47 protein-coding genes, 1 pseudogene and 1 riboswitch (2 of these 49 running past the window's edge) are annotated in these 57,671 nt (G+C 58.0%); of the genes and pseudogenes, 22 read left to right on the plus strand and 26 right to left on the minus strand.

Annotation, left to right across the window (positions count from 1 at the left end; translation table 11 throughout):
* The 6 genes from ACR3E4_RS02385 to ACR3E4_RS02410 form a co-directional block, all read right to left on the minus strand.
* A protein-coding gene (locus ACR3E4_RS02385) for an aromatic ring-hydroxylating oxygenase subunit alpha (RefSeq protein ID WP_480535261.1) crosses the window boundary here: on the minus strand, positions 1–488 show its 5' portion. Its footprint begins 712 nt before the window's first position; only the first 488 of its 1,200 coding nucleotides appear in the window; the start codon lies at positions 486–488; the stop codon falls past the left edge of the window.
* A gap of 8 nt (positions 489–496) precedes the next feature.
* Positions 497–2,563, minus strand: a complete 2,067-nt coding sequence (locus ACR3E4_RS02390; RefSeq protein WP_480535260.1) for an oxidoreductase — start codon at positions 2,561–2,563, stop codon at positions 497–499.
* A 94-nt stretch (positions 2,564–2,657) separates the two neighbouring features.
* Positions 2,658–3,713 carry an extracellular solute-binding protein gene (locus ACR3E4_RS02395; RefSeq protein ID WP_170576840.1) on the minus strand — a complete coding sequence of 352 codons (1,056 nt, stop codon included), beginning with the start codon at positions 3,711–3,713 and terminating at the stop codon, positions 2,658–2,660.
* The gene (locus ACR3E4_RS02400) at positions 3,710–4,825 is read right to left on the minus strand and encodes an ABC transporter ATP-binding protein (protein WP_480535259.1); all 1,116 of its coding nucleotides are present in this window, start codon (positions 4,823–4,825) and stop codon (positions 3,710–3,712) included. Before ACR3E4_RS02400 ends, ACR3E4_RS02395 begins: the two co-directional genes overlap by 4 nt.
* A 20-nt stretch (positions 4,826–4,845) precedes the next feature.
* Positions 4,846–5,640: an ABC transporter permease gene (locus ACR3E4_RS02405; protein ID WP_480535258.1), complete on the minus strand. Its 795-nt coding sequence runs from the start codon at positions 5,638–5,640 to the stop codon at positions 4,846–4,848.
* Entirely contained in the window at positions 5,637–6,500 is an 864-nt protein-coding gene (locus tag ACR3E4_RS02410) for an ABC transporter permease (protein WP_480535281.1), read from the minus strand. Before ACR3E4_RS02410 ends, ACR3E4_RS02405 begins: the two co-directional genes overlap by 4 nt.
* 191 nt (positions 6,501–6,691) lie before the next feature.
* On the opposite strand from ACR3E4_RS02410, the gene ACR3E4_RS02415 reads away from it, so the two are divergent.
* On the plus strand, positions 6,692–7,333 hold the full coding sequence (locus ACR3E4_RS02415; protein WP_480535257.1) for a TetR family transcriptional regulator C-terminal domain-containing protein: 642 nt from the start codon (positions 6,692–6,694) through the stop codon (positions 7,331–7,333).
* Positions 7,334–7,534: 201 nt separating this feature from the next.
* Here ACR3E4_RS02415 and ACR3E4_RS02420 read toward each other — a convergent pair whose 3' ends face one another.
* Positions 7,535–7,882: an ABC transporter permease gene (locus ACR3E4_RS02420; protein ID WP_480535256.1), complete on the minus strand. Its 348-nt coding sequence runs from the start codon at positions 7,880–7,882 to the stop codon at positions 7,535–7,537.
* 15 nt (positions 7,883–7,897) lie between these two features.
* Here ACR3E4_RS02420 and ACR3E4_RS02425 point away from each other — a divergent pair, with 15 nt between their 5' ends.
* Positions 7,898–8,371 (plus strand): DUF6714 family protein, encoded by a 474-nt coding sequence (locus tag ACR3E4_RS02425; RefSeq protein ID WP_480535255.1) that lies wholly within the window; start codon positions 7,898–7,900, stop codon positions 8,369–8,371.
* A 20-nt stretch (positions 8,372–8,391) separates the two neighbouring features.
* On the plus strand, positions 8,392–8,697 hold the full coding sequence (locus ACR3E4_RS02430) for a hypothetical protein (protein ID WP_480535254.1): 306 nt from the start codon (positions 8,392–8,394) through the stop codon (positions 8,695–8,697).
* Between the two features lie 789 nt (positions 8,698–9,486).
* Here the strand turns inward: ACR3E4_RS02430 and ACR3E4_RS02435 are convergent.
* A complete protein-coding gene (locus ACR3E4_RS02435) occupies positions 9,487–11,082 on the minus strand; it encodes a GMC family oxidoreductase (RefSeq protein ID WP_480535253.1) in 1,596 nt (531 codons plus the stop codon).
* A gap of 109 nt (positions 11,083–11,191) precedes the next feature.
* Here ACR3E4_RS02435 and ACR3E4_RS02440 point away from each other — a divergent pair, with 109 nt between their 5' ends.
* The 5 genes from ACR3E4_RS02440 to ACR3E4_RS02460 all read left to right on the plus strand — a co-directional run bounded on the left by ACR3E4_RS02440 (position 11,192) and on the right by ACR3E4_RS02460 (position 17,307).
* Positions 11,192–12,430 (plus strand): TRAP transporter substrate-binding protein, encoded by a 1,239-nt coding sequence (locus tag ACR3E4_RS02440; protein ID WP_170674155.1) that lies wholly within the window; start codon positions 11,192–11,194, stop codon positions 12,428–12,430.
* Positions 12,431–12,496: 66 nt separating this feature from the next.
* Positions 12,497–13,162, plus strand: coding sequence for a TRAP transporter small permease subunit (locus ACR3E4_RS02445; protein ID WP_170674157.1), 666 nt, complete (start codon positions 12,497–12,499; stop codon positions 13,160–13,162).
* Positions 13,162–14,520: a TRAP transporter large permease gene (locus ACR3E4_RS02450; protein ID WP_480535252.1), complete on the plus strand. Its 1,359-nt coding sequence runs from the start codon at positions 13,162–13,164 to the stop codon at positions 14,518–14,520. The genes ACR3E4_RS02445 and ACR3E4_RS02450 overlap by 1 nt, the downstream gene beginning before the upstream one ends.
* Positions 14,521–14,531: 11 nt before the next feature.
* Positions 14,532–15,311: an IclR family transcriptional regulator gene (locus ACR3E4_RS02455; protein WP_480535251.1), complete on the plus strand. Its 780-nt coding sequence runs from the start codon at positions 14,532–14,534 to the stop codon at positions 15,309–15,311.
* A gap of 370 nt (positions 15,312–15,681) precedes the next feature.
* Entirely contained in the window at positions 15,682–17,307 is a 1,626-nt protein-coding gene (locus ACR3E4_RS02460; protein WP_480535250.1) for a hypothetical protein, read from the plus strand.
* Between the two features lie 378 nt (positions 17,308–17,685).
* On the opposite strand, the gene ACR3E4_RS02465 is transcribed toward ACR3E4_RS02460, so the two are convergent.
* The 5 genes from ACR3E4_RS02465 to ACR3E4_RS02485 all read right to left on the minus strand — a co-directional run bounded on the left by ACR3E4_RS02465 (position 17,686) and on the right by ACR3E4_RS02485 (position 22,546).
* Complete coding sequence (locus tag ACR3E4_RS02465) at positions 17,686–18,747, minus strand: FecCD family ABC transporter permease (RefSeq protein WP_480535249.1); 1,062 nt, start codon at positions 18,745–18,747, stop codon at positions 17,686–17,688.
* 3 nt (positions 18,748–18,750) lie between these two features.
* Complete coding sequence (locus tag ACR3E4_RS02470) at positions 18,751–19,686, minus strand: ABC transporter substrate-binding protein (RefSeq protein WP_480535248.1); 936 nt, start codon at positions 19,684–19,686, stop codon at positions 18,751–18,753.
* A gap of 12 nt (positions 19,687–19,698) precedes the next feature.
* Entirely contained in the window at positions 19,699–20,478 is a 780-nt protein-coding gene (locus tag ACR3E4_RS02475) for an ABC transporter ATP-binding protein (RefSeq protein WP_480535247.1), read from the minus strand.
* Complete coding sequence (locus ACR3E4_RS02480) at positions 20,475–20,882, minus strand: DUF1636 family protein (protein ID WP_480535246.1); 408 nt, start codon at positions 20,880–20,882, stop codon at positions 20,475–20,477. The genes ACR3E4_RS02475 and ACR3E4_RS02480 overlap by 4 nt, the downstream gene beginning before the upstream one ends.
* Positions 20,883–20,983: 101 nt before the next feature.
* Positions 20,984–21,181: riboswitch (cobalamin riboswitch) on the minus strand.
* Between the two features lie 330 nt (positions 21,182–21,511).
* Entirely contained in the window at positions 21,512–22,546 is a 1,035-nt protein-coding gene (locus ACR3E4_RS02485; RefSeq protein WP_480535245.1) for an AraC family transcriptional regulator, read from the minus strand.
* Positions 22,547–22,697: 151 nt separating this feature from the next.
* Here ACR3E4_RS02485 and ACR3E4_RS02490 point away from each other — a divergent pair, with 151 nt between their 5' ends.
* The 3 genes from ACR3E4_RS02490 to ACR3E4_RS02500 all read left to right on the plus strand — a co-directional run bounded on the left by ACR3E4_RS02490 (position 22,698) and on the right by ACR3E4_RS02500 (position 28,122).
* Positions 22,698–24,302, plus strand: a complete 1,605-nt coding sequence (locus ACR3E4_RS02490; protein ID WP_480535244.1) for an arylsulfatase — start codon at positions 22,698–22,700, stop codon at positions 24,300–24,302.
* A 161-nt stretch (positions 24,303–24,463) separates the two neighbouring features.
* Positions 24,464–26,068: an alkaline phosphatase family protein gene (locus tag ACR3E4_RS02495; RefSeq protein ID WP_480535243.1), complete on the plus strand. Its 1,605-nt coding sequence runs from the start codon at positions 24,464–24,466 to the stop codon at positions 26,066–26,068.
* Between the two features lie 74 nt (positions 26,069–26,142).
* Positions 26,143–28,122, plus strand: coding sequence for a multiheme c-type cytochrome (locus ACR3E4_RS02500; RefSeq protein ID WP_480535242.1), 1,980 nt, complete (start codon positions 26,143–26,145; stop codon positions 28,120–28,122).
* A gap of 676 nt (positions 28,123–28,798) precedes the next feature.
* Here the strand turns inward: ACR3E4_RS02500 and ACR3E4_RS02505 are convergent.
* The gene (locus ACR3E4_RS02505) at positions 28,799–30,115 is read right to left on the minus strand and encodes a tetratricopeptide repeat protein (RefSeq protein ID WP_480535241.1); all 1,317 of its coding nucleotides are present in this window, start codon (positions 30,113–30,115) and stop codon (positions 28,799–28,801) included.
* Positions 30,116–30,238: 123 nt separating this feature from the next.
* On the opposite strand from ACR3E4_RS02505, the gene ACR3E4_RS02510 reads away from it, so the two are divergent.
* From ACR3E4_RS02510 to ACR3E4_RS02540, 7 genes are all read left to right on the plus strand, one after another.
* Entirely contained in the window at positions 30,239–30,517 is a 279-nt protein-coding gene (locus ACR3E4_RS02510; RefSeq protein WP_480567047.1) for a hypothetical protein, read from the plus strand.
* Position 30,518: 1 nt separating this feature from the next.
* On the plus strand, positions 30,519–32,156 hold the full coding sequence (locus tag ACR3E4_RS02515; protein ID WP_480535239.1) for a sulfatase-like hydrolase/transferase: 1,638 nt from the start codon (positions 30,519–30,521) through the stop codon (positions 32,154–32,156).
* 101 nt (positions 32,157–32,257) lie between these two features.
* Positions 32,258–33,925 (plus strand): sulfatase-like hydrolase/transferase, encoded by a 1,668-nt coding sequence (locus ACR3E4_RS02520; RefSeq protein WP_480535238.1) that lies wholly within the window; start codon positions 32,258–32,260, stop codon positions 33,923–33,925.
* A 59-nt stretch (positions 33,926–33,984) separates the two neighbouring features.
* Positions 33,985–35,229 (plus strand): DUF3179 domain-containing (seleno)protein, encoded by a 1,245-nt coding sequence (locus ACR3E4_RS02525; protein ID WP_480535237.1) that lies wholly within the window; start codon positions 33,985–33,987, stop codon positions 35,227–35,229.
* 70 nt (positions 35,230–35,299) lie between these two features.
* Complete coding sequence (locus tag ACR3E4_RS02530; RefSeq protein ID WP_480535236.1) at positions 35,300–36,052, plus strand: outer membrane protein; 753 nt, start codon at positions 35,300–35,302, stop codon at positions 36,050–36,052.
* A 63-nt stretch (positions 36,053–36,115) separates the two neighbouring features.
* The gene (locus ACR3E4_RS02535) at positions 36,116–36,304 is read left to right on the plus strand and encodes a hypothetical protein (protein ID WP_480567048.1); all 189 of its coding nucleotides are present in this window, start codon (positions 36,116–36,118) and stop codon (positions 36,302–36,304) included.
* Positions 36,305–36,419: 115 nt separating this feature from the next.
* Entirely contained in the window at positions 36,420–36,821 is a 402-nt protein-coding gene (locus tag ACR3E4_RS02540; protein ID WP_480567049.1) for a transposase, read from the plus strand.
* Here the strand turns inward: ACR3E4_RS02540 and ACR3E4_RS02545 are convergent.
* From ACR3E4_RS02545 to ACR3E4_RS02555, 3 genes and pseudogenes are all read right to left on the minus strand, one after another.
* Positions 36,722–37,603, minus strand: a pseudogene (locus ACR3E4_RS02545) (IS110 family RNA-guided transposase); the annotation flags it as partial. The gene ACR3E4_RS02540 and the pseudogene ACR3E4_RS02545 sit on opposite strands and share 100 nt — an antisense overlap.
* Before the next feature lie 426 nt (positions 37,604–38,029).
* The gene (locus ACR3E4_RS02550) at positions 38,030–39,106 is read right to left on the minus strand and encodes a DUF2235 domain-containing protein (protein WP_480535234.1); all 1,077 of its coding nucleotides are present in this window, start codon (positions 39,104–39,106) and stop codon (positions 38,030–38,032) included.
* Positions 39,084–41,375, minus strand: coding sequence for a xanthine dehydrogenase family protein molybdopterin-binding subunit (locus ACR3E4_RS02555; protein ID WP_480535233.1), 2,292 nt, complete (start codon positions 41,373–41,375; stop codon positions 39,084–39,086). Before ACR3E4_RS02555 ends, ACR3E4_RS02550 begins: the two co-directional genes overlap by 23 nt.
* 140 nt (positions 41,376–41,515) lie before the next feature.
* Between ACR3E4_RS02555 and ACR3E4_RS02560 the strand changes: the two genes are divergently transcribed.
* The 3 genes from ACR3E4_RS02560 to ACR3E4_RS02570 all read left to right on the plus strand — a co-directional run bounded on the left by ACR3E4_RS02560 (position 41,516) and on the right by ACR3E4_RS02570 (position 46,314).
* Positions 41,516–44,635 carry a valine--tRNA ligase gene (locus tag ACR3E4_RS02560; protein ID WP_480535232.1) on the plus strand — a complete coding sequence of 1,040 codons (3,120 nt, stop codon included), beginning with the start codon at positions 41,516–41,518 and terminating at the stop codon, positions 44,633–44,635.
* Positions 44,636–44,778: 143 nt separating this feature from the next.
* Positions 44,779–45,942, plus strand: coding sequence for a benzoate/H(+) symporter BenE family transporter (locus ACR3E4_RS02565; RefSeq protein ID WP_480535231.1), 1,164 nt, complete (start codon positions 44,779–44,781; stop codon positions 45,940–45,942).
* A gap of 39 nt (positions 45,943–45,981) precedes the next feature.
* The gene (locus tag ACR3E4_RS02570) at positions 45,982–46,314 is read left to right on the plus strand and encodes a DnaJ family domain-containing protein (RefSeq protein ID WP_480535230.1); all 333 of its coding nucleotides are present in this window, start codon (positions 45,982–45,984) and stop codon (positions 46,312–46,314) included.
* Here the strand turns inward: ACR3E4_RS02570 and ACR3E4_RS02575 are convergent, their stop codons facing one another.
* The 3 genes from ACR3E4_RS02575 to ACR3E4_RS02585 all read right to left on the minus strand — a co-directional run bounded on the left by ACR3E4_RS02575 (position 46,315) and on the right by ACR3E4_RS02585 (position 48,235).
* Positions 46,315–47,097 (minus strand): crotonase/enoyl-CoA hydratase family protein, encoded by a 783-nt coding sequence (locus tag ACR3E4_RS02575; RefSeq protein WP_480535229.1) that lies wholly within the window; start codon positions 47,095–47,097, stop codon positions 46,315–46,317. It abuts the gene before it with no gap.
* Positions 47,098–47,164: 67 nt separating this feature from the next.
* Positions 47,165–47,443, minus strand: coding sequence for a hypothetical protein (locus ACR3E4_RS02580; RefSeq protein ID WP_480535228.1), 279 nt, complete (start codon positions 47,441–47,443; stop codon positions 47,165–47,167).
* 39 nt (positions 47,444–47,482) lie between these two features.
* Positions 47,483–48,235: an SMP-30/gluconolactonase/LRE family protein gene (locus ACR3E4_RS02585; RefSeq protein WP_480535227.1), complete on the minus strand. Its 753-nt coding sequence runs from the start codon at positions 48,233–48,235 to the stop codon at positions 47,483–47,485.
* Positions 48,236–48,328: 93 nt separating this feature from the next.
* Between ACR3E4_RS02585 and ACR3E4_RS02590 the strand changes: the two genes are divergently transcribed.
* Positions 48,329–49,441, plus strand: a complete 1,113-nt coding sequence (locus ACR3E4_RS02590; protein ID WP_480535226.1) for a pyridoxal phosphate-dependent aminotransferase — start codon at positions 48,329–48,331, stop codon at positions 49,439–49,441.
* Positions 49,442–49,531: 90 nt separating this feature from the next.
* Here the strand turns inward: ACR3E4_RS02590 and ACR3E4_RS02595 are convergent, their stop codons facing one another.
* The 6 genes from ACR3E4_RS02595 to ACR3E4_RS02620 form a co-directional block, all read right to left on the minus strand.
* Complete coding sequence (locus tag ACR3E4_RS02595; protein ID WP_480535225.1) at positions 49,532–50,722, minus strand: pyridoxal-phosphate-dependent aminotransferase family protein; 1,191 nt, start codon at positions 50,720–50,722, stop codon at positions 49,532–49,534.
* A gap of 51 nt (positions 50,723–50,773) precedes the next feature.
* Positions 50,774–51,406 (minus strand): bifunctional 4-hydroxy-2-oxoglutarate aldolase/2-dehydro-3-deoxy-phosphogluconate aldolase, encoded by a 633-nt coding sequence (locus tag ACR3E4_RS02600; RefSeq protein WP_480535224.1) that lies wholly within the window; start codon positions 51,404–51,406, stop codon positions 50,774–50,776.
* Positions 51,407–51,410: 4 nt separating this feature from the next.
* Entirely contained in the window at positions 51,411–53,216 is a 1,806-nt protein-coding gene (gene edd, locus ACR3E4_RS02605) for a phosphogluconate dehydratase (protein WP_480535223.1), read from the minus strand.
* Positions 53,217–53,218: 2 nt separating this feature from the next.
* Positions 53,219–54,664, minus strand: a complete 1,446-nt coding sequence (gene zwf / locus ACR3E4_RS02610; RefSeq protein ID WP_480535222.1) for a glucose-6-phosphate dehydrogenase — start codon at positions 54,662–54,664, stop codon at positions 53,219–53,221.
* 227 nt (positions 54,665–54,891) lie between these two features.
* Positions 54,892–57,135, minus strand: coding sequence for a phosphoenolpyruvate--protein phosphotransferase (ptsP, locus tag ACR3E4_RS02615; RefSeq protein ID WP_480535221.1), 2,244 nt, complete (start codon positions 57,133–57,135; stop codon positions 54,892–54,894).
* A gap of 46 nt (positions 57,136–57,181) precedes the next feature.
* A protein-coding gene (locus ACR3E4_RS02620; protein WP_480535220.1) for an aspartate kinase crosses the window boundary here: on the minus strand, positions 57,182–57,671 show its end. The gene runs 749 nt beyond the window's last position; 490 of the gene's 1,239 nt are visible here — the last part of the coding sequence; the start codon falls outside the window, past its right edge; its stop codon occupies positions 57,182–57,184.

Below are 57,671 nucleotides of genomic sequence, written 5' to 3' on the forward strand. Positions count from 1 at the left end.
GCAGCATCTAGCGGCGGGGCGTCTTCAGCTGCGCAGACAAAAATCAGACCTTGGAATATCTTCACCTGAACCGGGAACAATCCGTATTGGCCCGGGTCGAAATTCGACCCCATTGAACGCCCGTTTCGTAGCTTGCCGTTCAGATCAAAAGTCCACGCATGATAGGGGCAGATGAAATTGCGTGCCTTGCCTTTCCGTTCAATGCAAACCCGCGATCCCCGGTGGCGGCAAACGTTCAGATGCGCGCGCACCTCACCTTCGCGATCCCGAACGATGATGATGGACTCGGGCCCATAGTCGAACAGGAAATAGTCCCCCGGTTCTGCGACCTGACTAACATGGCCGACCCAGATCCAGTTACGGTTCCAGAACGCGCCGATATCGTTCTCGTATACTGCTTGAGACGTATAGAAGTGACGAGGCAGGGCGAACCCTTCCTGTTGCGCGTCCATCAAATCGCGCATTACTTGCAGGTCATCTTGTGGCATTGCGCACCTCATGCAGATTCAAGGGAAATGACTTCCCGGCGGAAGAATTCACGGTCGATGTCGTCCTCGTTACGTTCGAAATTTCGGGCAGCCATGTGACCCGAATATACGGCATCCGCGATCAAGCCGGGGTTTGCGGCATCTCCGATTAATTCCAACGTTTTCAGCGGACTTGCTGTCAAACCGCAAAGCTCGTCGTAAAGAGTAGTTTCTCGCATTCGCTGCGTCACCAGTACCACGGAGCTGCATTCAATGGAGTTCTCTCGCCCCGTGTAGACGCACTGCAATGTCGCCTGGCCGGGCGCGACACCGGCCAAGGTCTGGGACAGGTTCAGACGAACGCCTTTTTCCAACAGACTGCGTTGCACTTTAGTCTGCTCCAACGTCAATTCGGTAAACGGCGAAACTATTGAGGCCGGCGTTACAAAGACAACCTCTCGCCCAACCTGAGCCAAATGATCAGCCAAGACTCCACCGAGATAGGCTTGATCATCATCGTAGACCACAATCGGGCCGTCCTGCGGCATGACTCCGGCCACAATGTCATCCGGAGTGAAAATCTGAGAACCTAAACCGATTGGTGCACCGTGAAATGCAGATTTCCCGCGCCCGTCTCGCCGCCATTTTGTGCCGGTTGCAACAAAGACGTTCGGTATACCCAACTCGATGACCTCACTGGCTGACAAACGGCTGTCGGTGAACAGTTGAACGTTCCCGCGTTGTTGCAGGTCGTAGATTCTGTGATCTGTCACGCGCTTCCAAGCGGATAGCCCGGTCAGGGCAGCTTCCTGCATCACACGGCCGCCGAACTCTTGCTTTGCTTCCGCCAGAGTTACCTCGTAGCCCCGCCGCGCCAATTGCATGGCGCATTCAAGTCCGGCTGGTCCGCTGCCGACAACAAGCGTGGCTTCCTCGTTTACCCGACGCTCAATGATCTCAGGATGCCATTTCCTCCGCCACTCTTCACCCATAGTCGGGTTTTGGGTGCAGCGTATTGGGACGCCGAGAGAGTCAGATGAAACACAGATATTGCAACCGATACATTCACGTATTTCTTCGATGCGATCTTCCCTAATTTTGTTGGGCAGAAACGGATCGGCGATGGATGGTCGCGCCGCGCCGATAAAATCAAGGATGTCCTTCCTGACCAGTGACGCCATCAAGTCCGGCGACGTAAGACGCCCGACGCCCACAACAGGCTTAGAAGTCACCTGTTTCACGAACTCGATATATGAGGTCTGAAAGCCGTCGCGGGGCTCGAACCGGGTCGTCGCAGAGTCGTTGCTCCAATCCGCCACATTAACATCCCAAAGGTCTGGAAGCTGGGCCAGCAATTCGACTACTGCACGGCCTTCTTCCTGCGCTTGCATCCCCTCTGACCCGAGCATTTCATCAACCGCAAACCGAAGGGCAATGGCGCAATCATCTCCGACCTCTTCCTTGGTTTCTTCCAGAAGCTCGCGGGTCAGTCGCACCCGGTTCTCCAACGAACCTCCATATTCATCCGTCCGATCATTGAACTGTGGCAGCAGAAAATGATGAGGCAATGTCATGTGATGCCCCGCATAGACATACACAATGTCGAACCCGGCTTCGCGCGAGCGACGAGCCGCCGCGCGATGCCACTTGCGAAATTCTCGAATGTCAGCCTTGTCCATTGCCCTTGCCTGTTTCGGGTATGGAGTCTGCAGGACAAGTTCTGATGGAGCCAGCAGAGGCGCGCGGGTCAGGTGGTTTTGGGCATGGTGCCCGTTATGCGCCAATTGGATTGCCGCGAGCGAGCCCTTCTCATGAATTGAGTTGGTTATCAGACGCAGTGCAGGAATATCCTGATCGTCCCAAATTCGGTTTTCAGAATAAGGAGACAAATCTGAAGTCGGATGAATCTCGGCCTCCTGAGTGGACACCACCGCCCAACCGCCCTCGGCTTTCATCGCCCGCATGGCAGCTTCGGCCTGAGGTCGTAAATGACCCAAACCATTGCAGTGGGGCACCTGGTAGAACCGGTTTCGAGCCGTTACTGGCCCGATCTTGACCGGTTCGAAGAGAACAGAATATTCGTCAGCGCCTGACATTGCCGCGCTTCCTCCAAGGAAATTGGAAATTGGTTCGTGGGAATGGAAGGATTTCTACGTCCCCACCATTCCCGGCTGTGTTGTAAGAGTGCCCTTAGAAGCCAGCTTTGATGCGCTCGAATTCCTTCAACATCTTGGCCTCCAGCTCGGGGTTAACAGCGTCAAAGAACAGGCTGCCTTCAAAGAAGCTGTCCACATCCGAAAACCCGTAGGTTTCGATCAGCTCCGGGTCTGCCTGTGCAAAAGCGTCTTCATTGGCGTGGGCATAACCCCAGCTTTCAATGATGTATTTACCGCTTGCCGCAGAGCTGAGTGCGTTCAGCATGTCATAGACTTGCTCATCCGACTGCTTGGCAGATTTCAGATGCACATAACCGCAGACCCAAGTTGCGATACCTTTGTCCACATCACGCATCATGACCGCTGGCGTTTCGTTCCAGATCAGGTTCAGTTCCGATTGGTTCCATCCCCAACCCAGCGTGACCTCACCGCTGGCAATTGCCTGATCCAGTTGGCCGGCGTCAGACCAATAAAAGCGCACGTTCGGATGAATCGCGCGCAGGTAGTCCGCCGCTTTTTGGAATTCCTCGTCACTCATATCGGTATAGCTGGAGGCGCCGGTTGCCAATGCCGCCATTGCAAAGGCACTGGAAGCGGCGTCCGGAATGGCGACTTTGCCCTGATATGCAGGATCAGCAAGCAATTGCAGCGAAACATCATCTGCCGAAATCATATCGGTTCGATAGATAAGACCAGTATTGCCCCATTCGAACGGAACCATGTAGGTCTGCCCATCAATGGTGATGCCATCGACCTCTTTGATCTTGGGCATCAGCTTGTCCCAGTTTTCCAGCTTGCTGGTGTCAATCGGCTTGATCATGTCTGCCGCTACCCACTTTCTCAGGGCATCCGTGCAGGGATGGGCCAAATCAGCTTCAAAACCGGACTGAAGCTTTGTGAACGCTTCTTCCACGCTGCCAAAATAGGTGTAGCTAGGCGCGCCGCCGTACTTTTCGACATAATCGCCGTAGAAACCCTGATCCTCATATCCGGACCAGTCAAAAACGGTCAGATCAGCGGCGTTCGCCAGAGCTTGGCTGGCGGCAAAGGTGGCAACTACTGCTGCCATAAGTGGTGCTGTTTTACTCATTTGTCTCCTCCCAAAGATTCACGTTTACCCAAGTCAATTACCGAGGCGCTTTGAACGCCAAGCCAGACGGTATCGCCGCGCGTGTGATCGACCGTGTGAAAGTAGTTTGGTACTGCGACGGCGATACTGTCTTTCAGACCATCGACGCGCACATAATAGTGGACACTCTCTCCATAAAAGGCGACGTCCGAAACCTCGCCCGGAACAAGAGCATCGTACCCATCCGGCTTTTCCGCACTGATTTCCAATTGCTCAGGACGAACGCCGACAAGAAGTTCCTTGTCATGCACCTGGACGTTGGGGTTCACCCCGATTTCCATCTTCCCAAAGCCCTTAACGTTGACTTCAAGCGTTTCAGCATTCTCTGCAGTCACTTCGGCATCCAGAAAGTTCATTCCACCGATGAAAGAAGCCACTTCCCGGTTACACGGTTGGGAATACAGGACCTCTGGCTTATCCACCTGTTTGAGCTGCCCCGCAAACATGACGCCTATACGGTCGGACATGGTCATCGCCTCGTATTGGTCATGCGTGACCATTACAAAAGTTATTCCAAGCTTCTGCTGAAGACGGCGCATTTCCAATTGCATCGCTTCGCGCAGATTTTTGTCCAACGCAGATAAAGGCTCATCCAGCAGTAAAACCTTGGGTCGCATGACGAGTGCGCGGGCGAGCGCCACTCGTTGCCGCTGACCTCCCGACAACTCGTTGGCCTTACGGTCCTGCAGGCCGCCCAGTTCAACCATCTCAAGCGCCTCGGCAACGCGTTCTTTAATTTCCTTCCGCGAAAGCTTGGTCTTGCGTAATCCGAAGCCAACATTGTCGCCGACATTCAGGTGCGGAAAGATCGCATAACTTTGGAACACCATATTGGTAGGACGCTTGTTGGCGGGCACCTCTCCCATCGTTCGACCATCGATCCGGATCTCGCCTTCTTCGTGATCTTGAAAACCCGCGATGATGCGCAAAGCCGTTGTCTTACCGCAGCCCGAAGGGCCAAGCAGCGAAAAGAACTCACCCTCTTTCAAGGTCAGGTTCAGATTGGACACAGCAACAAAACCTCCAAAGCGCTTCTCAACGCCCTTGATTTCGATGATGTTCTGTTCGCTCATCTTGCTTGTTTCCTTTGGCTTCAATCTGACGATTGGATGGAACGGCGGCGGAAATATTCGGCGATCAACAACAGCAGGACCGAGGACAGCAAAAGCAGCGATCCTAGGGCCAACGTGTTGGGCAATTTTGCCGGGAAGCGGATCTGGCTCCAGATATAGACCGGCAATGTCGGGCTGTTCCCGGATAAGAAAAAGGCCAGGACGAACTCGTCAAACGACACCGTAAACGTTACCAAAAGGCTGGCGACAATACCCGGCGCTACGATTGGGAGGGTAACACGCCGAAACGTTCCTACGACGCTTTCACCAAGATCGAACGCGGCCTCCTCCAAGGACTGGTCGAAATCGTCAAATGCAGATTTCATAATCGACACGGAAAATGGCAACGCCACGAACACATGCCCAAGGATCACGGTGGTCAGCGATGGTTTCAGGCCGATGCTGATGAACAGAACAAGCATCGAACTGGCCACGATGATGCCGGGAATGACCAGTGGAAGCATGACCAGTCCCTCAGACAACTCACGCCCCGTGAAACGATACCGAACGTAGGCGCGAGCTGCGAAGAGACCCAGAGATGTTGCCATCAGCGCAGTCACACTGCCGACGATCAACGAGTTCGCCATAGCCTGTAGCAGCGTGTCCTGCTGCCCCAACTGTGCGTACCACTTCAACGTGAACCCCTTTAGTGGGAAGGCTACGATAGTTCCGTCGTTGAACGAAAACAGTGGCAATAACAAAACCGGCAAGTAGAGAAACACCAAATAGGCAATCGCGTAAACCAGCAACCATGAGAAACGAAATGCCTTGGTCATCTGATCCTCCGGCCCAATGCGGTGACGACCACCACGAACAGGATTGCAACGCAGCCGACCGAAAGCATGGCAAGAAGAGACAGGGTTGCACCCAACGGCCAGTTATTGGCGGCACCAAACTGCACTTGGATCAAGTTCGCCACCATTTTGCCCTGCGATCCACCGACTAAGGCCGGAGTGACGTAATCGCCCACCGTTGGGATGAAAATGATCAGGCAGGCCGCAATGACCCCCGGCACCGTCAGAGGCAGTGTCACGCGAACGAACCTTTCAAGCTTGTTGCAGCCAAGGTCGGTTGCAGCCTCCAATAGGCTTCGGTCGATCTTTTGCAGCGATACGTAGATCGGCAGGATAGCAAACGGTGCCCAGGCGTGGGCGAGCGTAAGGACAACAGCGAATTCGTTGTAGAGCAAGAATGTCAGCGGCTCTTGTATCAAACCAAGTGAAATCAGCGCAGAGTTCAACACCCCATTGAAGCCAAGAATTAGTTTCCAGCTGAACACGCGCAGAAGGTAGCTGCTCCAAAAGGGAATAGTGATCAGCAACAGCCAGAGGGTCTTCTTCTTTGTCCGAAACGCGATGAAGTATGCAATCGGATAGGCAAGACAAACCGTTGCCAATGTCACCGCGCCTGCAATTGCGACCGAACGGATCATTAGGTGTCGAACCAATGGGTCGGTAAACGCCTCTTGGTAGTTTGCCCAAGTCAAGGTCCGGTCGATCTCAACATAGGTCTGGGTCCAAAAACTGTAAGCGACGAGAATGCAAAGCGGCACGGCGACAAGCAGACCGACGTAGAGCGTCGCAGGTGCGCTCAGTGCGAGGCCCTTGCCCGTTTCACTTCGTAGTACTCCGGCCATTCTTCCCTGCTGAACTTTGGTTTTTGGTGGCGCGACCATGTCGATCACAAAATGGACAATCGTCCATTTAAATCTGGAATTTTTGGACTAGTTGTGTCAACTGATAATTTCGCAACCGGGGATGACCAATTTCACACTGGCCGCTAGAAGGCACCGCAAGAGACTGAAAACAAACAGAGCCGCCTGAACCAATGACTGGAAGACGACAAGAAATACGCGAGCGAAACCGCCTTTCCCTGATCGAGGCAGTACTCGACTCGGTCGCAGAGAAAGGGATTTCCGAGACCTCAGTCAGCGAAATCATTCATCGGGCCGAGCTGTCCCGTGGCATGATTCACCTTCATTTCGGCGGCAAGGACAACTTGGTTGACGAAGCCGCCCGCTACTCATCCGAACAATACTACAATGGAATTTATGACTTGTTGGAAACGACCGGGCAAACCGGACAGGAACATATTGAGATGATTGTTCGGGGCGACTTGAGTGAAACTATTCTCAATAAGAAAAACGTTTCCATTTGGTACGCGTTTCGAGGCGAGGCCCGAAATAGAGCAGCAATCGCTGCGTTTTCAGATACCCGCGACGCTAAGCTTCGGAACCTGGTTTTCAACGCTTTCGCTCGAATTGCGAAAGAAGCTGGAGCCGAACACCCTAATCAAGTTGCCAGAGACGCTACGCACGGCACACTTGCGATGCTGGAAGGCATGTGGACCGACTACCTACTACACCCTGATTCATTTGATCGCGACGAAGCAATGAGAATTGTTTTTCGTTTTCTGCGCGCAATGTTCCCGAAGCATTTTGACCTGAGCGGCGCTTTGTTGGTTGAGTAGAGTTTGCGACTATGGCCCTTCAAAACCTTGATTGCATCGCAATCCAGCCGTCGGCCCGCATAATGCGAATATGGCTAGAGATATTGAAACTAACGCTCATACAATCGCTGATGCCCCGACCTCTGCCCAGCAGATATCCAAACTGTCTTCAGAGGCAGAGCAGCTAGCGCTCCAATCTGTCATAGCCAGCAGATTAGAGCGCTAGCTGATCTGAGCAAGAGAACGTCGAAAAAGCCGTAGGCTCACTAGTAACAAAGCAATTCCCAACAACGTCATCCAAACGAATTCCGGCCAGACAGTCTCAATACCAGCGCCTTTGAAAACAATAGCCTGACTTGCTGACATGTAGTGGCGTGACGGCAAAACCAAAGTACCTGCCTGCAACCACGCTGGCTGACCTTCAATTGGGGTCTCTCCACCTGACAGCATTAGCATTGGCAGCACAATCAACATGACCAGAAGCGCGAACTGCGCCATAGAGCGTGCAATGGTTGCCAGAAACACCCCAAGCGCCGTCGCAGTAAAAAGAAACAACGCCGTGCCAACCAAGTTTAATATGTCACCATGCCAAAGGTAACGACAACAACGGAAGCTCTTGCAACTCAGATCATTGCTGCATTTGACGGCCTTGATCCACCTGCTGATGATGAACTTCTTCACCCCGAATGTATGGATGACGTGGATATTCTTGAATTCTACGGCGGGGTCAAATGGCATGAGATGACTGGTAAAATGATCGTATACAGTTACGCTGCCCCCACGGCTTTCAGCCCCAAAGCCTTTCAGTACTACTTGCCCGCGTATCTGATATGGACTCTGCGAAATTCAGACAGCCCGGAATATGCCAGTGAAAGCATTCTTCGGGCACTCGACCCCGGCACATCGAATGAATTGCTGCACGAGTTCCGGAAGTCCAAGTTCAACCAATTGACGCCTGCACAGAAGGAGGTCGTGTTGAGGTTTCTGTACCATTTCAGCGACAACCCTAATCTTGGTGAATTTGCACAAGCCGCATTGATTAACTACTGGATAGAATAAGGCATGTGGTTACCGGTTTGATGATATCTACGTATTTGATGTGGCTCTTCGCAGCGCTTTTTGTCGTAACCGGTTTGCCGTTGGCATTGACTGAGGATGAGCAATGGCAACGGCTATGGGGGGGATCCAGTGCGCTGTCTCTTGGCCTTTTTGCTTTATCGATGGCAGCAGATGGTTTGCTTAGAGGCCAGATTAGAATTCACTTTTCGATTATCCGCCGCTCCAGCCAGCCGCGTTTGTTCTTCAGCGCTATAGCATTGGTGTTCGCAGCCGGCGCCGGAGTCATCATTGCTGTTGTTTGGGCGATTTTCTTTAAGGATTGGTAAGATTTGCCCAGCACGGTTTGACTTAAGAACCAATGGGCCAAATTAGACTGAACGAATACGACCGTTGCGATTTTGTTGGTTTGTCAATTTTCCCTGTTTTCGAACCAGTCGAACACCATAGTACCCCACTCCATTGAGAAGGAAGTATTGTAGCCTACAGCATTGCACATTCAGCGGGTGCAGACGGAAAAGCCCTAAACCGATCACCCGAGTGGAGCACATGGATGACGGAAGGGTCGGCATAACCTCCGGATGTTTACAACAATCAAAACGGGCAAATTGGGCTCAGTGTTGCCGTTCTCCGCAGCAAGCATGATTGGCTGGTCCCAGCCCGAAGCGGACCTTCATCACCAAGCTTTGCAATGTCTGAGATGCGGACTTAGCAGCCAATAGCGTTTACCGACGCTGCGTCCACACCCAGACTATTAAGGAACATTCAAGTTCGCGACCCAGGGCTGTGTATGTCTCTCTCAGCAAGTGCAGTACTTGTACGCCTAAAATAGGAAAGCGGACGTTACGAGTTGAACTTTAGGAAAGTGTCCGCGACCGCTTATGCATGCTTCGCGAGGTTGGTATGGTGTTAAATCCCTGCGCTAGATGCTCCACAGATCATAGACCAATGGTCGCTCCCAGATCACTGTCAGTCATGAGTCAAGAATTGGGCAAAGCGCAAGTTGCGACCAGACTCCACCGAGCAAACAGTTTGAGCTTGCGCGATTGGCGCACTGATCCATCGGTTGCGAGTGTTTTGGGCATTTTGCATGGCATGCAGGCAAGACGGAGGGACTGTCAGGCATCTGCATTTATCAAGTCGCTTGCCTTTTCGCCTATCATAATTGCTGGCGCATTAGTGTTGCCACTGACGATTTCCGGCATAATGGAGCAATCAGCTACCCTTAGGTTCTTTATTCCATGTACATTTAGTTTTGCGTCGACAACAGACATGTCATTGCTTCCCATCGCGCAAGTTCCGGTTGGGTGATAGATTGATGTAGTGTTGGATCTGACCCAATCAAGTGTGCCTTCATAGTCGTCGAGACTCAGGTCTGCCGTCGGTCGAAACTCTTCCGATATCTTCGAGGCCAGAGGATTCTGCTTGGCAATCCTGCGCGCGATATTCACACCGTCGACGATGGTTCGGCAATCCGTATCCGTGGAAAGGTAGTTTGGGAGGATTTTGACATGCGAGGACGGATCCGGGCCATTCAAGCGAAGCTCACCTCGGCTTTCCGGACGTAGCTGGCAGACTGACATCGTGAAGGCCGAAAACGGATGGACGCCCTCGCCTGGGCTGTCGGCGGACCAGGGTTGGACATGGAACTGTATATCGGGCGTTTCGACTTCGGGGCGGGTTTTTAGGAACCCCGTGGCCAGGCTGGCGGCCATGGTCATCGGGCCTGCGCGAAACAGCGCGTATTTCAACGCGATGCGGGCCTGATTAAACAGGCTACGGACTTCGTCGTTCAGAGTGGGTTCATTGCATTTGAACACCAACCTCGCTTGCAAATGATCCTGAAGACCCTTGCCGACGCCCGGAAGGGCGTGCAGCGGTTCGATTCCGTTTTCCTTGAGGTGATCCGGATCTCCGATCCCTGACAGCATAAGAATCTGGGGTGAATTGATCGCACCGCCTGACAGGATGATCTCGCGCCGTACCTTTAGGGCCTGCTCGACCCCCGATTTGTCGCGGTACACCAGCCCTGTTGCTTTCTTCCCATCCACAACCACGCGCGTTACCAGAGCTTTGGTGATGATGTTCAGGTTCTGGCGATCGCGAATGGGCTTGAGATAAGCCACCGCCGCGCTGCATCGACGACCGTTGCGGGTGGTCAGTTGGAAATAGCCGACACCTTCTTGTTCGGCCCCGTTGTAATCGGGATTGAAGGGATAGCCTTCGGCTTGTGCGGCTGCGACCCAGGCATCGCAGATCGGGCGCTGAATGCGCATGTTGGACACGGACAATGGCCCGCCAACACCGTGATATTCATCCGCGCCCCGTTCCTGATCCTCGCTGCGTTTGAACAGTGGCAGCACATCGTCCCAACCCCAGCCCTCGTTTCCCATTTGTCGCCAGCGGTCGTAATCTTCCTTCTGTCCACGGACGTAGAGCAGCCCGTTCAGTGAGGATGAGCCGCCCAGTACCTTACCGCGTGGCCAGTCGATGGAACGACCATTCAGGCCCGGATCGGGTTCGGTCCGATAACACCAATCGACCGAGGGGTTATGCATCGTTTTGAAATAACCGACGGGGATGTGAATCCACGGGTTCGTGTCACGACCGCCTGCCTCAAGAAGGGCGACCGTTGTATTGGTGTCGGCGCTGAGCCGATTGGCAATGACACAGCCCGAAGATCCCGCGCCAACAACCGCATAATCCACCTCCATGATCGTCTCCTTCCAGTGCCGCTGAAAAAAACTCTATGCAAGATGCAAGAACTATACTAGCCTTTTTTGATACAAAAAGTCTCAATAATTGCAATCAGGGAGGTAAGCAATGGAGATCGGTAAGAAACTAAGCGGCATTTCCCGGCGAGATTTTTTTCGTGTGGCCGGGCGTTATGGCATGAGTTCGACACTGTTGGCTGCAGGTGGGTTTGGTGGTGCGATGAGCCTGGCGAATCTGGCGCAAGCGGCCGAATCGACCTATGAAAAGCGCTTCTCGAAAGAGCCGAAGCACACGCTCAAATTTGGTGCCTCGGGCTTTAATACTCGCAATCTGCTGATCGAACGCGCCGGCGCGATCGAGTTTGCGCGGGATCTGGAAGAGCGCACTGATGGTGAGATTCGGATTGAATTCATCGGCGACAACCAGATTTGCGGCCAGCTAAGCTGTGTTGAAAAAACCCAACAGGGGATTGTGGATATCTATGCGGCCTCGACCCAGAACTCGGCCGGTGGCGCGCCATATCTGAACGTGCTGGACTATGCCTATATGTTCCCCAGCCGCGCGGCGCAGTATCATTTCTTCTATAGCCCGGCGAGCCAGCGCATCCTGCGCGACCCGCTGGAAAAACGACACGGGCTGAAGTTCCTGTTCACCCATTGCGAGCTGCGCGGCCTGCAAATGGGGTCGACCTTTGCTGACAAGCCAACCGTAACCAAGCTGGAGGAACTGTTCGGAACTAAGAACCGCGTGACGGGGACGCAGCTAGGCCGGATTGCCATGCAGCTCTTGAACCTGAATCCGGTGCCGGTGGCGTGGGAAGAAACGCTGGATGCGCTGAAAACCGGTCTGATCGATGGGGCCGAGACATGGGCCTCGGCCGTGGCTTATGCCAATATGGCGCCGGTGGTCTCGCAATCAGTGAACCTGAAATTCTTCTGCGGCACCGAACATACCTCGATGTCGGCCAAGGTCTTCGACAGTCTGGGCGGAGAAATGCAGGATGCAGTGATGGAATCCTCGTACTTCACGCAGGCGCTGATTCAGGGTGCGAATGAAGCCGCGTTGCTGAACACGGTTGGATTCTCGGAACCGCAATTGCCTGACACGATCTTCGCTGAAAATGGCGTACGGCCGGCTTTCCTTGCTGATGATCAGATCAAACTGGCCGAAGAGATGTGTGCCCCGAACTACAACCCAGAGCCTTGGGCCCAGTGGCGCGAACGTCTGAACAAATGGGCAGGCGGCATTGATACCTATCAGGAAATCTACGACATCGCGCGCGAGATTCCGGCCGACACCCTGCCGGAAAATGTCGAGCCGCGCCGTTGGTGGAAAGGCGAAGCCTGATAGACTGTTACGAACCGGCCCTGAGCGGGCCGGTTCAACTTTATACCGACTGGGAGGACGGGGTTCATGTCGTTTTGGGCAGACATCGGCGCGATTTTCAGCGCCTTTCTCAGCCAGGATTCGTTCGAGATTCAATCCGCACTGGAATCCGACGCCGCCTGGGTGTTGGGCGCGATTGTATCGGCGATTGGCGGAATCGTGATCATGTTGATCTATCGGGCGGTGCCCTTTGTTGAACGTCATCTGGAACGGTCGGTGATGGTGTATTCCTACCTTGCGATCGCATTAATCATCTTCTGGGGCGTGATCGACCGGTTTGTGTTCAACGATCAGGAGCCCTGGTCGACCACCATTCCCCCGCTGCTGTTCATGGTCATGGCGTGGTTTGGGGCGTCGTACAATGTCCGCCTGCGCACACATTTGAGCTTCAGCGAATTCCGCACTGCAATGCCGAGGGCTGGGCAATTGGCTTGCCTGATACTCGACGCGATATTGTGGTTCATCTTTGCGGTGATCGTCATCGTGACCACAACACGGCTGGTGGCTCTGTCGGCCTCGAACTTTCAGATCGTGCTGGGTACCGACAATATCATGCAGTGGTGGTTCCTGTTGGCCGCCCCGCTATCCTTCTTTCTGATGGTCGGGCGGGTGTTTCAGAACCTTGCCGACGACCTGCGCAACTGGAAAACAGGCGAGCCGCTGATCAAGCAGGCCGTGATCGGAGCAGACTGATGACAGACGGAACCATGGTCACGCTGATCTCGCTTGGGGTCACTTTTCTGTTCATGCTGGGCGTCCCGGTTCTGCTGGTGATCGGCTATTGGGTCATCGGCTGTTCCTTTGTCCTTGGCCTGACGCTGGACAATATGGGTGCCGAGTTGTTGAACGTGTTCAACAAGGGGTTCGCCCTTTTGGCGATGCCGCTGTTCATCCTGACCGGGGACCTGATCAACAAATCGGGCATAGCGAGACGGCTCAGCGATTTCGCCTATGCCTGTTTGGGTTGGATACGCGGCGGCTTGGCGATGGCCTCACTTGGCGCTTGTGGGTTGTTTGCAGCGATCTCGGGGTCCAACTCGGCCACAACCGCCACGATTGGTTCGATGCTACACCCTGAGATGGTCAAGGGTGGCTACGACGAACGCTTCAGCGCAGCGACCGCGGCGGCGGGCGGTACTGTGGGGATCATCATTCCTCCGTCGATTATCTTCATCGTCTACGGCTTCCTGATGAACCTGCCGATTTCCGAGCTGTTCGTGGCGGGTATCCTTCCGGGCGCGCTCATGGTCTTTGGTATGCAATTTGCGTGCTGGATCATCTGCCGTATGAACGGCTGGGGTTATCTGATCCCGCTGCAACTGAACCGGGTGTTGAAGACCGCATTTGGTGCCTGGCTTGGGTTCTTCGCCATCGGGCTGGTGCTGTGGGGCATCTATACAGGCAAGTTCTCTCCGACCGAGGCTGCGGGCGTGACAGTTGGCTTCTGCGTCATCGCAGGGTTGGTCAGCTATCCGATCAACCGCATCATGGGCGCACGGAACGACATACCGCCAACCGAAAAGAGCTTTGCCGAGATGTTCGTTGTCGAAGGTTTTAAGATCCCCGAAATCCCCTCGATCGTGATCCGTTCTGCCCAGATCACAGGTATCCTTGCACCACTGATCGCGATTTCGGTGGTGATGCAGCAAATCCTGTCTCTGCTTGGGGCGCAGCAGACCATTGGGGGTTTCGTAACCTCAATGGGGGGCTACCATGCGGTTCTGTTTACCTCGATGGTGATCGTGTTTTTCTCGGGCATGGTGCTGGAAAGCCTGCCCGTGACGATTATCCTGGCCCCGATCCTTGCACCGATTGCGGCCTCGGTTGGAATTGATCCGATCCATTTCTCGGTGATTTTCCTTGTGGGGGCGTCCATCGGCTTCATCACGCCACCCTACGGGTTGAATCTCTATGTGGCTTCGGGCGTGACCGGTGTGCCCTACTTCCGTCTGCTTCGGTACACGGTGCCTTATCTGGCGGCGCTGATATCAGTGTGGATTTTGATCTCGCTTGTACCCGATCTGGCCTTGATCCTGCTGCCAAATAACTAGACTGTTGCGGGATGGCCGAGACGGAAACACAAGACAAAGAAACTCAGATCCCGACCAACTTGCGCCTTCTCATCATCCTTGAGGAGGTGGCGCGGCGAGGGGTCGCAGTCAAACCTTCAGACCTGATCGCGACATTGGGCCTGGCCAAGCCAACCATCCACCGCCTGTTGCAAACCGCAGAAGCCGAGGGCTTCCTGCAGCGCGATCTGGATGGGCGTTCATACGGCCCTGGACACCGGCTGCGATTGCTTTCGGTCAATACGATGTCTTCCGAGCACCTGCGTACGGCGCGTCTGGCGATCTTGCGCAGCGTCGCCGAGCAGGTTGGTGAAACCTGCAATCTCGCCATTCCAGACCGAGAGGGGATGATCTATCTGGACCGGGTGGAAACGAAATGGCCACTGCGGATTCAGCTTCCGGTTGGTACTCAGGTACCCTTCCATTGTACGGCCAGCGGCAAGATGTACCTGTCCACACTTCGGCAAAAAACGCTGAACGGCTTTCTTTCAGCGGGAAATCTACATCCACAGACGGAGCGCTCGCTGACTGATCCCAAGTCGCTGCGAGCGGAGATCCAAGTTATCTCTGAGAATAGTTATTCCACCGATGACGAGGAATTCATGACCGGAATGACTGCCCTAGCTGTGCCCGTTCAGGATGGGCATGGTCGATTGGTAGGCACGCTTTCGGTTCACGCGCCGACGCAACGTCATGACGTCAACAGTCTGATGTCGTTTCTGGGAATACTGCAAAAAGGGGCGGATGAGCTTTCGGCTCTTTTGACCGAGTGACTATTACCGGAGATGACAGTCAAAACGTAAACTTTTTTACCAACTGCGAATTCGGTAATCGACCGGTTTGGAGAATTCTGCACCTCAGTGAGTGAGAGTGTGATCAAAGTCCAGTGTGCGCCGTTCATTCAACGTTGTAGAGTCAACATTTGCGCACTGCTGCCATTCCTGACTGGTGCAGCATCTGTCGCTCTGGGCTCTCCTGGCACCTTCGCCGCGATCTGCGCCAAGGGCCAGTTTGGTACAATGCCGCCATTCACTGCATTGCTTTGTTGATGCCCCGAGGTCGCATCGCCCGCTTTCAAAAGATGACAATGCCTTAACGTTGTCTTAACGTCGTTTTATGAGAGCTCGCCTTGCCGTGATCTTGATGGCTGACCTGGTCGGCTATACGTCCGCAATGGAGGCGGATCAGTCGCTCGCAATCGAGTTGGTCCGCGAACTTCGTGATAAACTTCTAGAACCTGAGGCCGTCCGAAGAGGCGGCGAGATACTGAAGCGTATGGGCGATGGATGGATAATTGCCTTTCCGTCGATATCAGCGGCAATCGAAACCGCTCAATTTGTGCAAATTGCGTTGGTCGACCATGAAAAAATCAGACTGAGGATGGCAGCGCATCTCGGGGAGATCATTCAAGACGAGACCGACATTTATGGTACCGGCATCAACATCACTGCGCGCCTGCAGACTGAGGCGCCACCCGGTGGTGTGATGATCTCCGAAGACCTCAAGCGGCAGTTGGACGAAAAGCTTTCAGCGGGTTTCAGCGATGCGGGTAGGTACGACTTAAAGAATCTTGCTAATCCGGTGAATGGGTTTCAATGGCGGCCCGCAACGCAGCGTGAGAAAGAACACACCGAATTGCCTTCTATTGCAGTGGAGCCGGTCACAAGTGCCCCCGAAACTAGAGAAACGCTCGAGGCTTGCGCTGATCTGCAGGAGCAACTGGTTTACAGTCTTTCGCGCCGCACTGGTGTGCGTGTAATCGCAACAGATTCAATGTCAGAGACTAATGCAACGTATAGCCTGAGATGCCGGTTGCGTTGCCGAGAAACCGAAGCAAGGATCTCGGCCAGCCTTACCCGGTTGGGAGATGGACAGGTAACCTGGTCGCGCTTCTTAAACGGAGATTCAGAGGATTTGTTTGAATTAAGCGACCGGGCTGCAGAACAGCTGTCAGACGATTTACGTCTGCAGATCAATGCGTTTGACGGTGACCGACTTAATGATATTCCAGACGATCAATTGAGCCCAAGTGAGTTGAGATCCCGAGCGGCAATGCTGTTTTACCGTGCCACCGTCGAGGACTATAATCATGCCGGTAAGTTGCTGGAGCGAGCGCTTCGACTTGATCCCGAGAATGGGTCCGGGCTTGCGATGTGGTGCGAAGCCAAACTGTACCCCTTGGAGGCATGCTATCGCGAGGCTGATCCTGATTTACGCACGCGGATCATCGAGTCTGCGAATAAAGCCGTTCAGACTGCGCCTCGTTCCGATTATTGCTGGTACACGCGGGCCCAGGTGCGCGCGCGCCTCGCGGGTGATCTGAATGGTGCAAGGAAGGACATCGATAGAATTTTCCGGCTGAATCCCAGCTATGTTTTGGGCATGGAGGCGAGCGGTTATACCGAAATTATTGCCGGCAACTGGGAAGCTGCTCGGAAGAGTTTGGTAGAGGCTGTGAATCGTTCCACCGAAGATCCGTTTCTGCCATACCGGCTTTATCCCCTTTCGATTGCACACATGATGGCAGGTGATCAGCAACTCGCGCTTGAAGCAATTTCGGACGCGACTGAAATGCGTCCCTACTGTCGACACTTCTGGTTGGTGAAGGCGTGGATACTCAGAAAGTCGCGAATGCACTCCAAAGCGGAAACTGCTGCAGAACGCGCGGAAACGCTGTCAGAAGAAGCGGATATCCTGGCACAAAACCTTCATCTGCCTGACCCCATCAGAGAGGATATAGGGTTGCCAGGTGATCCGATCCAAGCATAGAGGCCTAGATGGGTTAAGAGAGCGTGGGCTGATAGCCGAACGGCAGACATCTGCGTCGTTCTCTCCTTTCGATATTCTACCCCGATCCAACCTAAAGCGTGTTACCTACATTCACCGCGGGAGATGAGTTGCGTCATTTCTCAGGGCCGCTTTGGGCTCGTTCCTGACCTCGGATGCGAAACGGTATTTGCCAAATTTGGAAGGCTTGGACTGGTATCGGCCCAATCCGAACCTTCGCTGAGTATTCAAGATGCCGCGGCCGCGGCCCGCAAAGCCTTCATTCGCTGCAGGCGCATGATCGAGTCGCTGTCAAAGGTCTAGATCGCGGGACCAAGCGGGCTTTCATTCCATTTCAGCCTATGTCCGCTTTTGAGTAGCTCACGAAACGTTCGCCTGTCGCTTGTGCAGAAGCCACACAAAGAAACACCCGCCGACCAATCCGGTCACAATCCCGATGGGCATGTCTTCGGGGGCCATGATGGTGCGGGCCACGACATCCGCCCACAGCACGAACAGGCCACCCACGGCCGCAGAGGTGGGCACCAGGCGGCGGTAATCTCCGCCGACAATCAGTCTGGCGATATGCGGCACCATCAGTCCCACGAATCCGATCATCCCGGAAAAGGCCACCATCACGCCGGTGATCAGGGCCCCGATAACAAAGACGCTCAGGCGAAACCGCACGACGTCCAGCCCCAGCGAGGATGCCGTTTCATCACCGATCGTCATGGCGTTCAGATCGGCAGAGCGTAGATACATCCAGCCCAGACAAGGCAGCAGGATTGCCAGCGGATAGATCAGATGTGACCATTGCGCCAGGCCCAGCCCGCCCAGCATCCAGAACACAACGGTATGGGTGGCGCGTGGATCACCCAGAAAGATCAGGATGTTCGCGCCCGCCATGATGATGAAAGAAATCGCCACACCCGTCAGAACCAGCCGGTCCGCACTGGTGGCTGACGCAAAGCTCGAAACACCCAAGACGAGCGCTGTAGCGCATAATGCCCCAACAAAAGCCAGCAACGGTACAGTCAGGAGACCCAGAAACAGCCCGGTATGTAGCAATGCGAGGATCGCGCCAAAGGCCCCGCCAGACGAAATGCCCAGCAGATGCGGGTCCGCCAAGGGATTGCGCGTCACCGCCTGAAGTGATGCTCCGACCGCAGCCAACCCTGCCCCGACCATTGCCGCCAGCAGGGCACGGGGAAAGCGGATATCCCAGACAATCGCCGATTTGCCTTTTGACCAAGTAACGTCGATCTGGCCGGGGGCAAGTTTATCAAGAACCACCCCCCAAACCGTGCCGGCGGGGATGGGCACCGCGCCGACACTCACAGCAAAGGTCACCGAAACAGCAAACAGAAGGATCACCAGCGAAACAGAGGCAGGCAAGTGCCAACGTCTTCTGGGTCGGGATGTGCTGACTGCTTCGGTGTACATAGATCAGTTGCTCCAGAAGGCCGAGGCGAGGGTCTTGATCGCCTCGATGTTGCGGGGCCCGGGGGTTGCCTCGACATATTCCAGCGTCACGAACCGATCATTCTTGACCGCGTCAATATCAGCAAATGCCGGGTTCGACATCATGAACTCGCGCTTTTGCTCTGCAGTCACATTGCCGTAGTTCACGATCACGATCATTTCCGGGTTGCGCTCGACGACTTCTTCCCAGGTCACCGTGGCCCAGCTCTTCTCGAAGTCGTCCAGAACATTGCGCCCGCCTGCGGCTTCGATCAGGGCGGTGGGCATGGCATAGCGTCCCGCGGTAAAGGGAGTGTCCTCGCCGCTGTCATAGACAAATACACGCAGCGGTTCGTCACCGGCATCCAGATCGGCGTTGAAATCTGCAAGCTCTGCCTTGTAGCCGTCCACCAGCTCTTGCGCCTGATCCTCGACAGCAAAGATGCGGCCCAGATTCAGCAGATCGGTATACATGTCATCCATGCTGGCCTTGTCTTTTTCACCGATATGGATGCAGCTTTCGGTCAACTCATAGACGTCGATGTCAAACGCGGCCAGGGTTTCGGGCGTGACTTCGCCACCAACCTTCATGCCATAGTTCCAACCGGCAAAGAAGAAATCGGCATCCGCCCCGATCAATACTTCCTTGCTGGGGTATTTCGAAGACAACTCGGGTAGTTGCTCGACTCCTTCGCGCATCTTCTCATCCAGTGTTTTCCAACCAGAGATACCGGTATAGCCCACCATGTGGTCCGCCAGTCCCAGCACCAACATCATTTCGGTCAGGTTGACGTCGTTGGAAATCGCTGCTGTCGGGACTTCGTCAAAGGTAACGGTACGGTTGCAGCTTCGTACCGTGGTTTCTGCCAGTGCCAGGCTTGCTGTACAGGACAGCCCCAATGCCAGGTGGAGTAGTTTCATTCAGGTGATCCTTTAGTTCAGTTGGAAAGAGAAGTGATTGTTCTGACTGCGGCTCAGCTGTTCCAGCCGGGCCGAGACACGAAATGCACCCGACACGAGGTCTTCGGTCAGGACATCCTGCGGGGGGCCGAACACCAGCGACTGGCCATTCTGCATTACCAGAATGTCGTCACAGAACGTGGCCGCCATGTTGAGGTCATGTAGCGACACGACAACGGTGATGTGGAGGTCGCGCACAAGTTCAAGCAGCTCTAGCTGATAATGGATATCGAGGTGGTTGATTGGCTCATCCAGAACCAGCAGCCGCGGCGCTTGCGCCAGGGCACGGGCCATCATCACCCGTTGGCGTTCACCGCCCGACAGGGTGCCGATCTGCCGGTCGCGCAGATGTATCAGCTTGGTTTGGCGCAGCACGTTCTCGATGACCTCGGCACAGTGCTGGCCGGGTGTTGAAAAGCTCTGGCGATGTGGCAAGCGGCCCAATGCCACCACGTCGCGCACCGTCAGGGCAAAGTCATTGGGTTGCTCTTGCAAAACCGCTGCAACCGTTTGGGCAGCGGTCTTCGGCGGCATGGTCCAGATATCTTCACCATCAATCCTGACCGTACCGCTGGACGGCCGATGATACCGATAGAGCGTGCGCAATAACGAGGACTTCCCCGCCCCGTTCGGTCCGACGATCCCCAAAATGCGCCCGGCCTTCAGATGAAAGTTGATTGGATGCAAAATCAGCGGCACCCTGGCCGAGGGCCTCCAACTTACGTTCTCGACATACAGCTCCGCGGCGTTCATTGAACAGGCTCCGCGCTGCGCTCAAGGGCGATGATGCTGGCCGGAACCCGTGCCAGTGTGGATTTGCGCAGCTTGCCTGGTCTGTCGACAGAGCTGCTCCACCCGTCATGTAGATGGGCATAGCGCCGGGCGAATTCGATCAGATCATCGACATCGGTGTCCGGGTCAATATCGCCAAACAAATATGTCGCCTTGTGCGAGCCGTGATAAGCCACCGTGCAGGGTCGATCACATCCCGCCATACAGGCCACGCCCGAGATTTCGAAATCTTCGGGAATTGCGTCCTTGGCGTTTTCAAAAGCCTTTCGCAGCCGGGCGATCAGCTCATAACCAGGCTGGCAGGTTTTGCCCTTGTGTCGGCAAGAGATGCAAACGGTAATTCTGTGTGTGGCAGCCCGGCCCATGTCGCCCTCCGCAAAGTTGCGGGGTTGATTGCGAGCCAGCCATGTTTACGGCTACAGCCGAGTGTTCCATCGTGGTCTCCTTCCGAGGCACCCCGCCCGGGTTGAGTTGCGTTACGATGGCAGGTCTCCTGACTTGCGGGTCGTCGCTTCTCCGATCCTTCCCAGCCTCTCCGGGCCAGTGGCATCATCGGGTCGCTCGCCGCTTACAGTTGCGGGGGCAGTCACGGAATTGGCCAAAGCCGCACCGTATTCCCTGTGTTGGAATCACTTACTCCAACTCCATCAAAGTGAGCGATATCAGCAGATTCGTGGATGCGTCAATCGTGGAATGAGAAACACGTTGCAACACCGAATGTTGTCTTCCATTTCCTTCTGAACGAATACTTTCAGCCGATCGCTCATTCTAAAGACAAGAACCAACAAGTTGCAGCGGTTCATCTGGGTATAAAACGGTCATTCGGGGCACTATGCAGCAATTGTCACCTTGGCTCACAACCGACCAGCGCCCATGCGGCAATGCCTTTGCGGCTGTGGTCAGAAATCGGCACTCGGAATGGCACGCCGATAAAGAAGGCTTTCATTGCCGCCCGGGCAATTCAGATCGGAGGATATTTGATCAAGTTGTGCGGTTAACCTCTTGGTTTGGACATCCGCTCGGATGACGGAGAGCGCCCGAAACGCCGACCAAAGGCTCGCGTGAAATGGGCATGGTCACTGTAGCCTGCGAGCATGGCGATCTCTGACAGGGGGGCCTCGGTCTCCAGGATCAGTGCGCGCGCCCGGTCCAGTCTCACACGATCGAGCAAAATACGGTAGGACAGGCCTTCAGCGTCGAGCCAGCGTTGCAGCGTGCGCCGGGCGACACCGACCATTCGCGCGGCACCGTCGATGTCCGTGTGACCGTCAATCAGGCGTAGCGTGATGACAGCGGCAAGGCGGTCGATGTCGCATTCCTGTCGCCGCAATTTGATTTCCGCGAGAATGTCGCGCGAACTGAGCCGAAGCGCTTGCCTCCCCCTGGACCCCAGCGCGGGACGGGACCAAAGCGCAGCCGATGGGAACGCGATCCCGTCGACAGCTGAATTGAAGTGCCAGGGAATACCTGTAGCGTCTTCGCGCAACGCCGCCTCCAAGCCGGTCCCTGCGGTGCGTGTTTCCATATGCGAAGGCTTCCAATCCGGGCCACAATAGGCCCGCGCTACCTTTGCCATTACGGGCAGAATATGGTCGGCGTGCTGTGTCGCGCCCGCACCTGTAACGGCCGTCTGCCGATAGCTCCACACCACGAGATCGCCTCGTCGGTGCTCAAGTGAAAGTTCCCCGCCGATCTGATGCAGGACGATGCAGCGGGACAACCGCGAGATGGCTCCCGCGAAGGTTGGCGCCTGTAGCGAATAATTCACCCAAAGACCGTACTCGCCGGGCTGCATAGCATTTCCCACACGCAAACCCAGAATTGGATCGCCCGTCAGCCGCGCTGCGCCGTCGAACAGCCTGATAACTGCTCCCAGAGGCACCTGATGCGCCCGGTCATCGACAAGCACGAGCGGCAAGCCTGCGCCCCGAAAGGCGCGTTCGACCGCCTTTGATCCGCTTTGCGCCTCAAGCAGATCCGGCAGCGGACCGATCCCGGTCGCATATGTCATCGCGAGTTTACCCACCACGCAGAGTTTCCACGCGATGTCACAAAATGGCAAGTCAACTCGCAGGTTTGGTGTTACTCTTGGCATCGGTCGGATGTCGACATCCCGCCGATAGGATCCGAAAGCCTTTTCAGTGCAACAAGATACAGTTGCCAACTAGGAGGAAACCAAAATGTTATTCCGTACAGCGCTGGCCGCCGTCGGCGCCGTCTTGATTGGGCTGCCACTCGCCGCTCAGGAACAGGGCAAGCCTAATATTCTTGTCATCTGGGGGGACGACATCGGCCAGTCCAATATCTCGGCCTATACGTTCGGCGTCATGGGGTACCAGACACCCAACATCGACCGGATTGCGCGAGAAGGCATGATGTTCACGGACTATTACGGCGAGCAATCCTGCACCGCCGGACGCTCCTCCTTCATCATGGGACAATCCGTGTTTCGCACCGGCTTGTCCAAGGTCGGTTTGCCTGGCGCTGAAGAAGGTATGCAGGTGGAAGACCCGACCATCGCGGGCCTCTTGAAAGCCGAAGGATACGCCACCGGCCAGTTCGGCAAGAACCACCTCGGTGACCGCGACGAACACCTGCCGACCAACCACGGTTTCGATGAGTTCTTCGGCAACCTCTACCACCTCAACGCCGAGGAGGAGCCGGAGAACCCGGATTATCCACGTGATGCCGTACTGCCGGATGGGCAGACCTTCCTCGACCGTTTCGGGCCACGCGGCGTTATTCGCTCCAGCGCGACATATGGCGAGACGGAGATCACCCAGGAGATCGAGGATACCGGTGCGCTCGATATCGAACGCCAGAAGGTCGTGGATGACCAGACCACAGAAGCAGCCATTGCCTTCATCGAAGAACAGACCGCGGCGGGCACGCCCTGGTTCGTCTGGTGGAGCGGCACCCGGATGCATTTTCGCACCCATGTCCGCGATGAAGTAATTGACGCGGCCCAGGACAAGACCAAGGGCATAGCGGACGAGTATACCGCCGGTATGATCGAGCACGATGGTCACATCGGACAATTTCTGGACAAGCTCGACGAGTTGGGTATCGCGGAGAATACGATTGTCTTCTATTCGACCGACAACGGCCCGCATATGAATACATGGCCTGATGCGGCGATGACGCCCTTCTGGGGCGAGAAGAACACCCAGTGGGAAGGCGGCTGGCGTGTTCCGGCGATGGTGCGCTGGCCCGGGCAGATTCCGGAAGGCGAAATCAGCAATGAGATCGTGCATCATATGGACTGGTTGCCGACATTCCTCGCGGCGGCGGGCAATGAAACGATCAAGGAAGATCTGCTGGAAGGCGTCACCGTGGATGCGATGGCGGGTCGCGAGTATCGCGTGCATCTCGATGGCTACAACATCCTGCCGATGCTAACCGGCGAAACGGATGAAAGCCCCAGAAACGAAATCTTCTATTTCACCGATGACGGCGATTTGGCTGCGTTGCGCTTCCAGAACTGGAAGATCACCTTCCTCGAGCAGAAAGCATGGGGAACTCTGCGCGCATGGATGGAGCCGCTGACACCGCTCCGAGTGCCTTTGGTCTTCAATCTGCGGCGTGACCCCTATGAACGCGCTTACCGGACATCCAACACCTATTATGACTGGATGATCGACCGTGCTTTCATGCTGGTGCCGGCGCAGGCTTATGTAGCGCAGTTCCTCTCCACCTTCGCCGAGTATCCACCGCGGCAAGAGGCGGCGAGCTTCAGTCTGGACAAGGTGATGGAGAAGCTGTCGCAACCCGGCGGCGCGCAATAAACGCGCAAATGATTTCTTGCCGCCCCGACAGCCTTCGGGGCGGCGGTTTTCGATTGGGATACAACCCGCAGAGGAGGCCACCAATGCTATTCCGTTGGATAGGGGTATGCGCATTTTCGCTCCCCGGATGTGTAGCTGCCGCGGAGGACGTTCCCCGGCTTGTGCTGCAGATCACGGTAGACCAGTTGCGTGGCGATCTGATTGACCGATACGGCGCCGGGTTGGGCGAAGGCGGGTTCAACCGCCTCATCACTAACGGTACTTGGTACACCAATGCCCACCATCGCCACGCCAACACCGAAACCATCGTCGGCCATACCACGCTGTCGACAGGCACTGACCCGGGCATTCATGGCATGGTCGCCAACTTGTGGTTCGACCGCAACAGCGGCAGCACCTTCTACAACGTACAGGACCCGGATTACCCGCTCGTGGGCGCGAAAGGCGTCGATGCCGACACGGAAATCGACCCGACGCAGCGCGCCGCGACGACAGACGGCAGATCGCCGCGCAACATTCTCACCTCGACGATCGGCGACGAGATCCGCCTGCATTACGGACCCGCGTCCAAGGTTTTTGGGGTGTCGGTCAAGGACCGTGGTGCGATCTCCTTTGCCGGGCATGCCGGTCAGGCCTACTGGTTTTCCAAGGCCGAGGGGCGTTTTGTCACCAGCACCTTCTACCGCGACAGCTACCCCGATTGGATTGCCGCTTGGGAAGAGACGGGGTTAGTGGGCACTTATGCCGGGACGAGTTGGACCCTGACGTTGCCGAAGGAGGCCTATATCTTCGCAGACAAGGATGACCAATCATGGGAGACGGATTTTCCGAGCTATGGTCGCACCTTTCCGCATCACTATGGCTCAGCCGACAGCAAATTTTACACGACGCTCTTGACGCTCAGTCCGGCGGGTGACGAGATTACCGTCGATTTCGCCAAGGCGCTGATGAACGCCGAAGAGGTAGGGCAGGACGACGTGCCCGACTTCATGAGCGTCAGCCTGTCCTCCACGGATTACGTCGGGCATCTTTTTGGGCCCTCCAGCCTTGAATCGGAGGACAACGTCAAACGTCTGGATCGGACACTTGCCGATCTTCTTTCCTTTGTGGACGAGACCGTCGGTCTTGAGAGAACGCTTGTAGTGCTCTCGGCAGATCATGGCGCGCCAGAAGCGGCGGGTTATCTTGCCACTCTCGGCATCGAGGCACGGAATTTCAGTTTTGAAGATGTGGACACGAAACCTGGCCTGGCGCGCTTGCGCGAGGAATTAGGCACCGGGCAATTCCTGATCGAGAGCTTCACCAACCCTTACGTCTATCTCGATCACGAGGTGATCGTGACTTTGGCTCTTGATCCTGCTGTGGTCGAGACGGCGGTGGCGGAGGAGTTGCAAAAGCTGCCGGGCATCGCCCTTGCCGTCTCCAGCAGGGCGCTGGCGCGCGGCGAGGTCGCCGACACGCGCGTGAGTGCCTCGGTGCTGGCCAATTTTCATCCGGATCGCTCGGGCGACATCTACGTCGTCTTCGAGCCGCACTGGTTCGTCGCGGATTTCGACGGTCTTCACGTGGCATCGGCGCATGGCTCACCCTGGACCTATGACACCCATGTCCCCATCATCTTCATGGGGCCAGGCATAGACGGCGGCCAGCGCGTCGAGCGGTACGTGGAAACGGTCGATGTCGCCGTCACACTTGCGGCCCTGATGCGCACGAAACAGCCAAGCGGTGCCGTGGGCCAGCCGCTCTTGGAAGTTTTTGGCGACTAGAGGCGTGCGACAGTCCACAGTTCTTTAAATTGAGAGACATTTTGAAAAAGAAACCAGCCGTCCGGTCATTCCTAATGCGTACCATTCAAAGTTGCCTCTCTGTATGGCTTGTGGCGGGAGCGTTCAGCACGCCGGCCCCTGCTCAGGATTACGTGGGTTCGGCAGCGTGCCGGGACTGCCATGTCGATGCCTACGAGGCTTGGCGCACGTCCCATCATGCGCGAGCGTGGACAATGCCCTCGCCGGATACGGTAGTCGCGGATTTCGATGGAACCGTTTTTAACCACGATGGCATGACCGCCCGCTTTCGCATCGAGGGCGGCGACTATCACGTCGAGGTGACGGAAAAGGACGGCGTGACGACCGATTACCGCGTGCATTCCGTTGCCGGGATCGAGCCGCTGCAACAATACCTGCTGGAAACCGAACCTGGACGGCTTCAGAGTTTCGATGTCGTCTGGGACAGCGATTCAGGCGGCTGGTTTCATCTCTACCCGAACGAAGATCTGCCGCCGGATAACGGACTGCATTGGACAGGTCCGTACAAGAACTGGAACGCCCGCTGCGCGGAATGCCACGCAACCGGATACGAGAAGAATTACGACCCCGCCACGCGCACATATGCTTCGAAGCAGGTCGAGATCGGGGTGGGCTGCGAAGGCTGTCACGGCCCCGGCGCGGCGCATCTGAGGTGGGCGGAAGGGCTGGACATCGAATTGCCGGGCATCGCAGTCGATGCCTATGGTTTCAAGCAAAGCTTCGCGACAACCGAGGCCACGATCCAGCAATGCGCGACGTGCCACTCGCGCAGGGAGGCATTTGACGACGCCTCGCCGCTGCCGGGCACGGCATATCACGACGCCTATTCGCTCGCCTTGTTGCGACCGGGGCTCTACCACGCCGATGGGCAGATCCTCGACGAGGTCTATGTCTACGGCTCGTTTTTGCAGTCGAAAATGTACGCTGCCGGCGTGGGTTGCCTTGATTGCCATGACGCCCACAGTGCCGAGCGGGTGGCGCAGGGGAATGGAGTTTGCACCCAGTGCCACTCTCCCGCCGGAAATCCGCGCTTCGAGACCCTGAGTCCAGCGAACTACGACAGTTCCGGGCATTACTTCCACGAACCGGGCACACCAGGAGCGCAATGCAAGTCGTGCCATGCGCCCGAACGCGTCTACATGGGCAACGACTGGCGGGCCGATCACTCCTTCCGCGTTCCACGGCCTGATCTTGCCGAGAAGACCAGCGCACCCGACGCCTGCACCTCCTGTCACACCGATCGCGATCCTGCCTGGGCGGCAGCCGAAATCGCGGCGCGCTTTCCCGACAGTGCGAACCGCGGCCCGCATTTCGGTGCCACACTGGCGCACGGGCGAGAGAACGCGGTTGCTGCGACAGACGCCTTGTCGGACCTCGCTGCGGACGAGGATCAGCCAGGTATTGTCCGCGCCACGGCGCTTTGGCTTCTGGAGGCAGCGGGCGACCCGGTTGCAGCCCAGCGTCTTGCGCCGCTTCTGTCCCACGCCGATCCGATCGTGCGCGTCGCGGCGATTGGCGCTCAGCGCATGGCTGCGCCGCAGGACCGTGTGTTGCGCCTTCTGCCTGTACTTTCCGACCCCGTGCGTGCCGTGCGCATGGCCGCAGCGAGGGAATTGATCGATGCGCCAATTGCCCGGCTTCCGGGCACGTCGCAGGCTGATCTTGATGGCGCTATGGCAGAGTGGCGTGCGGCACTCGGCAGCCGCCTCGACTTTCCTGAGACGCATCTGCAGATCGCCGGTGTTTCCTTGACGATGCGCAATATGCTCGCGGCGGAGAGCGCCTTCGCTGAGGTCGTCCGCCTCGACCCGCAAAGACAGGCGGCCTGGGTCATGCGCGCCCGGATCGCGGCGGCAATCGAAGGGCGGGAACGTGCGTTGTCCATTGTGAACGAGGCACTCGAAGTCTTGCCGGACGACTTGACGCTTCTGGGGTTTCGTGCGGAACTGGGCGGGCCGGCCGTGCCGCCCGAAGCTCTCTTGCCGCCCGCTGCCCTTGGCTCGGATCGACCTTGACACATTGGCGTCCCGCGTATCCCTGCGATCATCGGACAGACAAGAGCGCCGTCTATATTGACCGGTCAATTGACTTTGTCTTGGCAAGTGATGCTCTTTACCAGAGCGCTGGACACCGACAGATAAAATACATTCTAGCAGCACATACTGAACACACATTGGGCGGCTTCAACTACACATTGTGAGTGCAAGCTGGGCAAGATTTCGACGGTGCAACGGATGTCCGATCCTGCTGGCCCCAATGCGGCGACTGGTCACCGCGTTTTATGTCCGGATTTGCCGCGTCGCGCCAGTTCGAGCGAGATGATCGAGTGACAGCTTGGTCCCGCACTTTTCCCATTCGCCGACGTCGAAATTTCTCTATCGCAGCGAACGGCTGCTAAGCAGGCCCCGATTGCAGAAACTGGGGTCGTCGCTGGAGGGCAGCTAAGGGCCGAAGGTACCTAGAGCGGACCTTTGTCTGACCATCACACGCCCAATCAGTATCGATCGACTCTACATTTGATTTTATCTGGAAGGTCGTCCACTTCGACACAAAAGCGCATCCTTGTTGGAAGAACGCCCTTATGAACAATACTCGCAAATCCATATGACATATGACGTCTCGGAAAAAGCCACCTAAAAGAAGCTATCCCAATCTGAGCTAAATATTTATGACACATCCTATTGCACAGCGTCAGGGCCTGGCGGGTCCTGACCAACCTGCAGCTTTTATTGCACTGATCAGTTCTTGAACTGGTTGCGGGTCTACAAACACCCGAGTCTTCAGTGCTTCGAGGGGGAAGCTTGGCCATGTGTTCGAATACACTTTTGCTAGCCGTTGTGCCTCGGCTTTTTCCCCGTTCCGCCAGTGAGCTGCCATGAGGTAAGCTGCGGAAATTGGTCCGAACGGCCCGCCGCGAGATATTGTTTCATCAAACGTTCGGATTGCGGCAGCATAATCCCCGGTGTGGAACTGAGCCGCACCCAATGCATTGTCAAAGACAAGTCCCCCTCCGTTCTGGGCCAGTGCTCGATATCTCGCTGATTGCGACAGAACCCGTTCAAAATCGGATGTATAAAGAGAGATCAAGGCGTCGAATTCAGCAATATGTGAATCATCGGGTGCCAAGTCTGTGGCCCGTTGGGATAATTGAACTGCGCCATCGTAATTGCCCACCCCAAATTCAAACCATGCTCGCGCTGAAAGCGACCAAGGTGCATTCGGAACCATTTCCAAAGCATAAGCACTATTCTTGTCCGCTGCGTGCAAAAACTCGTCTGAACCGGGCTTGCCCGATTGCATAATGGCGAGCATTGTTTCGACCTGAGAAGCACCAGCATAACCCCCGTAATATAACGGGTCTCGTTCAATCGCTGTTTTGAAAATCAACAACGCGGGCCGAAGCCGGGCCAGATCCGTAACAGGGAAAATCAGATCCCGGCCTGCGTCGCTTAGGTTCATTGCCTCGACACGGGCAGGTGACACGTCGTAGATTGCAGTTTTGCCGGTTTTGGGTGCTACAGATTGCGAAATGCGGCCAATCAGGACACCAAAAAGAATGCCTACTATTAACAGTGAAAGCGAGATAACGACTGCGGTAGCCCGTCGCCTTCCGCGTAAGCTTCGTCTGCTTCGACTGGAGCCCGGCAAAAATTCGGGTGCGTAACCCCCAACGGGCAGCGAGATAACCAATTTGTCAGCAATCCCGTTACCGTCATAATAAGATTGCAGCTTTCGCCGAACACGCCCGGCATCCACACGCACGACGCCCTCGCGTTTCAATAACTCATCCGCGTCGTATCCATAAACATCCATCGCAATGGTCTTGGCACGTATATCGTCGGAACGACCCTCCAGCGTTTCCGTCACCACGTAAGATAGGAATGATCGCATGCGGGCGGATCCTTTGAATTCATCCGACCCCAGAACCTTATCCAACGCGGCACGCACCTGCTCGCCCGAGAACGATTGAGTTCCAGTCTGGCCCTGATTGCCCACGCTGACGTTCAAAAACTATCCTTTCACAATAAGGGTTTGACGTCACGTTGCTACCGTATCATGCGGCTTGAAACGTGCAATATATATTCTTTTGGATGCATGCTTAGAGGGAGTATGCCTAAAAAAGCGCTGCCAATGACGGATGATGAATTCTTTGAATCTCAATTTCCCAAAGCGGGTCGTCTGCTACGGAACCTGCGGGAAAAAGACCAAGAGTTCGATCAAATTTGCCGCGACTACAAAGAGGTTTTTGCAGAACTGGCGGCGCCATCAAAGTCTCAGTCAGTTCTGCAGATACGCTACCTTGCCGATCTGGCAGAAAGCCTTTCGGACCTGCGAAGCAGTATTGACGGACTCCTGCGGGCTCAGGGCGCGCATGCGGAATCGGTACGGAACAAAGATTTGGAGGTTTGACATGAAACTTAGATATATCTTGCCTACGTTGTTGATTGGTGCTGGCTCCGTGCTTGCTCAGGAAACCCCCATTGTTCATGACGGCGAGTTTGAATTCCTCCGCGCGCAGTTTGGTGAGGCATGGGATGCACAAGACGTTGAAGTCGACGCCAAGTTGGCCGAAATACGTGACGCCAATGGCGGCAAGCCTCCTAATTTTCTCTACATCCTAATCGACGACGTTAGCTTTGGTCAGATGGGTGACCGCAAGATGAATTACGTCATGGGGATCGAGACACCCAGCATCAATCAATTGGCCGCCGAAGGTTTATCGCTGATGCGCATGTATACCGAACCCTCCTGCACCCCGACCCGCACCGCCATGTTGACAGGGCGCCACCCAATTCGCGCAGGTGTGGAAGAGGTCAAGGTGGCTTTGGTCGGCGAGGGCCTTCCGGCCAGTGAAGTGACATTGCCCGAGATTCTGAAGCAGGTCGGCTACAATACGGCGCATGTCGGCAAATGGCACCAAGGCGACATCGAACAATCGTACCCCCACAATCAGGGGTTCGATTGGGCCGCATTTCCACTTCACCAGCAAGTACAGCTGAGCCTGATGACTCCCGAGGCAATGCGGTCAAACACCATGCTCGGTTATGTGCCCGAGGGGCAGAACAATCAGTTCCTGCTGGATGAACGGTTCAAGCCATATGGCCTTGTCACCGGTGTCGAGGCCGAAGCCGGTGGACCCGCCCAGGAAGTAGAAATGTCAGCCGGTGAGGTGTGGACGCAGGCCAAATATGAAGAGATGAACGAGCGATATCAACGGCAGGCGCTGGAGCAACTTGAACGCGTCGCTTCCGAGGATGCGCCATTCTTCTTACAATACTGGCCGCTTTACCCGTTGAACTTCGTCTACCCTGATCAGGCAATTTCACGAAATGGCGGGTTTCATGCCGACAAGCTGCAACTGCTTGATGGTTGGATCGGAGATCTTTTGGCCAAGCTTGAAGAAACCGGCAAAGCGGACAACACAATTGTTGTTCTGATGGCGGATAATGGCCTTATGTATCACTACGAAGGCTCATCCGGTCTGAACCAGCTGATCTATCGCGGTGGCAAGACCCAGCATCTTGAAGGCGGCGTAAGAACTGATGCGTTCATTCGCTGGCCTGGTGTGATCGAAGCCAACAGTGCAGTCGGTGACATCTTTCATGTCTCAGATATATTCACCACGATGGCGCGGATTGCCGGAGCCACAGACTTTATACCAAGGGACCGCGTGATAGACGGCATCGACCAGACGGCCTTGCTGTTGAACGGCGAGGGAAACGGGCGGCGCGACTATGTCTATATCTATGAAGGGCCTGTCTTGCGCTCGGTCGTCAAGCAGGAGTTCAAGATGCATCTTCCTGCACCCGGCCAACCCGGCGCGGCTGCTCCGACTTATAATATCTATCGGGACCCCCGCGAGGAACATCCTTTGGTGGGCTACTCGCTTTGGGCCGGGGCATCTTTTCAAGATATGATCAAGCGTCACCAGAAGATGATCGCCAAGTATCCCCATTCAGAGATTGGCAAAGGTACCCCTTATGAAGGCATAGAAAACCTGCGCCCGGAATCCGAACTGACCCGCGACGTATTCATGAGTTGGCAGTGAGATCACAAAATTGGTAATTATTTGAATATAACGATGTTATAGATTGTCACCGCATCGAAGATCAAAAACCGAAGCTTTGCTTCGAGCTTGGGAGAGATGGAATGAAACAACAATGGCTTCTGGTTTTGTGTGCAGGCATTGCCACCTCACCTTTGCAGGCTCAGGACGCACCTATTCAACACGATGCTGAGTTTTACATTCTGCAAACCCAACACGCGGAACAATGGGTGCAGGATGATGCTGCCGTCGATCAGACTCTGGCCGCTTTTCGTGACGGCAACAATGGGCAACCCCCAAACATCGTCAGCGTTCTGATTGACGATATGGGCTTTGGCGATATGGGCATACCCGAGCTCAACGCTGTTCGTGGGTACGACACCCCGAACATCAACGACTTTTCGGATGAAGCGATGCGTATGGTTCGGATGTATACTGAACCGTCATGCACCCCGACTCGTGTGGCACAAATGACCGGTCGCTTGCCGGTACGTATGGGAATGGGCGACACGACGGTTGATATCGCTGGCTTTGGGTTGCCCGATAATGAAGTGACACTGGCCGAGGTTTTGAAACAAGCAGGATATGCAACCAGCCATGTCGGCAAGTGGCATATGGGTGACATTTCCGAAAGCTGGGCCATGAATCAGGGCTTTGATTACGCTCAACACGCCATTCACCAGCAGGGCCAACTGACCATCTTCAACGATGATGCGATCAAGGAACAGGTCTCGGTGGCAATCCGAGATTATGACGACAAATACACGCTGGATGGCTGGTTCCGACCGGATGCCTCGGCGATGATGACCGTCATCGAGGGTGAAACCGGCGGCCCCATTCGCGAAATCCGCATGAAAGCCGGAGAACGCTGGAACGCCGAGAAATACGACGAGATGAACCAGGCGTTTCAGGACAAAACCCTATCCGAACTTGACCGCTTGGCCTCAGGGGACGCACCGTTCTTCCTGCAATATTGGCCGATGATCCCGCTGGACAATACCCGCGCCGGCCGTGACGGGCCGGAAAGTGCCAATGGTGGCTTGTATGTCGACAAGATGCAGCTTCTGGATCAATGGCTGGGCGATCTGTTCACCCGAATGGATGATCTAGGGCTCAGCGACAACACCATCGTTGTGGTCATGGGCGACAATGGGCATTTCACCAAATACGCGCCGCAATCCGGGTTTACCCCGCTGATTTACGCGGGTGGTAAAGGCGACACGACCGAAGGTGGCGTGCGCGTCGATGCCTTCATCCGCTGGCCGGGCATGATTGAAGCCGACGGGTTGCTAAACAGCATCATTCACGTCTCAGACCTCTACACCACGCTCTCGCGATTTGCAGGGGCGGATGAATTCATTCCCAGGGACCGTCTGGTCGATGGTGTCGATCAGTCGGCGGCGCTACTGTTTGCAGATGAATCGAAAGCGCGACGCGATCACGTGATCATCTACTCGGTCGCGAAACCCGAGGCGATCGTTAAGGATCAGCTCAAGCTCAAACTGCCGGGACCAGGTGAGAGCGCAATTTTAGCAAAATTCTTCGATCTTTACCGCGACACCCGCGAAGAATACTCGGTCTCAACCGAAGTCGGATCTTGGGGCGGACAGGAATTCGTACGTATACTGGGCCGCCACAAGGCGCGGAAAGAGAAATACCCCGATACTCCGCCCGCCTACGGCATACCTTATGAAGGGATTGAGAACATTCGTCCTGAGACACAGCAAGCCGTTGAAGCTTTCATGATCAAGCGCGCGTCGACCCAGAAGTAGGCCTGTTCTTTCGTAATGAACCGCGAAGGACTGTAATCACCAAAATCGAGGATCTCAGCATGGTTGGCAGCTTAATTTTCGCACTGGGATTGATCGTGTCACTCGGAATCGGGTTTGTCTATTTCCGCGACCTTGGCGATGTCTCGCAAATGCTGCTGAAGGTAAAGCGTGAGAATATGGTGCGCTTTATCCGGCATGAATACCGCCTGATTGGCATCGGCCTGGGCGGATTTGTAGTGGCAACGCTTGCACATTTCCTTTTGGGGGGCAGCCCTTTCTGGCTTTGGCTTGTAACGGCCGCGCTGACATTGCTTCTTTATGGGTTTCCTTATGTGTGGGTGCATTTGGGTCTGAGAAACCAACTTAACGACGCCCAGTATTTTCCTATCGAGGAAGCCCGGAAATATGTCGGTCCAACAGCGCCGGTCATAGTCATTGAACACAACGGTCACGCGCGCGCGCACCCGGATGCGCAGATCATGCGCCCTCATCTGGCTGGTGATTCAGAGGGGCTGGGAGGCGATGATGTGGTCATGACCTATTGCGCGATGGCCAATCTGGGTCAGGGGTACACACCGCGAATAGATGGTCGGCGGCTGAACCTTGAGGTTCTGGCTCAGCATGGCAACAATCTGATCCTGCGTGACAACGACACAAGCGAGCCGATCCAGCATATCTACGGCTTTCGCGAGGTGGACCGCGATCCCAATCCTGATGGTCTTGCTTGCCCTCTCAGGCCCGAAGCGCAAATGAAGCTTTGGCCCACCTTTCGAATGACGTTCCGCGGGTTTCAGAAAGCCTACCCCGAGGGTGAGGTGTTTCTGAACAAACCATCCCCGAACCCCTTGCTGCGCCTGCTGGACATGATGACCGAGATTACGTTTGGCTGGGGCATCGGGCGCCAACATCAAGAAGACGCACCCGTTATGGACAACATGGATCGTTCAGATGATCGGTTGCCGAACAAGACTTATGTTTGGGGGGTTACGATTGGCAAAGATGCGGCTTGCTGGACCGATGATTTCATCGTCGAAAACGATTGGATCGTGAATGCCAATGTGGGAGGAAGGGATATCGTGATCAGCTTGGATCCGAAATATGAAAGCCTTGGCGTTTGGTATAATGATTTCGGTAAACCGGTAACGCGCTGCAATTTCTGGGGCCATTCAGATAAGGGTCAGCTAAAACGTGTCGAAACCCTGCGCGCAGGCGTGTTCTGGCACGTCTGGTCCGAGTTCTTCCCGAACACAGATATTAACCGTGTCGGTAGCAGTTCGATGGCAACTGGGGATGCCGCAGAATGAAGCTCATGGCCAAACAACCATAAACTTATCACCAATTGTTCAAACTTGTATATTCGACGGGAGGTACAGAATGATTTCGTCAATATGGGTGAAGAGCTTCGCGTGCGGAGCAGCCTTATCTGCATCTGTGGCCACAGCCGCTTCTGCACAGCAATCTGATTGGTCTTATGAGGCCACAATCTACTTGTTTATGCCTGAAACGGAAACTTCCTTGAGCACAGCATTGGGCACTTTGGACGGTACACTTAGCTTTTCCGATGCCCTCGAAAACCTAGATCTGGCCTTTATGGGGGCGTTCTCGGCTACGAATGGTCGTTGGCTGATACTGGCAGACTACAACTACACGGATTTGTCTTTCAGCAATAGCACGCCTGGACCTGCCAGTTCGGGCCTTGAGACATCATTTACCACGCAATACTTAAGTGGTTATCTCGGATACCGAGTCTATGAAGCACCAACTATCTCCGTGGACATTGCAGGAGGCTTCCGGTGGTTCAGCACCGAAACGGAGTTCACCCTTCTACCCGGCGCAGCACCGGGGAGGACGACAACGACCGACGATAGCTGGACCGACCCCGTCATAGGCGCCAGAGCAAGCGTTCAGTTCTCGGACAAATGGTCGGGCACCGGTTTTATCGACTACGGAGGCTTCCGCGGCAGCAGCGAAACTTGGCAGGTTCTGCTGACGGCTGATTATAAAATCAACGACAGATGGTTGATACGCGGTGGTTATCGCTATATCTCATTCGAACATGAAATCGACAGCAACGATTTTACATTCGATCAGTCGGGTCCAGTGCTGGGTGCAACCTATCGGTTCTAGGGTCTAGATGCATTGATTTCCGCCGCGTCGCGTTATTCAGGGCTCCGAAAACAGAGCGGTGACATGAGCGATGTATTTTGGCGGACCGACACGCAGATGGTGCGTCTTAAACCCTTCTTTCGGAAATCGCATGGCATACCTTGGGTTGACGAGAGCGTGTTGCACAAATCGTTTCCGATGCGTATCTGGTCCTTCGATTTGACTGCGGGATGCTGGGATGCCTTTCAAATTCAACGCGTCGCGGCGGGATAAGTTTGCGAAGGCAAAGTACCGTGTGACGAACTAGGCCGAATACAACGAGGCGCTCCGGCAGCATGGTGACGTAACGGTCTGGTTCAGCGAAGACGCGGTGTCTCGTTGGTGCGCAGTGCGCTCCGGCAAGCGCGGTGGTCAACAACGATATTCTGATCTGGCGATCGAGACCTGCTTGACCCTGCGCGCCGTGTTCGGCTTACCGCTTTGCCAAACGCAGGGCTTTGTCCGCAGTCTGCTGCGGCTCATGCAGACGGAACTCCCCGCGCCGGATTTTTCGACGCTTTGCCGACGTGCGCCATCGCTTCAGATCGCGCCCGACACCCGGACAGCCATTGGTCCGATCTCGCTGGTTGTAGACAGCACAGGGCTGCGTGTCCACGGTGGCCGCGAGTGGATGCGGGAGATCCTCCGAAAGAAGGCCCTTAGTGGTCCGGGCGTTCGGGAGACCGACCAGGCTGCTTCCACCAGCATCGCTCGCGCATGGGACCGGCCCTGCTTAGTGATCCGGCCATGATAGGCGGCTTTGTCTCCAGATTGGCGTACTCGGGGATTGAGACCGAAATAGCTGACGAGTTTCTCCGGAGACGAGAAGCGCCCGATATCGCCAATTGCCGCCAGAACGCTCAGAGCGACGATCATGTTGACGCCGGTGATTGTCATCAACTGTTTCACGCGCGGCTCCTGAAGCGCTGTCTGTGCAAGGTCTTCGTCGATCTGTTTCAACTCGAGACCGAGACGGTCCAGCTCGCCGGCATGACGGAGGATGACGCGGCGTTGATCGTGCGCGACGGGTTGGTCCGCCAGCCATTTCCTCCCACGCTTTGTAAAAAGAGACGCATTGTACGGCGGGATCAGATTGGCATGCAGTACCGAATGGATCCTGTTCTTGAGGCGGGTCATTTGGGAAACCAGCTGCACCCGCTCAGCCACGACCCGACGCAGCCTTTCCGTTTCTTCATCCGGCATCCAGACTTCTGGCAAAAAACCACTGGCATGAAGCTTCGCCAGAACACTTGCATCGATCTTGTCGGTCTTGACTTTGGCCCAGGCGATGGCGCGAACGAGCAGAGGATTTGAGATGACAACACGGCTCACAAAAGGGGACAGCAGCCGCACGATGGCCTTTGTGTTGACCGTCGCTTCTAGGACGACCTCGTCCTCCACATTCAGCCGCTCTGCAAACTTCAGGATGTGTTCTCGCTCAAGCTCGAGGCGACCGGCATCCCGGATCTTGCCATTCTCCAGGATCGCCACCTGAGCAAAGCTGCGATGCACATCAAGCGCAATGATTTTCATGACGGGCTCCTTTCCATGGTCAGCAACCAAGGGAGCCAGCGGGCCACACGACAACTACGGATCCGCGCTCACAGCGCAACCGGGCAAGTCGAAGGGGCGTCCAGATAATAACGCGAGCTCACAGCTCATGAGGTACTTCGGCCTGCCCGCCATTCGTGCTCCCAACGCCCCAATCCCGGTGGATCAATAATAAACCACATTACAGGTTCATCAAAAGGCGAACTAGCCAGTTAGCCCCGATACGATAGTTGAATCAGCTCACCATGCTCAAAAGTTTGCAACAGAACCTTTAGTGATGGGTTAGATTGCTTAATGGCACATTTTGTTTCGCACTGAATGGTTGTCGAGCATGTTGCATTCCGCTTTGGGCTCGAACCTGACATTGAAGTGCCGGTGATCTTGAAGTCACTGGCACATGGTAGCCCTTCACTGCGCCGGATGTGACGGCAAATCCGGCATCGGCACCCAGCCGGGCAGCTCGTCCGGTGAGACCGAGACATGCAGGCGCTCGGACCGGTCCTTCCCAACCTTCCGGTGCTTACGCAGCAGGAAAATCTTGCCCCAGCCGCGCCATGTGCCAACCGATGGCGCGTGGGTGTCGGTGGGGAAGCGGTCGCGCCAGCCCTCGGGCAATGGCAGGCCGTGCAACTCGGCCTTGTCTAGCATCCAGATCAGAGAGATGTTGCTGAGGGGACGGGCCTCTTCGAACCCATTGAGTTGTCCACCGACATCGCCGTGAGTGCCGCGGAACCAGACCTGTTCCACATGACCTTTGAAATCGGGGGTACATTTCCACAAGACCGGCTCGAACACTTCGCGGGTCTCGTCCAGCGCCATGGCGTGATAGCCGTGGCGTGTCGCCGGGCCAAGCTGGTGGCTGTGGAAGGCGTGGCGTTCCTCGGCCCAGCGCCAGAGCAGCGGCAGGCGCAGGCCCAGCGCCTTGACCGTATCCCAGACGCCCACCATCTCGATCGCCACATCCTCATGACAGAAGGCCTGCCGGAATTCAGCCGCTGCCTTGCCGTTGGCGGCGCATTCGTAATGGCGATAGGCCTGCTTGATGTTTCGGACGGTGGCGTGTTCGGCCTTGAGCAGCCCGATGGCGTCGATCACCCCGGCCAGGCTGCGCACCCCGTAGGCACCGCGTGAATAGCCGATGAAAAAGATCTTGTCGCCGGGCTTGTAGCGCGAGGCGAGATAGCCATAGGCGCGACGGATCTGGCGGTTGATGCCGCGCCCCATCATCACGTCCAGCGAGGATTTCCAGCTTTCCCACTGCACGCCGGATTCGTAGAAGACCGAGACCTTGCTGCCCATCTCGCAGCACAGGCGCAGGGTCTGGCCCGCATGGGTTTCCCGCCCCGGCTCCAGCGTCGACATGGTGCCGTCCAGAATGATGACATGGCTGACGGGCTCGCGGTGAGGCGTCTCGGCCGAATGCTCGGACCGTAAGGGCCGTCCGAGCCATCCCAGTACCTTTCTACTCAGCCGCGACAGAACCATCGTTCAGCAATTCCCATACTCTGTGAGGTGTGAAAGGCATATCCGCCTGCCGCACCCCGTGATCCCAGAGCGCGTCCTGAACCGCGTTTGCCACTGCGGCCAGCGCGCCCACTGTGCCGGCCTCGCCACATCCTTTCATCCCCACCGGGTTGGACGTTGACGGAACCGGAACCGAGGTAAACTTAATCATGGGTATCTCAGCCGCGCGCGGCAAGGCGTAATCCATCAACGATGCCGTGAGCAGTTGCCCATGTGCATCGTGCACGACATGCTCGGTCAGCGCCTGACCGATGCCCTGACCCACCCCGCCATGCACCTGCCCTTCGGCAAGCATCGGGTTGATAAGGTTGCCAAAATCATCGACGACCGTATAGCGATCAACCCATGTCTCGCCAGTGTAAGAATCGATAACGATCTCGGCAACATGCGCGCCGTTGGGATAGCTGCGGGCATCCAGATTGGCGCGGGCCTCGTGCTGCAGCAGGTCCATGCGCCCGTCTGCGCGCGCCATCTCCGCCGCCTCGGTCAGGGTGGGTGTCAGGTTCGAACCGGGGGCCCGGAAAGTCTCATGATCAAAATGCACGTCGGTATCCTCGAGCCCCATCTTATCGGCGAGATAAGGCGTGAATGCGGCGATCATGGTGTCGATGGTGGCCAGCGTCGCCGTGCTTTGCACCGTGACCGAGCGCGATCCGCCTGTGCCGCCACCATGGGCGAGCCTATCCGTGTCGCCCTGAACGACAGTGATCCGGTCCATCGGAATCCCGGTCTGGTCCGACAGGAAATGAGCATAGACCGTCTCGTGCCCCTGCCCGTTCGATTGGGTGCCGACGTAAAGGTTCACCGTGCCATCCTCGCAAAACTCGACCTTCGAGTTCTCGGAAGGATCACCCAAAATACTTTCGATATAGTAACAGAGCCCCTGCCCCCGGATCAGGCCCCGTTCGGCGTCCGCTGCCTTGCGGGCCGCAAAGCCGCTGGTCTGGCTGGCCGCGCGGCTGAGAACCCTGTCAAAATCGCCGACGTCATAGGTCTCACCCGTGGCGGAGGTATAGGGAAACTGTGCAGGCCGGATGAAGTTCCTGCGCCGCAACTCCCACGGATCGACGCCCAACTCCCGCGCCGCCCGGTCCATGACGCGTTCCAGCACATAGATCGCCTCGGGCCGTCCTGCGCCGCGATAGGCATCGACCTGCGTCGTGTTGGTATAGAACCCTTCGACCCGCAGATAGGTGGTCTGCACGTCATAGACCCCCATCAGGACCTTGCTGAAAAGGCTGGTCTGGATGGCCTGCCCGAAATGGCTGTTATAGGCGCCCAGATTGACCTTGCTGTGGACGCGATAGGCAGTGACCCGGTGATCGGCATCAAAGGCCAGTTCACCCAGCGAGGTCAGATCGCGGCCATGATGATCCGACAGCATCGCCTCGGACCGGTCCGACATCCAGTGGACCGGCTGGCCCAGTTTCTTGGCGGCGACGGCGGTGCAGAAATATTCGGGGTAAGGCATCACCTTCATGCCGAAACCGCCGCCCACATCCGGGGTGGTGACACGGATGTCTTCCACCTCAAGCTTCAGCTTCTGCGCCAGTTGCGCCCGCATCGCCCAGACACCCTGCCCGCCGTAGGAAAAATGCAGGCGCCCATCGGCCCAGTCGGCCTGACAGCCGCGCGGCTCGAGCGAGGTGATGATGACCCGGTTATCCTGCACATCCAGCGAGACGGTATGCGCGGCGTTGGCAAAAGCGGCCTCGGTCGCGGCCTCATCGCCCAGCCCCCAGTCAAAGGCGCGGTTGTCGGGGGCCTCGGGGTGCAGGGTTTCGCCGCCCGCGCGCACGTCCATCTTTACGGGCAGGTCTTCGGTCTCCATCCAGATCAACTCAGCCGCGTCGCGTGCCTGCATCAGCGTCTCGGCCACCACGATTGCCACCGGCTCACCCACAAAGCGGACGCGTCTGTTGGCCAGCATGTGCCGTTCCGGGGCCGCCGCCTGCGTCCCGTCGCGGTTGGGCACCGTGGCCCCGTTCATCACCGTGTCGATGCCCGTCGCCTGCAAATCCTCCAGCGCCATCACCAGCCGCACGCCTTCAGCAGCGCGCGCCTCATCGAGGTCCAACGCCGTGATCCGGCCATGCGCCACCGGGCTGCGAAAAAACGCAACGTGCAGCGCGTTCTCGGGCACGCGGTCATCCATGTATTGCCCATGCCCGGTCAGAAACCGCAGGTCCTCGGTCCGTTTGACGGGCTGGCTTTTGCCGAACTTTTCCATGGGGGTGATCCTTTGGGCTGCGTCAGGGGCGAGATTAGGCTGAACGGGTTCGTTGTCCAGAGCGCGCAGACCCTTCCCCTTCCTGCACGCATTCGTTATTGCAGGCGCTGACCCAAGATTGATGACGCAGGACGCACCCCATGGCGATGGAAAAGACATTCAACGCGGCCGAGGCCGAGGCCCGCATCTACGAGGCCTGGGAACAGGCCGGAGCCTTCAAGGCAGGCGCGAACCGTTCGCGCGACGAGAGCTTTACCATCATGATCCCGCCGCCCAACGTGACGGGCGCTTTGCACGTGGGCCACGCGTTCAACAACACACTGCAAGATATTCTGACCCGCTGGCACCGGATGCGCGGCTTCGACACGTTGTGGCAGCCCGGTCAGGACCACGCCGGCATCGCCACGCAGATGCAGGTGGAAAAGATGCTGGCCGCTACCCAGCAGCCGGGACGTCGTGAACTGGGGCGCGAGGCATTTCTGGACAAGGTCTGGGAGTGGAAAGGCGAATACGGCGGCACGATCATCGAGCAGCTGAAGCGTCTGGGCTCCTCCTGCGACTGGTCGCGCAACGCGTTCACCATGGCGGGCGCGCCGCGTGATCCGCGTACCGGACATGAGAACTCGGCCAATTTCCACGACGCGGTGATCAAGGTCTTCGTCGACATGTACGAAAAGGGCCTGATCTATCGCGGAAAGCGGCTGGTCAACTGGGACCCGCATTTCGAGACCGCGATCTCGGACCTTGAGGTAGAGAATATCGAAGTCGCGGGCCACATGTGGCACTTCAAATACCCGTTGGCGGGCGGCGAGACCTATACTTACGTCGAGAAGGACGAGGATGGGAATATCGTGCTGGAGGAAGAGCGCGATTATATCTCGATCGCCACAACCCGCCCCGAAACCATGCTGGGCGACGGCGCGGTTGCGGTTCACCCATCGGATGAACGGTATGCGCCAATCGTCGGGAAACTCTGCGAAATCCCGGTTGGCCCGAAAGAGCATCGCCGTCAGATTCCAATCATCACTGATGACTACCCCGACCCCGATTTCGGCTCGGGCGCGGTGAAGATCACCGGCGCGCATGACTTCAACGACAACATGGTCGCCAAGCGCGGCGGCATTCCGATGTACCGCCTGATGGATACCAAAGGCGCGATGCGGGCCGATGGCGCGCCCTATGCTGAAGAGGCGGACAAGGCGCAGGAATATGCGCGCGGCAAGGCGTTCACCGAAAACGAGATCGACGCGATCAACCTGATCCCCGACCACCTGCGCGGGCTCGACCGGTTCGAGGCGCGTGCGAAGGTCGTGGAAGAGATCACCGCCGACGGTCTGGCCGTCATGACCCGCGCGGATGATCCCCGTCTGGGATCGACCGCCCTGAAGCCCGACCACGAAGGGGCCGACAAGCTGGTGCCGCTGGTCGAGAGCAAACCGATCATGCAGCCATTCGGCGACCGCTCGAAGGTGGTCATCGAGCCGATGTTCACCGATCAGTGGTTCGTGGATGCCGAAAAGGTTGTCGGCCCTGCGCTGGACGCAGTCAAGGACGGCACGGTCAAGATCATCCCCGAGTCGGGTGAGAAGACCTATTACCACTGGCTGGAAAACATCGAGCCCTGGTGCATATCGCGCCAGCTGTGGTGGGGGCATCAGATTCCGGTTTGGTATGGGCCTCGTATCGAAGAAAAAATCAACGAAGGCGGTGAAAAAGTCGCGCCATTGGACTTTGATGACCCCGTTGCGTTTTGTGCGGCCACTTGGGATGAAGCCAAGATCAAAGCTGCGAACTACTACACCAAAGCTAATACAGAACTAGGTGTTTGCATCGAGTATCGGAAGAAACACGGCGAAGATCTTTACAAGATTGATCTAGAGACTGTGGAGGAATCCAAGCAGATTGCTCTCGCGGCTTCTCCATCGGTTATCTCGCTGTGGCGCGATCCCGATGTCCTCGACACGTGGTTCTCCTCCGGCCTCTGGCCCATCGGCACGCTGGGCTGGCCCGAGCAGACAGAGGAGCTGGAACGCTACTTCCCCACGGACGTTCTGATCACCGGCTTCGACATCCTGTTCTTCTGGGTCGCCCGGATGATGATGATGCAACTGGCCGTGGTCGATCAGATCCCGTTCCACACTGTCTACCTGCACCAGCTCGTCCGCGACGAGAAGGGCAAGAAGATGTCCAAAACCACCGGCAACGTCATCGACCCGCTGGAGATCGTGGACGAATTCGGTGCCGACGCGCTGCGCTTCACCAACGCTTCGATGGCGGCAATCGGCGGCGTGTTGAAACTGTCCCGTGAACGCATCACCGGTTATCGCAACTTCGGTACCAAACTGTGGAACGCCGTCCGCTTTGCCGAGATGAACGAGGTCTTCACCGACGCCGTCCCGCAATTGGCCGTGGCCGACCTGAAACCCAAAGCAGCCGTGAACCGCTGGATCATCGGCGAAACCGCCCGCGTGCGGGAAGAGGTCGACGCGGCGCTGGAAAGCTATCGCTTCAATGACGCGGCCAACGGACTTTACGCCTTTGTCTGGGGCAAGGTTTGCGACTGGTACGTGGAGCTTTCGAAACCGCTGCTGCAGGGCGACGACGCCGAAGCGCAAGCCGAAACCCGCGCCACCATGCGCTGGGTTCTGGATCAGTGCATGGTGCTGCTGCACCCGATTATGCCGTTCATCACCGAAGAGCTGTGGGGCCTGACCGGCGACCGCGCCAAGATGGTCGTCCACGCCGACTGGCCGACCTACGGCACCGAACTGGTCGATGCAGATGCGGATCGTGAGATGAACTGGGTGATCTCGGTGATCGAAAACACCCGTTCGGCCCGCGCGCAGATGCGGGTTCCCGCTGGCCTCTATGTACCGATGCTGGTGACCGGGATCGACGCCAGCGGCCAGGCCGCGTGGGATCGCAATGAGGCGCTGATCAAACGTCTGGCGCGGATCGACAGCCTGACCAAGGCGGATGAACTGCCCAAGGGTACCATCTCGATCGCCGCCCCCGGCGCGTCCTTCGGCCTGCCGCTGGCAGATATCATCGACATCGGCGCGGAAAAGGAACGGCTGGAAAAAGCCAAGGGTAAGCTGGCCAAAGAACTGGGCGGCCTGCGCGGGCGTCTGAACAACCCCAAATTCGTGGCCTCGGCCCCGGAAGAGGTGGTTGAGGAAGCCAAGGCCAACCTCGCCGCCCGCGAGGAAGAAGAGGCAAAGCTGAACGAGGCCCTCGCCCGTCTGTCCGAAATCGCCTGATCTTCTTCTCGGTCCAAATACGGAATCCAGACCTCTCCGCCAAACCCGGCGGAGGGGTTTTTCTTTGCCCGCAAAGCTTTCCCTCTTGTTCGCGCCACCCTGCGCTTGTTAGCACTTCGGCAACGCAATCCGCCGAGGCCCTGATGGCACGACTTCTCCCTCCGATGCAGACCGTCTCAACCGGGTTGGTGGTGGCCATTGTCGGGTTCTTCAGCTCGTTTCCCATCGTCCTGCAAGGGCTGGGTGCGATGGGGGCGTCGCCGGCGCAGGCGGCCTCGGGGCTGATGAGCGCGGCGATTGCCATGGGGCTTGCCGCGATCATTCTCAGCCTGCGCTACAAAATGCCGATCAGCGTCGCCTGGTCTACCCCGGGGGCCGCGTTGCTGGCAGTGTCCGCGACCCCGACCGAGGGGTTTTCGGGCGCAGTCGGAGCCTTCCTGTGCGCCGGGGCGCTGACCGTTCTGGCCGGGCTGTGGAAGCCGCTGGGGCGATTGGCGGCGGCGATCCCCACGACATTGGCGCAGGCGATGCTGGCGGGGGTGCTGTTGCCTCTCTGCCTAGTGCCCTTCACGGCGGTGGTCGAGATTCCGTGGCAGGCGCTGCCGGTGATCCTGACATGGTTCATTGCCGGGCGTTTTAACCGGCTGTTCGCCGTTCCGGCAGCGGTCATCGCGGCTGCCATCGTGGTGTCCCTGAACGCTGGCGATGCGCCATTGATGCCGGATCGCCTGATCGCGGCCCCGGTCTGGACCATGCCCAGCTTTTCGGTCGCCTCTGCCATCGGTATCGGCGTGCCACTGTTCATCGTCACCATGGCGACGCAGAACATCCCCGGCGTCGCTGTAATGCGCAGCTTTGGGTTTGCGCCGGTTCCGGGCCGGTTGTTTTCATCCGTCGGCGGCGCGAGCCTGCTCTCGGCCCCGTTCGGGGCGCCCGCCACCTGTCTGGCCGCCATCACCGCCGCGATGTGTTCGAACGAAGACAGCCACCCCGACCCGGCACAACGCTACTGGTCCGCCATCATGGGCGGCGTGTTCTATTGCCTGTTCGGTATCTTCGCCGTGGCGATCACCGGTTTCGCAACCCATGCCGACCCGTTGCTGATGGGCACGCTGGCCGGGGTTGCCCTGATAGGGGTCATGGCCAATTCCATGCATGCCGCCCTGGACGTCCCGGCCGAGCGAGAGGCGGCGATTCTGACGCTGGCCATCACGGCGTCGGGCATCACGGTCTTTGGGCTGGGCGCGGCGGTCTGGGGGCTTCTGGCCGGTGGCATCGCCTATCTTGTGACCAACAGGCTGCGGTAATTCCTTTCGCCAGCCCCCTACAGGCGGTATGATACACCCATGTTCGGATCGCTTGGAAAACTGGTGGAACGCCAGATCAAAAAGGCGCAGGCCGAGGGCCAGTTGCAGGGGCTTGAGGGCGAAGGCGCACCCCTGCCCGACCGTTCGGGCGAAGCACAAAGCGACCCCGCCATTGCTGCCGGTCACCGGATCATGGCGCAGGCCGGAGTACTGCCCGAGGAATTCGATATCAAGAAACAGCTGGACACGGCGCGCAAGAATTATGCCGCGCTGACCGACCCCGAGGCGCGTAAGGCCGCCATGGCTCGCATTGCTGATCTGGAGATGCGGTACAACATGGCCCGCGATGCGCGGCGGGCTTTCATGCGGTGATCATTTGAACTCGGGCTTACGGCCCTGCATGTGCGCCATGACGATCTCCATCTGATCCGGTTTACCGATCAGGTCGACCTGTTCCGAGGATTCGGCCTGCAACACTTCAGCACGGTCGCGGGTTTCGGCCACGTCGATCAGGCGTTTGGCGGCGCGGATGGCCGAGGGGCTTTTGCCCGCGATATCCTCGGCCAGTGCCAGCGCTTCGGTTAGGGGGTCATCGGACAGTTTCGTCACCAGCCCCCAATCCGCCGCCTGCGGTGCGCCGATGGGGCGGGCGGTGTAGGTCAGCAGGCGCAACACGTCCGAGCGTACCAGTTCAGGCAGCAGAACCATGCCGCCCATGTCGGGGATGAGACCCCATTTCATCTCCATCACCGACAGCTTGGCCTCGAGGTGCGCGATGCGGATATCCGCGCCCAGCGCGATCTGCAGGCCTCCGCCATAGGCCACGCCCTGGATGGCGCAGATCACCGGGACAGGGACGCGCCGCCAGATCAGGGCAATCTCCTGCAACTCATTGGCGTCCTCGTGGCTGCGGGTCATCAGCCATTCGGTCGGGTCTGTTTGGGCCATGCTGGCAAAGCTGGCCATGTCGAGCCCGGCGCAGAAGCTCTTGCCCTCGCCGGACAGCACCACGGCGCGGATATCGGCGGCGGCGACCTCCTGACCCGCAGACAGGATCGCCTTGATCATCGCGTCGTCCAGCGCGTTCATCTTGTCGCCACGGGTCAGGGTGACATGGGCGATGTAGTCTTTGTATTCGACGGATACGCGGGACATGGGACCTCCGAAGCGTTTAGTGTTGCGCCAACCTTGCCAGCACACGGCCCGGAGCGCCACCGCGACGTCAGGGCAGATCGGCAACCGGTATCCGGCCAAACCAAGGCGAATCCAGCGTCATCACATAAAACTGGTCACCAACGATCTGGCCCGCTGTGGTGATGCCCAGCCGACCGTCGGGGTCCTGCAACGTACGCAGGATGGTGCCGTCACCATCGAACTGCACCAGCATTCCGCGATGGATCGGCGCGGGGCGCACCTTGGGACCCAATCGCCAGATCACCTTGCGCAGGAAGGGATAGGGCATCAACGCCTCGGATGGCACGCGCGGGCTGGCGAAGGCCATCCAATAGGTGCCGTCCCCCTGCGCCTTGATGTTGTCGGGCTAGCCCGGCAGGTTGTCGAGCAACACTTCCTGCTCACCGGCTTTGGGGCCAGCCAGCCAAAGCTTGTGTACCCGCGCCCGCCCCGTTTCGGCAATCAGTAGGAAGTCTTCGTCGGGTGAAAGGGCGATGCCGTTGGTATAGACGAACCCCTCGGCGATCTTTTGCGCGGTTCCATCGGGTGCAGAGCGCGCGACATATCCTGTCGGCGATTGCTCCCAGATGGTCAGAACCGAGGTCGGTTTGGTACCGCCCATCGTCTCGGGGTCGAAGCGATCCGAGGAGTTCGAGAAATAGACGGTGCCGTCCTGCGCCAGGTCGAGGTTGTTGGCATAGATCACCGGTGCGCCGTCGATTTCCGAGACCAGCGTTTCCAGTGACCCCGGCCCGGTCCAGCGCATCTGCCCGCGAAAGCTGTCGGCAATATAAAGCGCGCCATCCGGCCCCGCCCGCAGCCCGAGGGGGCGTCCGCCAAGCTGGTCGACCTCAACCGGCTGATCCCCGTCGATGCGATAGAGAAGGCCCGACAGGCTGGTGGTATAGACCGCGCCACCCGGCAGCACGGCGATATCCTCGGGGCCGATCTCGTCCTTCGGGAGGGAGGTCAGCTGCGCCTTGTCGAGTTGCCTGTTCTCGGCAAAATCTCCGGTGAAACCGGGGGGTTCCGGCATTTCATGCGAGACCGGATCAACCGGGACCGGCCAGAACAGCAGATAGGCAAGACCGATTAGGGCAAGGCCCAGTAGATAACGCATGACACCTCCGAATTTCAGTTGCGCGCAAACTGACGATGAATGCGGCGGGGTGCAAGACTTGCCCCGCTTGGAAGGTTGCGTTTATCTGCGGCCATGACTGGTCCTCGTTACACCCCGCTTGCGCAATCCCTGCCTGCAACCGTGCCCTTTGTTGGCCCCGAGACACAGGAGCGTCAGCGCGGCACGCCTTTTGTCGCACGGCTGGGGGCGAATGAGAGTGTGTTTGGCCCCTCGCCCCGTGCCGTCGAGGCGATGCAGCGGGCGGCGGGCGAGGTCTGGATGTATGGCGACCCCGAGAATCACGACCTGCGCCATGCGCTGGCGGCGCATCACGGGGTTGCGCCTGCAAATATCGTGGTGGGCGAAGGCATTGACGGGTTGCTGGGCTATCTGGTGCGGCTGCTGGTTGGACCCGGTGATGCGGTGGTGACCTCGGACGGGGCCTATCCGACCTTCAACTATCATGTGGCCGGGTTTGGCGGGGTTCTGCACAAGGTTCCCTATCGCGACGATCATGAGGACCCAGCGGCGCTGTTCGCCAAAGCGGCAGAGGTGGATGCGAAGCTGGTTTATCTGGCCAATCCCGACAATCCGATGGGCAGTTGGCATTCCGGAGCGGATATCGTCGCGGCGATGGAGGCTTTGCCAGAGGGCTGTCTGCTGGTTCTGGATGAGGCTTATGTGGAATGCGCACCCGAGGGCACGACCGCCTCGGTTGCGGCGGATGATCCGCGTGTGATCCGGATGCGGACGTTTTCCAAGGTCTATGGCATGGCCGGCGCGCGGGTGGGCTATGCCATCGGTGCGCCCGAACTGATTGCGGCATTTAACAAAGTGCGCAACCATTTCGGCATGAACCGTGCCGCGCAGGCCGGGGCGTTGGCGGCGCTGCAAGATCAGGCGTGGCTGACAGAGGTTCAGGCCAAGATCGCCGGAGCACGCGACCAGATCGGGCAGATTGCGCGCTCGTGTGGGCTGGAGCCCCTGCCCTCGGCCACCAATTTCGTGGCGATCGATTGCGGGCGTGACGGGGCGTTTGCCAAGGCTGTATTGGAGTCGCTGGTTGCGCAGGGCATATTTGTGCGGATGCCGTTTGCGACGCCTCAGAACAGGTGTATTCGGGTGAGTTGTGGTGCGGCAGCGGACATGGAGGCGTTTGCGGCGGCGTTGCCGAAGGCCCTTGCCGCAGCGGAGGCGCTTGGATGAGCGGTGAAGGGGGGCTGTCTGCCCCCCATCGCGCCGGGGCGCGATTCCCCCCGAGGATATTTTTGGCCAGATGAAGAGGCGGATCAGGGCTTAGGCGGCCAGAGTGGCGGCGGCAGCCTCGAGCGCGCCCTGACCACGCGGGATGTCGAGCGCGGCCATGGCAGTTTCCATGCTGCCCAGTGTGGCCATGACCATCTGGGCATTCACGTGCCCCATGTGGCCGAGGCGGAAACAACCGTCCCAGTCCTCCATCCCCAGACCGATGCCCAGGGTCAGGCCGAGTTGGTTTTCGGTATAGTTGCGCAACGGCGTGCCGCGCCCTTCGGTCAGGCGGAGGGCGGTAACCGCGTGGCTGCGTTGGGCCGGATCGGTGACGTTCAGATGAAGCGCGCCGCCCTGCGCCCAGACCTCGCAGGCGGCCCAGATCGCCTTGGCGAGGTGTTCGTGGCGGGCCCAGACGGCCTCGATCCCTTCGGCGTGGATCAGGTCGAGCGCAGCGCGCAGGCCGTAGAGGTGGTGCGTTGGCGCGGTGCCGTTGAAATACTGGTAGAACAGTTCGGGATTGGCGCGCGGCTGCCAGTCCCAATATTGCGAGACCCGGGGCATGGTGGTGCGTTTGGCCTGTGCCTTGTCGTTAAAGAAGACGAAGCCCATGCCGGGCGGGGTCATCAGACCCTTCTGGCAAGCGGTGACGGTGACGTCGATCCCCCAGGCATCCATCTCGAACCGGTCGCAACCCATTGATGCGATACAATCCGCCATCAGCAAGGCGGGGTGACCAAGGTCGTCGAGCAAGGCGCGCAAGGCCGGGATGTTGTTGCGGATCGACGTTGAGGTGTCGACATGGACCGCGAGCACGGCTTTGATTTTGTGGCTGGTATCAGCACGCAGAGCTTCGGCGATGCGGTTGAAATCCCAGGCTGAGGACATGCCGAAATCGATCACCTCAACCGTTGCGCCGATACCTTCGGCCATCTCGGCCCAGCCATGGGTGAAGCGGCCCGAGGCCGGGGCGAGCACGGTTTCGCCGGGGGCGATCACGTTGGACAGCGCGGCCTCCCACGTGCCATGGCCGTTGGCGATGTAGATGGCGACGTCATGTTCGGTGCGGGCCACGCGCTTGAGATCGCGGGTGAGCGCGGGCATCATCTCGATCAGCTCGCCGTCATAGATGTTGGGCGACGGGCGATGCATCGCCTGCAGCACCGCGTCGGGCATGACCGAGGGGCCGGGAATGGCCAGATACTCGCGTCCGTGCGCGAGGGAGTGTTGGTTTGTCATGAGGGCAACCTGATTGAATTGAGGCATACCCTAGCGTCTTGCCCTGCGGCGTCAATCCGTCAGACGGGCGGCTTCACGGGCGAGGGTTTCGATCCCGGACCAGTCGCCGTTCTGAACCATCTGCTTAGGCGCGACCCAGCTGCCCCCGGCGCAGATCACGTTGGAGAGCGACAGATAATCGTGGGCATTGGTGGGGGATACACCGCCGGTCGGGCAGAAGGTGATCTGTGGCAGCGGTGCGCCAATGGCTTTCAGGGCGGGCGCGCCGCCTGAGGCCTCAGCCGGGAAGAACTTCAGCATGTCATAGCCCTTTTCCAGCAGGGCCATCGCCTCACTCGCGGTGGCGGCACCGGGTAGCAGAGGCAGGTCTTCAGCCTCGCAGGCAGCAATCAGCGCGTCGGTCGCGCCGGGAGAGACGCCGAATTGCGCGCCGGCCGCTTTGGCGGCGCGGACGTCTTCGGGCGTGACCAAGGTGCCTGCGCCGACAACGCCGCCGGGGACGTCGGCCATGGCACGGATTGCGTCCAGCGCAGCGGGGGTGCGCAGAGTAACCTCGAGCGCGGGGAGGCCGCCCGCGACCAGCGCTTCGGCCAGCGGGCCGGCGTGGGCTGCGTCGTCGACCACCAGAACCGGAACGATCGGGGCCAGCGCGCAAATCTCGCGGGTGCGTTGAGTTTTGGACATGGGGTTACACTCCAAATATGCTGGCGCCGGTGTCAGCCGAGCCGACATTCTGGCGGAATGCGCCAAAGAGGTCGCGGCCGACGCCGTGCTGGTTTGCCGAAAGGTCTGCGGTGGTCGGGGTGCGGTCGAGAACGCCGGGGGTGAGGATTTCCAGCGCGCCTTTCACCGCATCCACGCGCAGAATATCGCCATCCTGCAGGCACGCGATGGCGCCTCCGTCCAACGCCTCGGGGCAGACATGGATGGCGGCGGGCACTTTGCCGGAGGCACCGGACATGCGGCCATCGGTGACCAGCGCCACCTTCTGACCCCTGCCCTGCAAGATCGAGAGCATCGGCGTCAGCGAGTGCAGTTCGGGCATTCCGTTGGCCTTGGGGCCCTGGAAGCGGACGACGACGATGACGTCATCGGTGAACTCTCCGGCTTTGAAGGCGTCCTTGACAGCATTCTGGTCGTGGAACACGCGCACGGGCGCTTCGACCACCTGATGTTCGGGCGCGACGGCCGAGACCTTCATGACGCCGGTGCCCAGATTTCCGGTCAGGCGCGACAGGCCGCCGGTGGGCTGAAACGGGTCGTTGGCGGGGCGGACAATCTTTTCATTCAGGCTGTGGCCTGCGCCGTCTTCCCAGACCAGCTCGCCGTTCTTCAGCTTGGGTTCCTTGGTGTAATTGTGCAGTCCCTGCCCTGCGACGGTCAGGGTGTCGGGATGCAGCAAGCCGTCCTCGAGCAGCGTACCGATGGTAAAGCCCAAGCCGCCTGCGGCGTGGAAATGGTTCACATCGGCCAGACCGTTCGGATAGACCCGTGCGACCAAGGGGACCACGGCGGAGATGTCCGAAAAATCCTCCCAATCCAGCACGATACCACCGGCGCGCGCCATGGCAATCAGGTGGATCAGCAGGTTGGTCGATCCGCCAGTCGCCATCAGGCCGACGATACCATTGACGAAGGCGCGTTCGTCGAGAATCTGGCAGACCGGCGTATAGTGATTGCCCAGCGCGCTGAGCGACAGGGCGCGGCGGGCGCCTTCTTCTGTCAGGGCATCGCGCAGGGGTGTGCCCGGGTTGACGAAGCTGGAGCCCGGCAAGTGCAGACCCATGAACTCCATCAGCATCTGGTTGGTGTTGGCGGTGCCATAGAAGGTGCAGGTGCCGGGGCCGTGATAGGCGGCCATTTCGGCCTTCATCAGTGCGTCACGACCGACATCTCCGGCTGCGAATTGCTGGCGGACCTTGGCCTTTTCGTCGTTCGGGAGACCGCTGGTCATCGGACCGGCGGGCAGGAAGACGGCGGGCAGATGGCCGAAGGCCTGCGCGCCGATGATCAGGCCGGGCACGATCTTGTCGCAGACACCCAGAAACACCGCCGCGTCATAGGTGTTATGGCTAAGCGCTACACCTGTCGCCAGCGCGATCACATCACGCGAAAACAGCGACAGTTCCATCCCGGCCTCGCCCTGAGTGACGCCATCGCACATCGCCGGAACTCCGCCTGCGACCTGTGCTGTGCCACCCGCTGCGCGGATCGCATCGCGGATCAGCGCAGGGTAGCGTTCAAACGGCTGGTGGGCCGAGAGCATGTCATTATAGGCGGTGACAATGCCCAGATTGCCCGCCGTGCCAGTGGCCATCGACTGCTGATCTTCACCCGCGCCCGCATAGGCATGGGCCTGACCGCTGCAGGACAGATGCGCACGCGCCGGGCCTTTGGATTTGGCCTGTTCCATCCGTTCCAGATGTGGGCCGCGCAGGCTGGCGCTGCGGTCGATGATGCGTTTGGTGACATCGGATATGACTGTGTTGACCATGATTACTCTCCGATCTGACGCCAGCGGCGCCCATCGCGATGCATGAGCATCAATGCTTCTTCTGGCCCCGAGCTGCCCTGATCGTATTTTGCAGGCTTGTCGCCACGCTCTTCCCAGCCATGAATGATGGGATCGACCCAGGCCCAGGCGGCCTCGGCCTCGTCGCCTCGCATGAACAGTGTCTGGTCGCCGCGGATCACGTCCATGATCAGGCGTTCATAGGCATCGGGAGATTGCGCGCCATCGCCCAGCGCGTCGGCAAAGCTCATATCGAGCGCCACGTCGGACAGGCGGAAACCGCCCTGTCCCGGTTCCTTGATGGTGGTGCGCAGGGTGATGCCTTCGTCCGGTTGCAGGCGGATCACCAGCACATTGCCGTGCAGTGGGCCAACGTTGGGAAAAATCGTATGCGGCGGGTCGCGGAAGAACACCGCGATCTCGGATTCCCGCGCCCGCAGGCGTTTGCCGGTGCGCAGGTAGAACGGCACCCCGGCCCAGCGCCAGTTGCCGATATGAGTCTTGAGGGCGATGAAGCTTTCGGTCCGGCTGGCCGGGTTTCCGACGTGATCCAGATAACCGTCGCCGCCCTTGTCGGTGCGATACTGGCCACGGGCGATGTCTTTGGTCTCGACCGGTTCCAGCGCTTCGATCACCTTGACCTTTTCATCGCGCACCGCGTTGGGCGCGAATTTCGAGGGCGGCTCCATCGCGGTCAGACACAGCAATTGAACCAGATGGTTCTGGATCATATCCCGCATCGCGCCGGACTGATCGTAATAGGAGCCGCGTCCTTCGACACCCACGGTTTCGGCCACTGTGATCTGTACGTGATCGACATGGGTGGCGTTCCACAGCGGTTCGAACAGGGAATTGGCAAAGCGCAGGGCCATCAGGTTCTGCACGGTTTCCTTGCCCAGATAATGGTCGATCCGATAGATTTGATGTTCCTCGAAACAGGCGCGCAACCCTTCGTTCAGGGCCTTGGCTGAGGCCAGATCGTGGCCAAAGGGTTTTTCCACCACGATACGGCTGTCGGGCGTGGCCAGACCGTGATCATGCAGCCGTTGCGCGATGCCCGAGAACAGGCTTGGACCCACGGACAGGTAAAAGGCGCGCACCACATCCGGACGCAGCGCTTTGGCCAGTTCGGGCCAGCCCGCATCGCCCAGCGCGTCCACCGGCACATACTCGACGCGGGCAAGGAAACGGTCCAGCGTGTCTTTGTCGTATTTCGGGGCGAATTCATCCATCGACGCACGCAGCTGCTTGCGGAACTCTTCACTGTCCACATCAGATCGCGCGGTGCCGATGATGCGCGCATCTTCCGGCATCTGGCCCACTTCGAACCGATGATAGAGCCCCGGCAGGATCTTACGCTGTGCCAGATCGCCCGTCGCACCGAACAGCACGAGGTCGAACGGTTCTACCGGAATTACGCGTGAGACCATGATGAGGCTCCTTCTCGGGGTGCGTCGCCTGTCTATCAGAGGACAGCCCGGATGTGTAACAATGTGCCGCCGCTTATGTTATCGCTAACATTTGATGGTTCAATAGGGGCTCCATGCGCAAAGATCAAGCTTGGATTTGTGTTTTAGCAATCCTTCGGAGCCTGGCGCTGACGGTTTCTTGAAAAGAAACCGAGCCTGAAACTTTGAAAGTTTCAGGTTCCTCCGGATCACGATTGCGTCCGCAACCAATCCATCACCGATGGGCGCACGGATTGTTCACCGCGGTGCCGCGCGTCGGCGATGATCTTGCGCACATCCTGCAGGTTCGAGCGCAAAAGCAGGCTTTTGACCGGCCCGATCGAGGCCGGACGCATCGACAAGGTGCGGATGCCCATCGCGGCCAGACACAGCGCCTCGACTGGGCGACCGGCGTCTTCGCCGCAGAAGCTGAGCGGCGTGTCCGAGATGTTGCAGCGTTCAACTATGCGTTCGATGAAGCTGAGGAAGCTGACATTGAGCGTGTCATAGCGGCGGCGCACCAGCTCGTTTTCGCGGTCGGCGGCGAAGAAGAACTGTTTCAGATCGTTTCCACCGATCGAGATGAACCCAACCTCATCAAAGAACTTCTGCGGCGCAAAGGCCAGCGAGGGCGTTTCCAGCATCGCGCCCACTTCCAGCGTTTCGGGCAGGACATGTCCCAGACGCCGTTCGCGTTCGATGGTTTTCTTGACCTCCCAGCGTGCCTCGCGGAATTCGTCGGCCTGCGCCACAAACGGGAACATGATGGTCAGAGGGCGCCCGTTGGCGGCCCGGATCAGCGCCTGCAACTGCATCCGCATTACGCCGCGCTTGTCCAGACCCACTCGGATCGCACGCCAGCCCAGCGCCGGGTTCGGTTCGGCCACATGCTTCATATAGGGCAAAACCTTGTCCGATCCGATATCAAGCGTGCGGAAGATCACCTTCTTGTCGCCCGCCGCATCCAGAACCCGTTGATATTGCGTCACGAGTTCCTGCCGTTTCGGCATCTGATTTCGGATCAGGAATTGCAGTTCGGTCCGGAACAGGCCGACGCCTTCGGCCCCCGAAGTGCCCAGCGAGGGCAAATCTGCCATCAGACCCGCATTCATTACCATGTTGATACGCGCGCCATCCTGCGTCACCGTCGGCGTTTCGCGGATCGAGGCATAGCGTTCTTGCGCCTTGGCCTGCATGGCGATCTTGTCGCGGAAAGCGCTGACCACCGTGTCTTCGGGGCGCAGGTGGACAACACCGTTGTCGCCATCGACAAGGATATGATCGCCGTTCAACGCCTCGGTCGTGATCCGGCCCACATGCACCACCAGCGGAATCGCCAGCGCGCGCGCCACGATGGTGGCATGGCTGCCGACCGATCCTTCCTCGAGCACGATACCTTTCAAAGACCGACCATATTCCAACAGGTCACCCGGGCCGATGTTGCGGGCAATCAGGATCGGATCGGGCGGCAGGTCGGCCCCGTTGGTATTCCCCTGCCCCGTCAGAATGCGCAGCAGCCGGTTGCTGAGGTCATCCAGATCGGCCAGCCGTTCGCGCAGGTATGGATCGGTCACCTGCCCCATGCGGGCGCGGGCCTGGGATTGTTCTTTCTCGACAGCTGCCTCAGCGCTGAGGCCCAGGGCGATGTCCTCTTCCATCCGGCGCATCCAGCCCTTGGAATTTGCGAACATCCGGTAGGCTTCGAGCACCTGAAGCTGCTCGGTATCGCCGCCCTGCGAAATCTCAAGCATCTTGTCGACGCCGACGCGTAACTCTTCCACCGCCTCGTTCAGACGTTCGCTTTCGCGATGCGGATCGTCGGCGATGGGGTTGGTGATGACCACGCGGGGCTCGTGCAGCCAGACATGGCCTTCGGCTGACCCTTCCTGCGCCGGGCCACCCTCGAGCTGTACAGATTGCTGGTGCAACGGCGACAGGGCCGCGCCTTCGCCGACAAAGGCGCCCAGCTCGGCCATTTCGGCCAGAACCATGGCGACCACTTCCAGCGCATAAACCTCATCGGCGGAAAACTCGCGCGCCTCGCGGGACTGGACCACCAGAACACCCAGCTTTTGACCCAGCCGTTGTACAGGCACGCCGAGAAAGGAAGAAAACCGCTCTTCCCCGGTTTCGGGCATATAGCGGAAGCCCTTGGCCGAGGGCGCGTCTGCCGTGTTCACCACCTTGCCCGATTTGGCGACGCGGCCCACCAGCCCTTCGCCCATGCGCATCCGGGTCTTGTGCACCGCCTCTGGCGACAGACCTTCGGTGGCACAAAGCTCGAGCGTGTCCTCGTCCCGGAACAGATAGACCGAACAGACCTCGGCCCGGATGCTGTCGGCAATCAGCTGCGTGATCCGGTCAAGGCGTTCCTGACCGGCGGCCTCGCTGGCCATCTCTTCGCGCAACCGCCCGAGCAGCTTGCGGGATTCTGTTTCCGTACCGTCCGCCATGGCCCAACCGTCTTATGGTGTCAGGCGTGACCCTTGGCTGATCAGCTCAGGCCGCCTTGTCCAGTTCAAACGCATCATGCAGCGCCTGAACGGCAAGTTCCATGTATTTCCTGTCGATCAGCACGGAAATTTTGATTTCCGAGGTGGTGATGACCTTGATGTTGATCCCCTCGTCCGAGAGGATTTTGAACATCTTGGCCGCGACACCGGATTGCGAGCGCATGCCGATTCCGACAACCGAAACCTTGCAGACATCTTCGTCCGCGACCAGCTCGGCATAGTTCAGCTCGCCCTGCTCCTTGATCGCCAGCAGCGCCTTTTCGGCGCGCGCCACCTGATCGGTCGGGCACGAGAAGGTCATGTCCGTGCGCCCTTCGTCCGAGATGTTCTGCACGATCATGTCCACATTCACGCCCTCATCGCTGAGCGCGGTGAAGATGATCGAGGCGATGCCGGGGCGGTCGGCCACGGAGACGACGGTCATCTTGGCTTCGTCGCGGGAATAGGCCACACCGGCCACAACATTGGATTCCATG

The sequence above is a fragment of the Ruegeria sp. AP11 genome (genome assembly GCF_056535865.1).

Coding starts and splice junctions, on each gene's coding strand:
- ACR3E4_RS02405 (WP_480535258.1), bottom strand. CDS start 5,640: ATGACCAAGGCATTTCGTTTCTCATGGTTGCTGGTTTACGCGATTGCC.
- ACR3E4_RS02550 (WP_480535234.1), bottom strand. CDS start 39,106: ATGGTTCTGTCGCGGCTGAGTAGAAAGGTACTGGGATGGCTCGGACGG.
- ACR3E4_RS02580 (WP_480535228.1), bottom strand. CDS start 47,443: ATGGCCTTCGCCAGCCCGCGCGTGCCATCCGAGGCGTTGATGCCCTAT.
- zwf (WP_480535222.1), bottom strand. CDS start 54,664: ATGGTCTCACGCGTAATTCCGGTAGAACCGTTCGACCTCGTGCTGTTC.
- ACR3E4_RS02515 (WP_480535239.1), top strand. CDS start 30,519: ATGAAACTTAGATATATCTTGCCTACGTTGTTGATTGGTGCTGGCTCC.
- ptsP (WP_480535221.1), bottom strand. CDS start 57,135: ATGGCGGACGGTACGGAAACAGAATCCCGCAAGCTGCTCGGGCGGTTG.
- ACR3E4_RS02430 (WP_480535254.1), top strand. CDS start 8,392: ATGATATCTACGTATTTGATGTGGCTCTTCGCAGCGCTTTTTGTCGTA.
- ACR3E4_RS02400 (WP_480535259.1), bottom strand. CDS start 4,825: ATGAGCGAACAGAACATCATCGAAATCAAGGGCGTTGAGAAGCGCTTT.
- ACR3E4_RS02595 (WP_480535225.1), bottom strand. CDS start 50,722: ATGACAAACCAACACTCCCTCGCGCACGGACGCGAGTATCTGGCCATT.
- ACR3E4_RS02415 (WP_480535257.1), top strand. CDS start 6,692: ATGACTGGAAGACGACAAGAAATACGCGAGCGAAACCGCCTTTCCCTG.
- ACR3E4_RS02500 (WP_480535242.1), top strand. CDS start 26,143: ATGCGTACCATTCAAAGTTGCCTCTCTGTATGGCTTGTGGCGGGAGCG.
- ACR3E4_RS02525 (WP_480535237.1), top strand. CDS start 33,985: ATGGTTGGCAGCTTAATTTTCGCACTGGGATTGATCGTGTCACTCGGA.
- ACR3E4_RS02410 (WP_480535281.1), bottom strand. CDS start 6,500: ATGGCCGGAGTACTACGAAGTGAAACGGGCAAGGGCCTCGCACTGAGC.
- ACR3E4_RS02565 (WP_480535231.1), top strand. CDS start 44,779: ATGGCACGACTTCTCCCTCCGATGCAGACCGTCTCAACCGGGTTGGTG.
- edd (WP_480535223.1), bottom strand. CDS start 53,216: ATGGTCAACACAGTCATATCCGATGTCACCAAACGCATCATCGACCGC.
- ACR3E4_RS02475 (WP_480535247.1), bottom strand. CDS start 20,478: ATGAACGCCGCGGAGCTGTATGTCGAGAACGTAAGTTGGAGGCCCTCG.
- ACR3E4_RS02465 (WP_480535249.1), bottom strand. CDS start 18,747: ATGTACACCGAAGCAGTCAGCACATCCCGACCCAGAAGACGTTGGCAC.
- ACR3E4_RS02590 (WP_480535226.1), top strand. CDS start 48,329: ATGACTGGTCCTCGTTACACCCCGCTTGCGCAATCCCTGCCTGCAACC.
- ACR3E4_RS02425 (WP_480535255.1), top strand. CDS start 7,898: ATGCCAAAGGTAACGACAACAACGGAAGCTCTTGCAACTCAGATCATT.
- ACR3E4_RS02535 (WP_480567048.1), top strand. CDS start 36,116: ATGAGCGATGTATTTTGGCGGACCGACACGCAGATGGTGCGTCTTAAA.
- ACR3E4_RS02600 (WP_480535224.1), bottom strand. CDS start 51,406: ATGTCCAAAACTCAACGCACCCGCGAGATTTGCGCGCTGGCCCCGATC.
- ACR3E4_RS02530 (WP_480535236.1), top strand. CDS start 35,300: ATGATTTCGTCAATATGGGTGAAGAGCTTCGCGTGCGGAGCAGCCTTA.
- ACR3E4_RS02585 (WP_480535227.1), bottom strand. CDS start 48,235: ATGCGTTATCTACTGGGCCTTGCCCTAATCGGTCTTGCCTATCTGCTG.
- ACR3E4_RS02555 (WP_480535233.1), bottom strand. CDS start 41,375: ATGGAAAAGTTCGGCAAAAGCCAGCCCGTCAAACGGACCGAGGACCTG.
- ACR3E4_RS02435 (WP_480535253.1), bottom strand. CDS start 11,082: ATGGAGGTGGATTATGCGGTTGTTGGCGCGGGATCTTCGGGCTGTGTC.
- ACR3E4_RS02575 (WP_480535229.1), bottom strand. CDS start 47,097: ATGTCCCGCGTATCCGTCGAATACAAAGACTACATCGCCCATGTCACC.
- ACR3E4_RS02460 (WP_480535250.1), top strand. CDS start 15,682: ATGGCTGACCTGGTCGGCTATACGTCCGCAATGGAGGCGGATCAGTCG.
- ACR3E4_RS02455 (WP_480535251.1), top strand. CDS start 14,532: ATGGCCGAGACGGAAACACAAGACAAAGAAACTCAGATCCCGACCAAC.
- ACR3E4_RS02395 (WP_170576840.1), bottom strand. CDS start 3,713: ATGAGTAAAACAGCACCACTTATGGCAGCAGTAGTTGCCACCTTTGCC.
- ACR3E4_RS02560 (WP_480535232.1), top strand. CDS start 41,516: ATGGCGATGGAAAAGACATTCAACGCGGCCGAGGCCGAGGCCCGCATC.
- ACR3E4_RS02445 (WP_170674157.1), top strand. CDS start 12,497: ATGTCGTTTTGGGCAGACATCGGCGCGATTTTCAGCGCCTTTCTCAGC.
- ACR3E4_RS02470 (WP_480535248.1), bottom strand. CDS start 19,686: ATGAAACTACTCCACCTGGCATTGGGGCTGTCCTGTACAGCAAGCCTG.
- ACR3E4_RS02450 (WP_480535252.1), top strand. CDS start 13,162: ATGACAGACGGAACCATGGTCACGCTGATCTCGCTTGGGGTCACTTTT.
- ACR3E4_RS02480 (WP_480535246.1), bottom strand. CDS start 20,882: ATGGGCCGGGCTGCCACACACAGAATTACCGTTTGCATCTCTTGCCGA.
- ACR3E4_RS02490 (WP_480535244.1), top strand. CDS start 22,698: ATGTTATTCCGTACAGCGCTGGCCGCCGTCGGCGCCGTCTTGATTGGG.
- ACR3E4_RS02440 (WP_170674155.1), top strand. CDS start 11,192: ATGGAGATCGGTAAGAAACTAAGCGGCATTTCCCGGCGAGATTTTTTT.
- ACR3E4_RS02570 (WP_480535230.1), top strand. CDS start 45,982: ATGTTCGGATCGCTTGGAAAACTGGTGGAACGCCAGATCAAAAAGGCG.
- ACR3E4_RS02510 (WP_480567047.1), top strand. CDS start 30,239: ATGACGGATGATGAATTCTTTGAATCTCAATTTCCCAAAGCGGGTCGT.
- ACR3E4_RS02520 (WP_480535238.1), top strand. CDS start 32,258: ATGAAACAACAATGGCTTCTGGTTTTGTGTGCAGGCATTGCCACCTCA.
- ACR3E4_RS02390 (WP_480535260.1), bottom strand. CDS start 2,563: ATGTCAGGCGCTGACGAATATTCTGTTCTCTTCGAACCGGTCAAGATC.